Genomic DNA, 56,440 nt, shown 5'->3' with positions numbered 1-56,440 from the left:
GATAACTTTGAAAGAGACCAAGAGATTATTTCTCCGTTGCCTCCTAAAGTTGGTGAGTACTTAAATCAGTCTGGTCTATATTTTGAGGTTCTCACATTGCTACAACACTTTGATGCCAACTATGTTGACGTTTACGTCAGATATGTTGGAGATAGCGCAAAATTTTTAGATCATATTCAAACTAAGTTAGCCTCTGAAAGCTAGCAGTTTCGGTGGCGTGTCAGTGCCATCGATATCAGTTGTTCGAGAATGATTCGACACGCGAGCATTTTCACTGTGAGTTGAATAAGGGGTTATATGTCATTTATACAAAGCATCTCAGAACCCAAGGATATGCTTCTTAAGCTAATCCGCGAAGGGAACAGGATTACGTTTGAAGAAGATCCTGAGAATTTAACAGATCATTTCTTCAATTTTTCAGTCACTGCGCATTCAATTCGTGATTGGTGCATTAAATATCAAGGCCAACAAGCCATAAAAAAGAAGTTAGATCAGCAGTGGGATAAGGAACCTTTTTTAGCAATTGCGAAAGATATTGCCAACTCGGTTAAACATTTTGGTATTGATCGCTATCAACCTCAACTTAAAGAATCAGAAACACAAACAACAAATATTGTTGAGTTTTGTGTTGGTGAAAACATTTCTGAAAAGTTGCAAAAAGCAGTTAATGACAAAGAATTTAGAGAATCTGAAGGTCAAGACAAACCTAGCTACCTAGTCCGATTTGAAGATGGTACAGAGATGACGTTAACTTATTATGTTCTTAAAACGGTAACTTTTTGGGTGAGTTACTTTGATCAAAATTCAATTCCAAGAGAACAGTCAGTAGGTTATAAGCACCTATATGTAAATAGACCATTTTGGCAACAATTCACATAGCAAGTGTTTAAGGTTGCAAAATACTTTTTCTGATCAATTGAGGCTTAGTTGTGCTATTGCACTAACTAACTTTTGTCCAAAAGTGAGCTAGTGCTTGTCCTGAACAGAAAATATGCCAGCAATATTTCCTTTTGCTGGCGTTGAAGGGCGAACCTTATCATAATGGGAGTTAAGAACCGTTAACTCCCACTATCTAACTTGTTTTTACAGTAATTGGCGTTGCCTCATTCCATAGTAGCTCACGAGTTCCGGTATAAATTTTTGTGGTTTTAGCATCGGCATGAGCCATGCGTATTGTGGCGCTTTCGCCCATTTGCTCAATAAGCCTTGCAGATAGACCGCGAATCTCGTGATATGTCGGACGCAATGAGATATCTAGATTACTGTATAAGCCTAATTGATCTCTAATCTTACTGAATTCCTTGCTGATATTGTGATGATGAACTTGATATGGGTGATCACAATCTTTTGCAATCCCTCTTTTAGACTGAATAGGCTTGCGGTGAACAATGTAAGGGCAATGAAGTCGGTCAGTTTTCGAAAGTTCGACAATTTCCTTAATAGCGTCCGTAACAGGGATCGCTACCATTGACGACGCCGCCTTTTTTACTTTTTCTCGGTGTATATACAACGTCCCGTGAATTATATTCCCATCTTGCAGTCTTGGCTCCTTAAACCAAACGATGCCGCAAACACCCTCTTTGGGTTCCTTGATCTTGTATTTGATGCGATAAACCTCTCTAACAACGTGCGTTGTTTGTAATGATAGCGCCATTGCAACTTTCAAAAAGAGTGGGGCAGCAGAATAAATACTTTCATAATCCGCAACGGTGAGGTTGTTTCGCCGTTTCTTAAAATCATCTTGTGATACTTTTTTGAGTTTCTTACTCAACATAAAGTTTGTATCGATAGCACTTTCATCGGCAAGATATGAGAAAATCTTTTTTAAGTTACTAACCTTGCCGTTAAAAGTTCTTTTTGAATCGTTGCTGTAGTGAGAATTTAGAAATTCATTGATATGCACAAGCGTTAGCGATTTAGTTAAAACACTCCCCAAGTCTTGCTCTAACTTATTACATTCATTAATAAATCGGCTTAAAACACCTGCAGAAAGTTCCTCTTCAGATTTCACTCGTTTAATCACAACGGGTAGCCATTCCCGAAGAGGTTTATCCAATGAGTCTTTCTTTTTCATTGGCGAAGGGTAATTGCTTGGAGCATCCAAACAAAAGCGCGCTTCGCTTGCTCGATGCTTAGCGTTATATGCTAATGCAGCTTGAATGGCTTGTTGTTCCGTTGTACCCAAAGGAAACATTTTCCTAGAGCCATCTACAGTTTGAAATCTAAAGCGCGTTTTCCCTTTGTGTGTCACTTTCCATAGGAACTCAGGGTAATGTGCAGTCTTGATGCTTCTTGGTCGAGCTGCCATTTACGACTCCAAAAACTCTAATAATTCACTGGTTTTATCTGTATGTTGCGTCTGACTGCTGATAAGAACCAAGTATCGTCCAGTGGGAGTCATTGTGCCTTTTAATTTTCCGCGTTTTATCCAGTTGATGATTGTAGCGGTACACATACCAGAGTCAGGGTAAAATTCATCAATATATTGTTTGGGTTTTAATGTTCTCATTGCACTGATCTCCATTCTTTCAATTGAAGCCACTGGTCAGGCGGCTAAATGGTTAGTTTGGTGTTTTCTCGGCCATCAATTTGCTTATCAAGCGAAATGCTTTCTCCAGCTTTAATTCCGTGAATGAAAGCTTTTCTCTCTTCGATGGATAAAGGTTTGCGTGGCTCATGGCGGCGAGCTTCACCTAGCTCCCCAAAATGTTTTTCAATTTCAGTATTTTTGAGTAAAACTAATCCTGTGCCTGCTACGCTAGTAAATTGCTTTTCTCTACTGCGTTTAATTTCTATCGCTCGATCTAGAACTTCGCTAGAAAATCCCCGCATAAAAAACTGACTTTCTGAAGCGCCTTTTATACCGACTGAATCTTTAGCTCTTTTTGCTGCTTTCACTAGGTATTCCATCGTCATCTTGGCCACAATGACATCAGACTTAAATCCTTGAAGAGACAAGTAAGAACCATTCTGGTTACGATTAATAACGCTCCTACAGTCGTTTAAATTTGCGCAGGCAGCGGCAAGACTTTTCTCCCATAAGAACTGCTTCCCCTTTTGTTTTCCTACTTGAGCTTCTAGAAACTGACTGCCAATCTGAGTTTCAATATCCTCTTGAGACAATTGATATTTATCCATTAATGCTCGCGCTCTTTTTGCAGCAAGCAATGCTTCATTAGGGCTAGAGGTATCATTCGCCATTGCAAGCAGCTTGCTTATCTTGTCGATCACCTTGTCTAATGACTCTAAAGTATCTTTTGTGCTCATCACTTCACCTCCATATCCATAATTGGGTTGCGGCTTTGCTTGCGGTTAAACAAGCGGCGAATGGAATAACTACGGCCAATAGAAATCAGCGTAAAGTAAAAGCTGATTAGCAAATTCTCTTCAATCCGCAAGTGCACACCAAAGAGCGGGAAAATAAGTAGTTGGCTCAAAACAGAAACCCAATAACCAACCAGAACATTCGTTACGCTTTCAATAAAGCTGTGCTTCTTACTTTGCATCACGATCCCCAAATGAGTAGATAGCTAAAAACACGACACACCCAAGCGCATAAACTAAAATGCTCATACTGAATCACCCCCTAAGCTATTTTTTTTGTGGAAAATTGCTTCAAAAGCCGATCAACCACAGCTACCGAATAGCTATAAGCTTTTAGCTTATCAGTGTTTGAAACCTGCTTTTCAGCCGAGTAGGGCGATTGTTCCGCGAAACCAACAACGGGTTGGCCTTTTTTGTAACACTCCATGCTTACGCTCTCCCCGGTGTATAAATTCGAACTCGGTTAATCGTGTGCCAGCATTGAGCATCGCCTTTAAACAACCCACCGCTAGCCAACTTTGCGCAGCCCTGTGGTAGTTGCTCTCCACACTTGCTGCATGCTCCCAACTCTTGTTCGATGGTGGCCATATCGTTATGCGCTCGCAAAATGCACGCTTCAATCGCTTCAACTTCGCTGTAAGGCTCGGCAGGGTAGGCGTAAAACTCGCATACTTCTTTTAGCTTGCTATGCACTGTAGGATGAAGCAAAAGCCCGCGCACCTCATGATGCTCTGCTTGCTTCTTCTTATCGCGGTACCGCTTGGCGCGCACGGCAGCTTTGCGTTTTATATCTTCGTTCATGCTGCTTTACCTCGCGAACGCTTGGATTTTTCTGCCTTTTTCTTGGCTGGCAGCAAGAGCAAACGAGCGCGGCCAAGACAGTAGTCGAAGCATTTGCCCCCCCGTCCGCCAAATGCGGCGGTGGTACGGTAGGTTTCAACAGCTAAGTCAGCAGCGCGAGAGGCGTTAAGCGGTTCGTGGCCCTCAGCTTGAAGGATCTGAAACACATTCTTGTGAATGAATGCTTCTTGAGAGTTTCTAAATACGATGGTACTCATTGCACATTTCCTTTTTTGGGGTGAGTCCCCGCAATCAGGCAAACGCTTGTCAGAGTGGTCAGCCCTGTATATACTTGGTTGCGAGGCGTTAAGTCTCATTGCACAAAGTTAACCCCTGTTGGTTTGGTCACCGATGGGGGTTATCTTCTTTTAGTGGGCATGCTTTCTTGCGTTAATTTGCCCTTGAATATCAGTGATAGCCGCGCCGATCTGCTGCATTAGCGCATAAGTCTCGTCATCCACATGCAAAACCAACTCTTTTAGTGATCCCACTTTGTTTTGAATTGACTCAACGTGAATGCGGATTGGGTCGTCTTTCGCCAAGCCCATTTTCTGATCGTCAAAATCAGTTAGGCATACGTTGGCGACTTGAATGCCAGTTAGCAGCTGACGGGTTTGTTCTAGGGTTAATGGTTTCATAGCGGTTCTCGTTGTCAGTTTAAAAGTTGCGGCTGGTCAGGCCGCGGTCTCATTACACACAAAACATGTTTATTTACTATGGTGCAAGTAATGTACACATTTTGTGTTGCCAGTGTCAAACACGAATTGTGTTTATTTTGTGTGAGGGTAAAAAAAACCGCCATGAAGGCGGTGAATGGGTACTTTATATTTAGGAGTAAGTGGCTATTGTTTTTAACGGTTAGCTGTATTCATTAGTAATTAACTTATATCAGTCTTAGTCTCGCTTCGACAACTACACCAATGATCTTGCAATTACCATTAATTGGGACTGTCTTATAGTCTTTATTGAGTGGTTTTAGATAGTCTTGGCCACCATCGGTTACAAATTTCTTAAATGTTGCTTCATTAACATCAGTCAGCTTGGCGACAACAAGAGAGCCATTAGAATGTTCTTTTTCGGTATCAACCAAAACAAGAGTGCCCTCTGGAATACTTACCCCGGTTAAACTCGTCATTGAATCGCCTTGAACTCTTAGCCAAAAACTGCGCTTTGAAGTTTTTACCGTTGCCTCGTACCATTCATCTATTTCATCTAGTGAGTATGCCTCACATGCTTCTGTCCATTGGCCTGCTTGGACTGAGCTCAATAGAGGAAATGTATTTTGAAACTTTGGTTGTATATCGATTTGAGTTAGGTTTGATAATGAATCAATCTCTGAAGAATCAAATAAAATTTGGTATGGCTTGATGTTTAGTACAGAAGCAATGATTTCAGCATCATCTAAATTCACGCTTCTTACGCCAGCCTCATAATTTCCAATACGAGACGCCCCCCAGCCGCATTTCTCAGCTAGAGTTTTTTGGCTTATGCCTTGTGCCTCTCGGAATCGCTTTAATCGCAATCCCACTTCTTGTTTTTTATTCATTTCTATAAATTAACACGCTTCGTGTATGCTGTAAGCACACTATTTGTGTTTACCTTAGGACACGATTTGTGTATTCTCAATTTCCGGAGGGTCATCAATGAATAAAATTTCACTATTTCGCAGTCAAGCCGGAATCAGTCAGTCGAAGTTAGGTGAGCTAGTTGGGGTTATTCCATCAACTATAGGTAACTACGAATCTGGGATTCGAGCGGTAAATATAAATATGGGGTGGAAAATTGTGAACGCTTTTGCAGCGTTAGGCATTAAGTGTCAGTTCACTGAGGTTTTCCCAGACCCTTTAGCAATAGAGGATAACAAAACTCACATTTGAATGGATGAATAGTTAAATTCTGTATAAATAACCAGTAAGGATAAACCATGCAACACAGTTTAAAAAGCGTGATACGTAACGCCATTGAAGGTTGGCGAACCGAAGTAAGTAAAGAGTGCATCTCTCATCGGGTTGCCAGTATCTACCACCGTTTTGAATTGAAGTTTGAAGTTGATGCCCAGCGCAAAGAACTACTGAAAAAGCCCGGCATTGACGACAAAAACAATGCGCAAAACTTTTTCCGCTACATCGAGCGCTCATCCATTGAATCAAAAGCAACGATCATGGATTTGCTGCCCGCCATCATTAAAGCGTTACCCGTTGATCGCGCTTTGGCCGCGCTCAATCAATTCTTAAACCCGCTGGGTTTTTCAGTAGCCGCCATTGGCTCAAGACAGTCTCAATCATGTCGTGATCAGCTGCTTGCCGTACACAGCAAAGAAACAAGCGAGGCGTTTAGAGCTGTTATCTCGTTAGGTGAGAACGCTAGCGTGGACCAGTTGCGCGAAGCTTACCGAGAGGTTCTTGAGGGCAAACAAAGCCACGAACCGATTTTAGAATACCTTGAAACGTTAATGAGCAAAAAAGCCGCGTAGTGACTGACCATCACACCATGCGTGACGCATAACGCGAGTAAAAGTTAGCTATGGAGATCTTTGTGCAATGAGTCTTTACATCGTTTATAGCGGTGGTTTGCGGTTTTGGATAGCCGCAACACCAAAGGGGAAGCGTGTTGTCTCTCGTGATGAGGCAGCAGCTATTTTTCACCGAGTACAAGCGCATAAGGCGGCAGTATGATCGAGTTTCTAGATCGACCTATTGCATTTCATCGTGCCTTTGTGAAGCTTGGGATAGGTGTGACAGGAGCATTGCTGTTAAGCCAATCCCTGTATTGGAGTAAAAGAACGAGCAACGCTGATAGCTGGTTTTATAAATCTTCTGAAGAGTGGAAAGATGAAACTGGCATGACGCGAACAGAAATAGAAACGGCTCGTAGAAAACTGCGTAATCTTGGAATTTTGGAAGAGAAAAAAGTAGGCGTGCCATGCCGACTTCACTATCGCATAAATACCGCAAACTTGTTTGCATGTTTGCAGCAAACTAGTTTGCAGGAATCCCGCAAACAGGAGTGCAGGAATCCTGCAAGCATGGCTGCAGAAAACTTGCAAGCTATTACAGAGAATACACAGAGACTACCAGAGACTACTACAAAAACACATTGTGTGATTGAGCAGAGGGATGGGTCAAATTCTAACCCCACCCCCCCCAACGAGGAAACAGGACAAAATTCGGCAACGCAAAAAACCCGCAAACGGACGAGTGTAAAAACGAAATTCCCGACTCAGTTCGAAGTGACTCCCGAAATGATCGACTGGTATGCCGAGCAAAAAGATTTTGTGCTCGGTGCGCAAGTCGCTACCGACCAGTGGCGTGACGCGATGATCGCCAGGGGAAGCGCTTACAGCGATTGGGTAGCCGCTTGGCGTAACGGTATGCGCTTGCAAAACCAGTGGGCACGCGAGAGAGGCACGCCCAAAGGCTCCACGGGCCAGACAACAACAGCGCAGGTAGGTCAAAGCTACCGAGAGGGGATGGATGTATCCAAGTACCAATTACCGGAAAGCAGGGGGTAATCATGGCATCACTACAACAGCTTCAAGCTCGCATTCCTTCGCATGTCAGCCCTTACAGCCGCGAACAGATGGCCGAGATTCACAAGCGCGAAGCGGAAGAAATCAGCCGCCAGAGGTTCAGCGAATACCAAACCGCGAAAGTTCAAAGCGCTTTAGGGCGTAGCGGGATCAGCAAAAAACACGCCCGATGCCGATTAGACAACTACATCACGGAGAGCCAAGGTCAGCGCGTGGCGTTTAATCATGCTCACGGATGGATAAGCGATTATTTAAAACAGCCTCATTTCCGAAGCTTTGTTTACTCGGGAACGACAGGGACAGGCAAGAATCACCTCGCGTCTGCCATTGGCAATAATCTTTTGGCGCGTGGTAAATCAGTGATGCTGATTTCAGTGCCCGACCTGATGATGAAAATACGCGATAAGTACAACTCCAACAGCTCGATGACTGAGGCCAAGTTCATTGAAGTGCTCAGCCAAGTTGATTTGCTTGTGCTCGATGAAGTCGGTGTACAGCGCAAGAGCGACCATGAAAACATCATGCTAAGTACGATCATCGATGCACGCTGGTCGAATGACTTACCAACCGGAATTCTAACCAACCTAGGCTACGAAGAGTTGCAAGGTCTGCTTGGTGAGCGAGTTGTCGAGCGATTGCTGGATAACGGCGGAGAGTGGATCTCGTTTGTGTGGGAAAGCTTCCGGTTAAAAAACCGCAAGCCGGAGGGGAAATAATGCCAATTTTAGTTCACTCAACAACGCCCGCGCAGGATAAAAACCGCTGGGGAACAACGTGGGAATGCTTTGAAGATGGTCAAGCTCTATACGGTCGTAAGCTAAAGCTTGATGTTTGTGCTGAGCCAGCAACCGCTAAGGTTAACCGGTTCTACACCTCAATCGAATGGCTTGAGCAGCGTGCAGGCAATTACGATCAGCGTGGTATTGGTTTTATCAGTGATGATTTTAACCCTCTTGCAAAAATTGTCGGCTTTGATGCACTCATCCTACCTTGGGAAAATGACTTTTGGTGTAATCCTCCGTTTGACCTAAAGCAGTTGTTTATCAAAAAAGCCTTTGCTGAAGCTCGTGCTGGAAATAGCGGAATGATGTTATTGCCCTACGAACCAGCAACCGGATGGTGGCGTGAATTGGTTGATGGCAAGGCAACCGCGATTTATGAGCCAGATGGCCGCTACAACTTTTATGACATTGACGGTGAAACCAAGAAAACAGGCGTTAACTTTCCCTCAGCGTTTGTGCTCTGGACTCCGCATTACACCCATTACACTCCGAAAATTCCATTCACTCGCGGCGTAGCGGATGAATTAGGTATCAACTTCCGCAATCGACTTATGGAGGCTGCTTAATGCGACCTGAAACGTTATTAGCTAAGTTTGATTTAAAAGGCTTGAACTACGAACAAATACAAAACGGTGGCGGCAAAGGCTTGTTCTCGCTAGAAGAGCAGTTAGCCATGGTCGGGGTGACGTGGAAGGAGTCACCAGTGGGATTTTTGATTTTGTTTGTTGAAATGCAAAATAATGAACATTCTCGCAAGATGTTAGAAAAAGCAGTCATGCTTGAGGTGATCAGCCAAACTCAAAAATGGCGCGGACAGAAGAGCGAGAAAGCTTTCCTTGCTTTGGTTCGCGCAGCCATCGAAGAGGCGATCAACCCGCTAGGTCGGGTTTGCCCTGCTTGTAATGGTACAGGGTTTTATTTAAGTGATTGCCGCCACAAAAGGGTATGTCACCATTGCCACGATGGCCGTATCGAATGGAGTTACGAGCAGCGCTTTGTGGCGATGTGCTCTGGTGAGTTCGTTTGTACTTATAGTATGTTTAAGCGTTATCATGACGTATTAGAAAAGGTTACGAAGTGGCTTGCAGCAAAGCGTAACGCGGCAATGTTGGCATTGATGGAAAGAATTAATCGAGAGAAAATGGCTTAGAAAAGCATTAAAAGGCTGGAGACGGTTCGCAAATTTAGCACTGACGGCTTGTTTGAGAGTGGTTTTTCGTTATCTTGTGTTCAAATAATAAGTTACACCTTCTTTTGCTGCTACTCAATAAAACGCCTTTTGTGCGTTAAACTTTGGATAAAAGGCGCTCTAGCGCCTTTTCTTTTTCTGATAAGCGATGTTAAGGCTACGTCAGAGCGTTCAACGTCAGATCGAACGTTTCCTCTTCCATTTCAATACCGATAAAGCGTCGGTTTAATGCTAAACACGCCTTGCCCGTTGATCCGCTACCCATAAAAGCGTCAAGCACAACATCATTTTCACGGCTACTGGATAGCAAAACGTGCTCAAGCAATGCCCGAGGTTTTTCGCATGGGTGCTTACCCGGATAATACTGTACCGGTGCGAACTGCCAAACGTCGGTGTAAGGTACGTCACTAGTGACATTAAAGGGCCGACGTAAATGCTCATATTCTGTTTTTAAACTGTCATATTTACGAACAAGTGTTTGGTATTGCGAATTCAAGTTATTGTATTCATCCAATAACTCATCATGCGATCTAACCAATTCCCCTCGTTTTTTATCAAAAAGCCTCTGTAATTTCAGATATTGCTCTTCATTTGGTAGTGCCCATTGGTTTTCGCTGAACCAGTGAGAACACATTTGTGTTCCCGTAGCTTTATTGATTTCTTTAGCAGTTATACCAAGTTGTTTACGTGCATTGATGAAGTAATCAATTAAAGGCTTAAATACCTGTTTTTTTAGTTGGGAACATTGTGTCGTATAACCAGAGCAGCCTTTTGCGTACCCTTCGGCATTATAATGTCCAGCAAAAATAATGCGTTCGGTAGCAGGAAAAAACATGCGCAAGTTGGGTTTATGCATTCGTCGCCATGGGCCTGATGGTTTAGCCCAAATGATATGGTTAAAAACTTCGAAACGATTGCGGATTAGTATTTCAGTATCACTGGCTAATTTGGAACCACAGAAAAGATAGAGGCTACCTGATGGCTTTAGTACACGCCATAATTCCTCAAGAACTTCATCTAGCCAAGCGAGGAACGATTGCACATCGGGCCATTGGTTATCCCAAGCATTACGTTTAACTTGAAAATAAGGTGGATCGGTTAGAATGAGATCGACTGAGTTATCCGCCAAGGTTTTAAGGTACGGTAAACAATCTGCGTTGATTAATGTAGCACGACCATCGTGCAAGGTGTGTTTGTGCATTCTTATCTCCTGTTAACAAGAGCCTTGAATACAAATAGCGGTAGGTAGTCGCCAGCTATAGCGGTTATAAACCTATAGCTGGCGACGTTTTGCTGCTTCCTCTCCAACATGGTTGGGTCTCAGGTACTCAAGGCATCAAAACACGATAAGAGTCTATCACATTAATACTGTGTTTATATACAGCTTATTGGTTGTTTTTTACGAGTTGAAGCAAGTCAGGGAAAGGAGCTTGCGCAATTTGTTCTAGCACAAACGCAATATGGTGTTCGGTGTGCTCTGGATGCTGCGTGGCAATGATGTGGGGATCAACTACGCCGTACCGTGAGTGGGTAATAATCGTTTTGATGAGTTCTTTGGCGTCTTCTTTAATGGTTAACATACTGAATTTCCATGATAATTATGACAGAGCGACACTAACTCTGAGTACGCTAGCCATCCAGTCTTGTTTTCCATTTTTTTATGAAAAGTGCGATATTTGATGCATTAATAAAAGTTTCATAATTTTTAGTAAGTTGATAGAGTGTTTATGACTTTTTTAGCGGTTAAATACACTAGGTCGGCAAATGATTTCATTTAATACAAACACGTTTCTGCCCCTAAGTTGTTTAGACCTTTTACTCATTTACACCCTGTTCATGGGCTTTTGTCTTACTAAAAGTTATCAATTATTCCAATACTGTTTGTTGTGAATCCCCGTGATGTATCACGGGGGAGATTCCACCATACTCTAAGGTTTCAGTGTGTCATTTCCACCATCGAACGATTTTCCTTTCTTGCAATAAAGAAAAAGCCGCCTAAATCGGCGGCCATTCATTGCAAGCAAAGGTGTCTTTAATTTTGAATCTATAGTTCATCGCAAACACTAAACGACAGACTTGCGGCATTCAACCCTGTCGTGTATAAAACGCGATTAGCAACTAGGTTCATATGTAATTGTGGTATGTATTAGTTGCAGGTGAGGAATTGTTGAGGGTGATGAGTTGGTTGGTGTTTGAAAGTTGTGTCCAAGGGGTTACAGGGGGATGCAACACGAAAATGCCCCGAAACGTGCTAGAGCAGATACTCGTAACATTTCTACAAACACCTCTTTGACTCAATTCCTCTAATTCATTTAGTATGAAACAAAACGTGTATTATGATGGTGGTTATTCATATTCACACTCAATGTTTACCACCAAGATAAAAGAGGAGGTTTGTCTTGTGAGTAATATCATCGTTGAAATTGTGGAAAGCCCAGATCCAGAGCATGGCTGTTGGGGGATTAAGGTTAGCCACGAGAGTGGAGAGCTGTTTTTCGATACAGGGTATGTTTATGAGGGAGAAGGTGCAGCACGTAGGGCATTTTGTAAATTGTTAGATAATTTACCTCAGAAAGACTCTTAATCTGTTTCTGTTAAAAATATTTGAGTAAACATAGGCTGATTGGGGTGGCAGCGGGAGGCTCAATACCTCTGGTGTCAGTTTTCCTCATAGCCCTCATAATTCTTGTGTATGTCAGAAGTTTCAGTCTATCAGTGCAAACTAGCAACCAAGTGGAGGAAGAGCCTATGAATACAGTGAAAACAACAGCAATATTCTCAACCCTAGAAACAATATGGGCTATTGGGGTGAGCTGCACGGCAGGAGCCCTGTCACCCTATGTTTACTTACATTCAAGAGCATTTAATTTTAATTGCATTAGGATCAAATAGGTGTCTATCAAAAGTATTCTTAATGAAGCTATTGGGAAATTAGAACAAGGTAGTCATGCTCGTCTTGTTGACTGTACATTAAGAGCTTCGACTATCAGTGATCATGATCAATGTTGGTGTTCAAGCGGTCTCTTGTTCAAAGATTGTCATAAAAATCGCAAACTAATGCGAGAGCTTCACGAGCATGAGATTAGAAAGAAAGTAAGCGAAATATTCGATAGTAAGAAATACTGCTGCGCTCAATTTGATCAGGAAAACTGTGAATTACCAATCAAAAGAGCCCATACAATTCAAAGGGGAAATGTCCTTTCTAGCCTTGCTGAGAATGGTCATGTGGGGACGTTTTATCGAAATCTAGATGGTATAGATAACACAAATAGGTTGAAAGCTGGCATCGAAAGAAAAGCATCCATCTTTTACGGCTTTTGTAGCTTTCATGATACCGAATTGTTTAAAGCTATTGAGGTAAATGAGTTTTCTAAGACTAAAGAAAATTGTTGGGCTAGTTCATATCGCGCTGTGTGCCATGAGTACTACCAAAAGAAAGCGGCTATTGATGTTACTCACTGGCAAATAAAGCACTTGGACAGTGGGCTAGATGTGTATCATCAAGTCTTTCTTCAAGAGAAACTGTATATTCACCAAGTTAATGTTGAAAAAGGGTTTAGTGATATTTCTACAATTAAAGAAGCTTACGAAACTATCAAAACAGACGGTCAATACGAAGAGCTAGTTTCTTACGTAATTGAGTATGATGCCCCTCTTACAATCGCAGTATGCGCCAGTATTTCACCATACTTGGACCTTAATGGAATAAAAATTCAAAATACAGGTGACGTAGAAGAAAGTTTTCAGCACTTCTCTCTCTCTACGGTGACATTAAACGGCAAAGCGGCTTACATCGTAAGCCATCTAAAGCAACATGATGTTATCGGTAAGTATTTGAAAGAAGTGTTTTCAATGCCTCTCGCTAATATAAACAATTGGTTAACAACCTGTATCTTTGCATACACCGAAAATAATTACTTTCGCTTATCTTGGTGGGGTTCGCTAGACGAAACAACGAAAGCAAAGGTATATGGCTTGTTTTTATCTGAGAATTACACTAAGACCATAAATTATGACGAGTCAGTTAGTCGGTCTATACCTAGTAACCTCGTGTCAGTTGAGCGGATTTAACAATCTTTAGGGTTTTAATTTAACGTGAAGTCTTTTTTCGGAAACAGCGATTTTCTTGATCAAATGGTACTACGCCCATTGTCCCATATTCGCCCCAATTGGGAATTAAGTTGGTACTCAGCGAGTGAAGAGTACAAGCCTGAATCGGATAGCTTTGCTTATGAACTTAATATGCTGATTGAAGAAATGGGAGAATGCTGTATTCCCGATAATTATCACGACAATGAAGATATTGTTGTCAAAAAAACTAGAGATTTTGAAAACTCTGATATATACAAGCAAGGTCGGATTTGGATCGGCAAAAGCTATCAAATTTTGTTGCAAGATGGTGGTTTCCACGATGAAAATGCGAGGAACCTAGTTTTAGCAGCGGTCGGACGTGTAGAAGTTGCAAGACGTTTTGGTCAAGACCATTTTGATGACATGGAAGAAGCTCATCAGCGTATATTAGCGATTATTATGGCGTTAATTCTCTATCACCGTTATACGTAGTTATGCAGCAAATATGGCAATGTGAATAGGCACTTTGCCTATCATATTGGGCTGTGTCGCCATACTATAGGTAATCCGTTACAAGCGTAATTAACAAAGTCACTGACTCACTTTTGTCCAGAACCTTCATTGCTGGCACTTCGTAACTCAGAAGCGCCCAATTCTTGGCTAGTGAGCATGCATCAATGGTATTCCTGTCACTCAGTCAGCAATAATTTTTCTAATAGCTAACTGCGATGCCTGCGAAAATGTCCCACTTTGTCGCATTTTCTCGCTCACACAACCTCCGTCTTAGTGATAAGTCATAAAAAAAACAGTGCGTTATGATACAAAACTGTGATACAGGCATTCAATTTAGATACAAAATGGGATGTAATAAATTGTTAAGCCTACACAGTGAGTAAGTAAAATATGGATATAGAACAAGAAATTAAAAATTTTCTTTATGACTCTATGAAGGATAATGATCAGAAATACCGAGATATACAATTGATATTGTTTTTTTTCGGGTTTCGAGAGGAGGATTGGCCAACTCTAGATGCGACAGCAATAAGGTTCGAGGTTGGAGAGTCAGAAAACAGGAAGTCTGAGCGACCTAGACAAATAATTAAAGATAAGTTTACCAGTAAAGTTCAACTTACAGAGTTACCTTCAATCAGGAGAGTGTCCGAGGTTATTTCTTCTCAAGAGTACATGTCTACAGGTGTTCTAATTGAAAAACTTGAAGAGCTTAATCTACTCCCTAAAAATTACAGTGTAAAGGGCATTCTGAACTTATTGCATCAACTTGGTTTATGTAAATCATACGATATATATACAAATAAACTAAACAAGGCATCTCGGTCATCTATCTCAGATGAAAAGACTTTATATGTTATTCACTCTTCGGAGTTAAAGAAAATGAAGTCAGCAATGAATCGTATGATTGTTTTTCCTGGCCTTGTGGGAATAGCTAATTTAAGCACTTTCTTTGAAATATATCCTCAGCATGAAAAGTATAAAGAAGCGTTATTTAATATCCTGCACTCACGTGACGATGTGTGGCTTTCATCATTTAACGGTGTTTTTTATTACATAATTGAAAATCGAGATAATGCGCTGATTAATAGCCTAGAAAAAGTCGTGAATGTGGCTGATAGTGTTGAATTAGAAGTGATGGTAAATGTATTATCCAATGCATTTAAACATAGGACACCACCTAAAGGAAACAGCTATCCACCAATTGAAGTTATTTCATCATACTTGAAAAAATCTAGATATACTGAGTGTAATGGTAAAGTGATTAAACTAAACATTAATCCGACCAAACTACGTGATATTGAGTATGACGTTGTCAATTTTATGAAAGGTAAAGGTCAGCTAGGTTTCTCAATAATAAAAGAACATCTGGAACTTAAAGGTTATTCGAAACCTTCAATTGATAAAGCTATTCTACATTCAACGATTGTAAATGCCGACAAATCGGTACGTAGACACTATAAGTACTCGCTACTTGAAAGTATACCTTTCGAATCGACGAAAGAGCTTGATAGATATACTGTCTTTAAAGCTAGACTGTTATCCATATGTGCGGAAGGTACAGATGACGAAGTCGAATCAAAGCGTAGAAAAGAACAACAAGTATTAAGGCAATGGTTGTTCGAAGGCAAAGAAAAAGCATGCTGTGCTATTTGCAATAACTTGTTTTCCGTCGATTCATTGGTGACAGCTCATAAAAAACCACGCTCGATTTGCTCATTTAATGAAAGAGTTGACCCAAATATTGTGATGCCTCTATGCAAGTTTGGTTGTGACCATGCTTATGAGGCGAACTATATATCTGTCAAGCAAGGGGTGGTTCAAAAAAACAACAGACGCAGTGGTACAGAGTTTGAAAATGCATGGGTCAATGCTGTTGTAGGTAACGTGGTTGATGCTCAGTGGCTGGAAGGTGAAGCTAACTACTTTGGCTCGTAGGCTTAACGCACATGAGCTTTCTCGTCGTTAATAGACAATAAGCATATTGGGCTGCGGCAGTAACCAACACTCTCGAACAACAAAGTCGTCTACTTAACTTTGCCCAAATTCAGATTATCCGAAGTAGACGACTTCGAGCTTTAGCTCTAACGCATTCCTGTCCAAAAATGAGTTATGGGTTGTTCAAGTTGATAATGAAAAAGCATATCTAGTGGGTGAGTGTTGACATTCACCGCTAAATGCCGCAAGATTACCACAATGTAAAGCCTTACCTATTCGGTGGGGCTTTTTCGTATCTGATACTTTCCTCTCTTGTTATGCGCCTTTCGTGGCGCTTTTTTTATGCTCGTTATTCCTCATTTAGCTCTCATTCTTGCTGAGCTTTTCATTTTAAATCAAGCAATCAAAAGGATACTCCGACAGGGGGTGGGTAGGCGTATGAATGAAAAAATTTCCAGCTCTCTGTCGTATTGGTGGAACGGTTTTATTGGGGTGCTTGGTGGTATATCGACCGATTGGTGGATGGTGATCATCGCTGCAGCTGGCATGATTATTACAGCAATCATCAATAACTATTGGCACAAGAAGCGATTCAAAGCGGAGTTTGGTGATGAGCAAATCTAGTTTATTAACACGATCACTGATTGCTGGCGGGGCGAGTGCCTTAGTGATAGCTGCTTCAATGGTTAAGCCGCTCGAAGGGATAGAGTATGTTCCGTATTATGACGTTGCTGGCGTGCTAACGGTTTGCTACGGCACTACGGGACCAGATGTGATTCAAGGACAAGCTTACACCCAAGAAGAGTGTGATTATTTTCTTGAGCGCGATTTGGCTCGAGTAAAAAGTCAAATTGAACCGCTCATCAAACCAGTACTTCCTGAACCGACTAAGGCTGCACTTTATTCGTTTACTTATAACGTCGGTGCTGGCGCATTTTCTCGGTCCACCTTACTTCAAAAGCTCAATAACGGTGACATTAATGATGCCTGTGATGAGTTGAAACGTTGGGTGTATGCCGGCGGACAAAAATGGAGAGGCTTAATGACTCGGCGAGAAATTGAAGAGGAGGTGTGTAAGCTGGCCTTTAAATCAACGGATGTAAAAATGATGCCATACGTATCACTTAAAGATGAGAGAACTCATGTTGACTCGCTTGAAATTCATAATCCTAACGGTATCAGCGCTTTTTCTTATCACTAGCCTCTCTTTTTATCTTATTGAACGTGAACGGCGTCAGTTGGCCGAGTTTGAACGTGATCAAGTAACGCTGCAGCGGGACTCGCTTATTCGACTCCAACAGCAGCAATCAGCAAAGATTAAATCATTCAATGAACTCAGCATTAAACATGCGGAGGAAGCCGCTAATGCAAAGAAAGAAATTGACTCTCTTCGTGCTGACGTTCGCAACGGCGCTAAGCGGGTGTTCATCAAAGCCAGTTGTCCTGAGCCAGTGCCCAAAGTCGATAGCGCCGGAAGCGTGGGCGATGCAGGAGCCGCCGAAGTTGAACGAGCAGTTGCAGAAGATATTCTCGATCTCCGAGAAATGAACTCAAAAGCCATCAGGCAGATCCTTTATTTACAAGGCTACATTCGCACTCAATGCCCGCTAGCTAGTCACTCTGATTAAAGAGGCCCGCTTGCTGCCTTAAAGTAAGCACACCTACCACCGCCAAGAGCAAAAGTGCGCATTCTTTTTGGTGTCGTCGAGCACCTAAGGCTTCGGCCATTATCCACAGTGCTTACGGCGGTGACCCTATCCTATGCGTTGGCTTTTCGCCGTCTTAACTTGTTAGCCATGACCACGAAGCGGTTTACCGCTTACTCCTTACGTGTAAGCGCGAGTTAAGAATCAAAAAGAAGCAAGTCAGGGTGAAAGTCCCCACATTAATGGCAACGTCAGCCTAAGGCGAAAAGGGCGTGACCACTCGGAGAGTCGGGACAATTTTTTAACTTTGAGGAAGCAATGAACAATGAAAAACGACTATGGAATTTGTCAGAGTTAGAAGTCTTTGGTTATCACCGCTCAACGATACGTAAAAAATTAAAAAACGCCGGGATAGAACCGATTGCACACAAAGGCTCAACGCCACTTTATGACGTGGTTCAAGTGGTCCCTTATCTCTGTCAGGCTCCAATAAAACAAAGTGATGCGCCCGATTTGATGGGGTTTAAGACTGCCGCAGAAATGCGTGCGTACGTGCAAGGTCAACGTGAAAAGCTCGCGCTAATGAAAGATGCAGCCGAAAGCGTAACCAGAGAAGACTTTGAAAACGAGATTGCTGTTTGTATTGCTGGAGTTAAAGGCTTTAAAGATAAAGTCATTACTAGAATTGAGTCTTCCATTCCGTCAGCAACACCTCAGCAGCTTGAGGACTTAGAGCGATTATTGAACTTCGACTTAAAGGCAGTAGCAGATGAGCTTGGATCAGTTTGACACGCGTCTTGGGGTTCAGTTTGCGGATGCAAAAGCAATTCGTCGCAGCCTTGCTTATTTATGCCAACCAACGAACAAAACCCCTGTTCAGGCCGCTGACGAGGACTTATGGATTTCAGACGGCACGGATGTCACTAAATTCTTATCAACTCAAGTGCCTTATATGCGCGAGCCGCTGGACTGTTTGGCGCGTCGCATTTATGAAGCGGTCATTGTTGTTGGGCCTGCTCGTTCAGGAAAGACCAAAGCTATGGTTGAGGGTTGGATTAACTACTCTGTTACTCAAGCTCCGGGCGATATGCTGCTGATTTACAGTACGAAGACAAAAGCGGCAGACATGAGCAAGGTCGATCTGGATCGTTGCTTTCATGCCACGCCGGGCATCGCAAAGTTAAAGACAGGGCGAAAATCAGACGACAATATTACATCCAAGAAATTCAAAAATGGCATGAACTTAAAGCTAGATTCAGCCACAGAAACCAGTTTATCAGCATCAACTTATCGCTATGCAGGTTGCACGGACTACGATCGGGCGGATGATTCTGTTGGTGAAGAGGGTTCTAAATTCGAACTCATGCTCATGCGCGTTCAAAATGCGAAATCATCCGGCATGGTGATGGCGGAATCTTCCCCTGGTCGCATCGTTCGTAACCCCAAGCCTATTGAAGAGCTTGCGCCTCATGAGGCACAGCCTTGTGGCGGTATCGCCTCGCTGTACAACCAAGGCGATAGACGTCGATTTTACTGGCAGTGCGATGATTGTGAAGCGTGGTTTAGGCCGGATTTTGAAACGCTAAAATGGGTTGATCATAAAGACCCGATGGAAGCCGCTAAAACCGCATGGGTAGAATGCCCGCGCTGTACTCACAGAATCAATGAATCACAAAAACAGGATAAAAACCTAAGCGGTGAATGGTTTCGAGAGGGGGCCATTACTCAACACGGTGAAGTGGTTGATGATGAAACTAAGGTCAGGACATCCAAATGGGCCACTTTTTGGTTTGAAGGTATTGTTGCAGCTTATGCAAGCTGGGAAAACCTAGTTTATCGCTACTTAAATGCGGACGCTCAATATCAAGACAGTGGTGATGAAGAGGCGCTAAAGTCATTTATCAACACCCGCATGGGTCGCTCTTATATCCTGCAATCTCGCGCTTTAGAAGTCGGGGCGCATGAGTTAATGCAGCGCGCACTGGATCATCCACGTAGTGTTGTTCCTAACGATGGTCGCTTTATCATCATGACCGTGGACGTACAAGGCGGTAAAGCTAACCCACGCTTTATTGTACAAGCTCACGTTTATGGCCTTGGTCTGCAGCGTTGGGTGATTGATCGCTTTGAGATACTCACCAACAAAAACCGCAATGGCGATCGCATTAATCCGGCAATTTATGCCGAGGATTGGGATCTGCTGATTGATGAGGTAATGAAAAAAATCTACCCGCTTGCCGATGGATCAGGTCGCGTGATGAAGCCTATTTTAACCTTATGTGATTCTGGAGGCTCGGCTGGCGAAAAAGAGGGTAAGCAAACCTCGGTTACCGATTTTGCTTACCAATTTTATAACCGGCTTAAATTGCAAGGCTTGGCGCATTTGTTCCGCTTAGTCAAAGGGGCAAGCCGAGATATAGAGCACTTGGTCAAAGAGAGCTATCCCGACAAGCGTAGCAAAATCGCTCACGGTGAAATCAAGCTGCTTTTACTGCATACCAACCGGCTGAAAAATCGTGTCACCGCAAGCTATTCGCGCCTTGAGTTCGGCTCGCGTTACTTTCACTTGCCCGGCTGGGCTGAGCGAACGTGGTTTGATGAACTTACCGCAGAATATATTGACGAGAAGGGCAACTGGGTTTGCCCAGCAAACACTCGAAACGAAAGCCTAGATTTGTGCGCCTATGCGGAAGCGGGGATGCATTATCTGGGTGGTGACGACATTGATTGGAATAATCCACCCGCATGGGCGTCACCTTGGCAGATCAACCCCAACGTTGTTGATGCTGACGTTAAGCCAGAATTTGAGCGCAAGCCACAACGCCGATATAACCATTCACAGAGTATTTACGGATGATTGAATTACCGACAAATAGAGAGCGACTGGCATGGTACGTTGCGGCAGAGCAAAAAATATTGATGCAGCAAGAAGTCACGACTGCTGAGGGGGAAAAGCTCACCTTGGCTAGCTTAGCAACGGTGCGGGCTGAAATAGAGCGCTTGACCCGCTTGATCGCTCAAGAGTCGCTAGGCGGTAGGCGAAGTATGATCAGGAGGAATTACCTTGAGTAATCCGCTAAACCTAATCGACCGAGTTGTCGCTGTCTTTAACCCCGAAAAGGGGTTGAAGCGGCTATACGACCGCTCACTACTGAACAAATATACCGCAGCCTTGCCAGTTGACCCGAAAACTAAGCAGAAACGTAAGTTTTCAAAGACCTCCGCGAATGAGCTGAACAAGGGCGCTAAAGCGATTTATGAGAGAGCCAGAGAGGGCGATGAAAACAACCCGTTCGTGACGGCCATTCTCGATGAACTATGCGCTAACGTGGTTGGTCCTAATGGGATCATGGTTGAGCCACAACCGCTCGATCATAAAGGCGAAGTACATATTGAGTTTGCTCAAGCAATCGCCAAGTGGTGGGAGCTGCACTCGCTGAAGCAAAACATTGATAATGAAACGTCTCGAAGCGAAACCGAGTGGCTAGCGTGTCGCACTTGGCTTCGTGATGGTGAAGTGTTTGGTCGAATGTACATGGGTTATCACCCACAAATCACCTATCCATCCAGCACGCCTTTTGCTATTCAGCCCTTTGAGCCGCAGTACATTCCGCGCCACATTACTGAGCCGGAAGGTGGATTAATTGAAGGGATAAAGCGCAATCGGTTTGGTCAAGCGGTTAGCTACTTGATTCAAAAAGATTCAATTGGCTTTGAATTTGCTGAGGTTGACGCTGATTTTATTTGCCACTTGAAGTTTACCCGCCGCTTACATCAAAACCGCGGCGTATCAATACTGCACTCAGTGCTCGATCTTATTTCTCGGCTTGAAAGCTACGACAACTCTGAAATGGTCAGCGCTGAGATAGCATCACGCTTTGCTTACTACATTAAGCGCGATCCTACGCTTGGTGGCGACACTGGTGATGCCTTTTCCCGCGGTGGTGACATCTTCCTCGGTATGGGCAACTCATTTGAGTTAGCTCCTGGTGAAGACGCTGGCGTTGTCGAATCGAATCGTAAAGAAGCAATGAGCGCACCGTTTAGAAGCGGACAGCAAAAGCTGGTTAGCAGCGCGGTTGGGGTGAATAACTCATCGGTCACACGAAATTATGACGGTGCCTATTCATCGAATCGCCAAGAGCTGGTTGATTCTTACGCTCGTTATCGCGTGTTGCAACGTAAGTTCGTGCTGAACTGGACGCGCCCGCAATATCGCACCGCGCTATCTATGGCAATTCTTAGCGGCGAGCTAAAAGTACCCGCGAGCGTCAACGCAGCCAGTGTGTACAACGCGATTTATCAAGCGCCTGTCATGCCATGGATTGATCCTAAGAAAGAGATGGATGGGATTGAGAAAGGCTCACGACTTGGCTTGTTCTCACTCAGTCAAGCGCAGCGTGAGCGCAACATCAACCCACTGGCAACGCGCAAAGAAATTCAAGCCGAACGCAAGCAGCTTAATGAAATGGGCATAATCAGCACCGCTGATCCTGCTCATAATCTTGCTCCTGCTGATCAGATTAAAACCAACGACAAAGGCGAGGGAGTTCTCGATGCCTAAACCCACTGATAAACGCTGGTACACGTTAACAAATGAAGCCGATGATAAGCCAGCACAGCTCTACATCCATGGCATTATTGGCAGTTACGATATTGCTGCTCTCGATCTAGTTGCTGCCCTGCAATCAATCGGTAACAAAGATATTAAAGTGCATATCCACACTCGCGGCGGTGGCGTTTACGAAGGCATTGCCATTCACAACGCCTTGAAAGCCCACAAAGGCAAAACCATCGGCGTTGTCGATGGGTTAGTCGCATCGATCGGCACTTATGTGTTGAGCGCATGTGATGTGCGCCAAATGCCGTCCAACACATCGATGATGATACACAATCCGCAGATCGGCGCGTGGGGTGAAGAAGATGACCTAGAAGCAGCGCTGCAGCAGTGGAAAAACTCGCGTGAGCTGATCTCTCAAGAATACGTAGAGCGATCAGGCGGCAAGAAAACGCTGGACGACTTTCTCGAAGCGATGAAAAAAGAGACGTGGTTCACCGCTGAAAAAGCCCTTGAGTGGGGATTGGTTGATGAAGTGACCGACCCCGTTGATTTAACCAACTGCTTTACCGAAGACGATGCGAAAGACATCGCAAAATTTAAAAATGTGCCTGAATCCTTGCTCAATGCGCTGCCTCCTGAGCAGTCCAATGAAGCACCAAGCGAGCCAGAACCAAGCACGCCAACCAATCATTCAACCAGTGAACAGGTAAGCGACATGCCGAAACCATTAACACCAGAAGAGCTGCAAAACGCAGTAAAAGCCGAAAACAAGCGTCAAGCTGATATTCGCGCGTTATGCGCTCTGCACAAAGTAAGCGATGAGCTGACCAACCAAATGTTGAGTGACATTGAATGCTCGCTCGATAAGGCGTCAGCTAAGATTTTAGAAAACCTCGGCGATCAAAGCGCAACAGGTCAACGAAAACCAGATGCCAACTTAACAGCCATGCATATGCGTGTTGGCAATGGCGATCACGTCAAAGCTGAGCTGCAAAATGCGCTAAATGCGCGCGCAGGCGTTGAAGATCTGGATCAGAAAAACTCGTTTGCACACGAGTCGCTGCTAAATATGGCACGGTTTAGTATCGGCGTGAACGCAGGTACTGGCTTAACTAAGAACGAGTTAGTCAACCGAGCGTTTAACAGTGGTGATTTTGGCGACATTATTACTGAAAGTATTCGCACGGTAATGCGCGATGAAACCAAAGTTCGCGCACCGCTTTGGCGAGAGCTGGCGAACGTGGAAAACCTCAGCGATTTTCGTGAAACCGAATTAGTGATGGTGAACGATGCGCCTGATCTGATGGCCGTTGGCGAAGATGGCGAGTACAAATCAGCAATCCTGAAAGGTAGCGGTGAGCGTATTCAGCTAGCAACGTTTGGTCGTGCGATTCAGTTTACTCGCCAAGCCATCATCAATGACGAAATCGGCTTGATCGCCAAAGTGCCACGCAAGTTTATGCAAGCAGGCTACCGCCTATCGGACAAGCTGATGTTTAACGCGATTCTTAGCGGCAAAATGGGCGATGGCAAATCAGTATTCCAAGCAGCGCCAAGCGCTGATAAGTGGGGGAACCTTGTTGAAAACATCCCCGCTGGCGATTATGCCGCGCTGATCATGGCGCTGCATAAAGTGTTTGCCACTGCGACTAGTGTGCCGTTTAGTGGTGATAAAGATGGCGGCGGTGATGCGCTAGATCTTCGCGGTGAAATTCTAATGGCTCATCCCGATCACGCCTCCATGCTTGAAGCGGTATTGAATACTGCAAGCAAGCCGGACAGCTTTAACCCAGCTTACAAGAAGTTCAAAAAAGTCATTGAAACCGCGCGCTTAACAGGTATCAACGGCGCTATTGCTCTGACATCGAAAGATTTTGATTCGATTGTGATGGGCTTTTTGGACGGGCAGCAAGATCCGTGGTTAGAAACGGGTGACGGCTGGACCAGCGATGGTGCGAAATTCCGGATTACTTACGATATTTCCTCTAAAGTGATCGATCGCCGCGGCATTGCCAAAGCAACCTTTAAGTAAGCTGGCAACAATCAAACCAAGGGTGAGCACGTCTCGCCCTTTTGTTTATATAGATGAAATTGGTGATAACGATGCGCTATAGCGACGGTAAAAAAATTGCAGTGATCGCCCCAACGGGCGGCTTTAAAAAAGATATTCCTTGTTTAGTAGGCAGTTTGTTGGTTGTACCAACGCAAACCATTAAGGCAGGTGAAGTGGTGACATGTCATATTGATGGTCACTTTGATGGACCGATAAAAGCTGGGGATATCCCGACATTTAAATGTGATGCGGCTTATTTTGACGCGGGCGAATTCACTAAGACTAAGCCCACGAAAAAAGACGCAGTCGCGCAGCCAGTTGGCGTGTTTGTCGATGGCGGCGTGCTGTTGACGGGCGCAGTGATCACTGAGTTTGTTGCCTGATGAGCAGTCCATTTAACCATGCTCGGAGTTTACTCCGGGCATCTATCGCAGATTGCTTTGGGCATTCCATTCTTGTGACGACAAAAGAAGGCAATCAGCGAGAGATAAATGGTTACATTCGCCGCGCTAAGCGAGGGGAGCTTACTGTTTATCGGCTCTTTACTGCTGATAGCCTGCCAGAGCAATGTTCAACGATTTATGATCAAGAGCGGTTCATGCTGGTTTATGAGCAGCCTGTTAAATCGACCGGAACCGACAGCCAGATCACCCTTGAATATGCGATGGTGAAGATGGGGAGTGGAGCGCGCAAAGATGGCTGGTCAGAGTATAACTAACAACAATCGCTTGTTGATGGACACTGAGTTTATCCAGAAGTACGAAGCTTTCAAAGATGAGATCCCCAAGGCAGTTCAACGGGCGGCAGCGCTAACGAATCGCTGGTTAAGAGCCGTTAGCATGGCTGAACTTGGTTACGAGTTGAAAATTGACAACAAAGCATTGCGATCTCGATTCCGTCAATACAAAAAAGGCCGCATTTCGAAGCTTTGGATCGGTGTGAATGAAATTGGCGTGCATCGCACGGGTAAGCCCATTCAAAATAAGCTTGGCGTGCGGGTGGGCAGCGAGTTCTATGAAGGAGCGTTTATCTCATCAATGAACAGCGATGAGGCGCTTGTATTTCGCAGAACTAGTAAGCAAAGAAAAAGCATTGAGCTCGTGACTGTGGATATTTCAGACGATGCTGAATCCATTGTGAACAACTATCTGCCCGATATTAATCGTAAGTTTGAGGAGTTTTTCCATCGTGAATTCAAACACGTTCTTTCGCTCGCCGCGTGATTGGGTGAAATTAGTCATTGAGCACTTAGAAAGCGCTCTCAATGTTACGATTAAATCAACTTATACACGTAGCCAAACTGAGCTATCCGAAACGCGGATCAGCTATTTGGTTGGCGAGGCTGAGCCAGTTTTGGGCTACGCGAACGATGGTCGAAACGCGCATGATATTGAGCTGAGATTTCTGATTGAAGTTCCGACATCGATTGATGATTTTGATCTCGAAGCGCTCGATGCCTCAACGCGATTGGACCGAGAATTATCAAGCCGAGTCATTGCATTTGATGATACGGATGAGGCTATTGTGGTTTCGAACCTCCCTAATCGCTTTCAGCCTGATCACGGTGTGTTTTCTCGCGTTGTGACCATGCGACAAAGAATTCGCATGGGTCCTATCGATGAAGAACATGCCGAGCTTGTGGGAGTAAACACCAATGAATGCAATCAAGCGCATTCTTGCGTTGGAGAATGAGCTACGCGCAGTACGTGAAGAGCTAGCCGAAACCAACCGCCGATTAGCCAATATCATTCGTCTTGGAGTCGTTGAAAGCGCTCATGAGCGGTCGGTCAATGTTAAAACAGGTACGAATCTCGCCAAGAACGTGCCTTTTTTTGTGCCTGCCGCGGGGCGAGTGCGTCATTACCGACGCCCAACGGTCGGCGAGCAGTGCATTTTAATTAACATCGGTGACGGTGATAACTTAAATAATGCAGTGTCACTAATGGGCTTACGCTCTAACCAATTTCCTTTCCCTACGCTGGAAGAAAACGAAGTCATGACGGATTACGGCGGTGGCATGACCGAGCTGTATAACCTTGATAACGGCTCGATCACTTGTCATTACCCCGGCGGAATGTTCTTAAATGCAGATTTAACCCATGTCGGCAACCAAGAGCACACGGGCAACACGAACCGCACTGGCGATAGCATTTTCACAGGTAACTTAATTAATACCGGAGCCTTTAATCACCAGGGTGCGTTTGCTGTATCTGGCGGAGCGGGCGGAGGCGCGGCAACATTCGCTGGCTCAATGGAGGTTTCTGACGGCGATGTCATTGTCGATGGCTATAGCGTGAAGCTGCATTACCACGTTGATTCAAAAGGCGGCAATACCAGCGAGGCTAAATCATGATTAAGCATATCCTAGCTATCGATCAAGAGACAGGGCGAACATTAACGGGGCTCGATGCGCTTAGCTGTCGGATTAAGCGCGTGTTAACGACTCAAGTTGGCTCCCGCGTAAAGCGCAGAAATATCGGCAATCGAGCGATTAACCGATTAGGAAAAAACCAGAACCCATCCGAAGCGCTGATTGTGCAAAACCTCTCCATCGAGGCGCTAACCAACGCTAATAATCAACTTACTGGATTAACAGTGGAGCAGTGCCAAGCCACACCGACTGCAAGTGGCTTGGCCGTGAGCGTGATAGGTAAGTGGAACGGTGAAGCTATTCGAACGAGTGTGACGATATGACAGATAATCGCCCTAAAGCATTTCAAGAGCCAGATTTTGAGACGCTGCTTAACGAATACATTAATTTCGCAGTTGAACATTGCGCGGCTAGTGATAAAGAAAAAGCCGTTTATTTGCAAGAGGCGCTAACCAACGACGGTGAATTGTTAGCGCAAGTCTTGCAGGCGTTAGTATTGAAGTACATTGCCGATACACGCGAGAAAAACTATTGGGCGTTGCAGATGTTTCGTAAGTTCGTGACAGAGAGCGACATGGTGGATTTGTTGGCGCTGCAGTACAACTTGAAGCGCCAAGTTTTACAACCCGCTGATACGTCAGTTTTTCCGCCCAAACCTGCAGTACTTGAGTCTAATGACGATCTCTTAAGACGGTTCGATTTAGCGCCTTATCAGTTTCACACCACGGGAACACGGTCCGGTTATCGCTTCCACGCATTAACTTTAGACGAAAGGCCGATGATCAAGATTGAGTCTGACACCGATGCTGTAGTTGTGCGTTACGAATTCCCCAAGACCGCTCAACCCGCTCTTGTAAAAGATGCGCAAGCCAGAATGACGGAGCCGAATTCGGGCAAAGTGACCGTTGCTATTTTGAGCCGAGAGACGCCCAATGGCGTTCCGAGCGCCGCTCTACTTGAGCGGGCTAGCAAGTATTTAAATCGCGATGATATTGCTCAAGAAAGTGATGAAATCACGACCAAGGCCGCAAGGCTTAAGCCTTACAAAATCAATGTAGTTCTTTATACCGGGGCAGATCCTAATAATCACATTGCTCATTCGGATGCCCGCAAAGCTGCTGATGTGTTTGTTGAGCGTAAACACCGACTAGGGTCAATGATCGATGTTGAAGAAATAGGGCATGAGTTCTATAAGCTGGGTGTTAAGCGCGTGAAAGTGTTGGAGCCAGTGGGTGATGTCATCTGCAACTGGGATGAAGCGCCACATTGCACTGAGGTGACCATTGATGTCAGAGCCGAATGAGTTCATTAGTGTACAGCCAGACAACCGAACCCTCATCGAAGAATCATTGGAATACGCATGGGACAGGATACTTAAACAGTCAACCAGCCCGTACCCCGATCTAAAAAACCCGATGCTCACACCAGATGAATTTGTTGTCTTATTGGCCAGTGAGCGCGGAGTTGCGGATTGGCAGCCCGTTGACACGGAATTACATCAGCGCAGGACGGTGGATAAAGCCTTTGAAATACACAGCAAGGCAGGCACAAGAGCCGGTCTTGTTTCTGCAGTCCGAGCCGTTGGTTATGATGCGGATATTCAAGCTGGACACAAGCTCAAAGATCCAATCCCTTACCACGTTGAAATTCTCGCTTGGCGAGAACCTAGCGATGTTGTCGATGAGAAAAAAATAGCGCGGCTCGTAAGCAGAATTAACGCATATAAGTCAGAAAGAGACACGATTGAAGTTGCGATGACATTTGCGACCTTTGTCTCGCTGCAAGCTAAATCGGCAGCCCCTAGAAGCATCGGGATTACAGGAATCTCAGGTCGAATGCAGGCAATGCCTCAGCCTGAGGCTTTCGGCTCTTGTCATGCATCAATGGCGGGGCACTCGGTGTCACTATCTTCGATCAGCGCTACGGCAGAAATTCAGCAATACAGTGCGTCAGCCCGTATTGCGGTTCGGCAGAGCGCAATTGGCAAGTCGCTATCAGTCAAACAATACAACGCAAGAGCCAAACTATGAGTACGAACGAGGGTTACGCAGTAACTATAACGGCGCATGGGCTATCCGAGCTTATTAGTGCGAAAGAGCAGGGAATGAAAGGCAGGATCAAATGGATATCCTTTGGCGACCGAGCATACACGCCAAGCGTTAATCAGCGCCGATTACAGAATGAAATCGATAGAGCCACAATCTCCGAATACGTTGATGTTGGAACTTCAGCGCTAAAAATGACAGCAAAAGTTGAGAGCGGAAACGAGTATGCAGTAAGAGAGATCGGCTTTTGGCTAGATACAGGAACGCTGCTTGGCGTTATTTCTGTGCCGAACAAAATACTCAACTACAAGACTGCAACAACATCTCTCATACAGATCTTTACGCTTGATCTCTCTGTTTTGCCGTCCAGCTCTGTCGAAGTCGTCGTTGGCATAGAAAACTTAAACATTTTAATCGACACGCAAATGATGAGCGATGCAGTTGCATTTTGTCGCTCTGAATTAACACAAACTAAGCAACTGTTCGCTCACCTAAAGCTAAGCGAGCAAGTGCAAAAAATGGAGCTAAGCAATGGCTGATATTCTCACCGAGCTGCAAGAACTCAAGAAAGCTACACAACAACAGACAGCAGCGTCGCAAGAAATAGCGGCGTATCACAATGACGCCGTCAAAAAAGTTGAGCATGCATCAAGCACGGCAATCGCACGCGCTGAATCAAAATTCAACCAAAGCGTAACAGAGCTAACAGCTCACGCAATCGAAGGCCACAAAAAAGCCATCGAGGACGCATCCGGCGGACGCAATACTATCCTTGTTGACGATCAAGGCAATCCGAACATTATGGTTCGCATCCCTCGATTTAATTATCAGGATATTAATGCGGCCATTCTTGCCAAGCACGGTATTGATCTTAATCTTGGCGAAGGCACGCCAACCATGTTTTTAACCAATGGCAACCCACGCGGCGAAGTGCTGATTGCTAAATACCTCGCGTCATCTGGCAAAAACGGCGGTTGCTCGGTGGTTGGCGGTGTTCAGCCTCGTACATCTGTGGATTACGATGCCGCCAAAGCACTTTGCGAAAACAAGGGTGCGGGGTGGCACATGATGTCTATCCACGAGTGGGCAGCTATTGCGCTATGGTCGCTCGCTAATGACACGGTGCCACGAGGTAACACAAACTTCGGTCGATCACATGAAAATCGACTTGAAACAGCGCGTCGTGTCGACAACGGAACTCCAGGTGATGCAAGCGGTGCAGCCAGAACAGATACAGGTAAAGGCCCCATAGCCTGGGCGCATGATCATAGTGTTTGGGGTGTACAAGATTTGGTCGGCAACGTGTGGGAATGGCTTGATCAAATGATGCTCAAAAACGGGCAAATCATCACAACTCTTGATAATAATCCGTCAATTGCGGAAGTGAACTGGCATAAACACGGTGCTTATTTCGACTCTCCAAGCGACAGTATGAGCGGAACTGGTGATATTGGATCCCCGATTTTAAGTAACTCAATCACGAAGCGAAATGGTCCTCTTGATGATGATAGTCATGATTATCCACATATGAGTTCGTCCAATTGGGCGGGTATTACTAAATTTACGACATATCAAAAAATTGAGCTTTTGCGTCGATTATTAATTGAATCCGAAGTATCTAACGCTCTGAGTGGCGGTATCTGGGTTCGAAATTATGGTGAACGATTTCCGCGTCGTGGAGGTGGTTGGTTCGATGGATCGCGGGCTGGTCTGGGAGCGCTCTACTTGCAATATAATCGTTCGAACTCGCTCAGCACACTTGGTTTTCGCCCCTCGTTCTTTGCGTAATTGATCACTGAATCTTTGAACAGCGCACGATAGTGCGATTTTTCATAACTAAGAAATTCCGGAGGCGAAATGTTTAACTACATTTTCAAAGGCGAGACATACACAGATACAAGTCGCGAATTCATGCTTAGCATTGGCATGGATGCGGAGCAGATTGAATCTGTTTTATCTCAGCAGCAGTACGAAGCACAGCAGAACGTAGAGTTGCGTCAACAAGCTTACAAGCGCGAAAGCGATCCGCTTTATATTGAGTGGCAATTTGAGCTTGAGAGCAAAAACCCCGAGTCTGATATCTACAAACAGGCTTGGATGGATAAAGTTAGCGAAATCAAAGTAAGGTTTCCAATTCCGCAATAACAACAAACCCGCCACGGCGGGTTTTTTATTGGAGCTAGCCAATGGCAAAACCGCAAAAGCCCATTGCACAGGATTACGTAGTGCTGCAACCCTTTCGACTGAACGGGGTATGGGTTCATCCTGAAGGCAACAAAACCATTCCGCTTTTACCATCACAGGCCGCGATGCTGCTGCTCAATGGCAAAGTGGGCAAACCCGCAATCAAAGCGAATGACGCTAAAAAAGAGGGCAAATAATGCTTTCACCGATCAATGACTTTGAACTCAATGGCGTTGAAGTCAAAACGATTGAGCCATTACCGAGCATGGGGCCGCTTGCGCTGCAGGTGGTTCATTTAACCGGCACCGCGCCAAACAAGAACGCAGCCATTGCTTATAACGAAGCAACGCGGCTTTGGAACTACTCGCACGCTATGATGATGCTCGATAGCACAGGTGAGCGAGCGGGTACGCTGCCCAACTTGGTGCGCTATTTACTCGAGTATGTTAAGTGTATCGTTTACGTTACTGTTGTCGAAGATACTGGCGTTGTTGCCGCTACGGAAGCCAATGTGATCGGCGGTATTGATAGCACAACGGGCGCAGTCACTGGCTTGCAAACCATCAAAGCATGCGCTGAAACGCCCACTATCATTGCTGCCCCCGGCTTTAACTCAAAAGCACTCGGTCAAGCGTTGGCGCTTATTGGTCGCGATGTGCGCTGCCGCCCCGTCCTTGATGGCCCAAATACCAACGATATGGCCGCTGCTGAATTTGCTGCCGAATTTGGCGCAGAGGGGACCGGTGAAGATAAGCTTTGTATTATCGACCCTTGGTTCTTAAAAACTTACGATGGCGCTCAGGTGTTAATGCCCGCCTCCATTGCTCTGGTTGCTGCTATGGCATCAGTCGAGGGCTATGAGAGCCCACAAAACCGCGCGGTGCTGTGTGATGAAACATCACGCAACGTGACTTACAAAATCAACGATAAAACGACGCAAGCCAACTTTTTGAATAAGCACGGCGTGGTGACGATTGCACGCACACGCATGGGCGGCTATTCAATCATCGGCAACCGAACCAACACTGGGCGATTTATCAGTCACGTAGGTCTGGAAGATCTTATGGCGCGCAAGCTCGAAGAAACAAGCCAACCCCTAATGGGCAAGCAACTTACCGAAGCCTTTATGACTCAAGTGATTGACCGACTAACGAACTGGGGACAAAACCTAGTCGCTCAAGAAGTCATTCCGGTGTTCAAAGCGTTTCTTCATCCTGACAAGAACAATCTTGAGAATTACACCTCAGGGCGCTGGTTCTTGTGCGTTAACTACGGTCGCTACTCTCCGAATGAGCACATGGTGTACGAGATGAGCGTTGATAATGGCTTAATTGAAGCATGGCTAGAGGAGGTCGTTAATGGCTGATCGTATTCGCATGCGACTGACGGCACTGGTTGAATCTGTGCCGCTCATGAATGAAATCGTTGATTTCACCCCGCCTGACATTAAAAGTAAAGTTGCCAATAACGAAGGTAGCTTTGTGATGTCTGAAGATGTTGTTGGCTTTGAAGCGCTCAAGTGGACGTTAAAAGTCCACGGCGATCACCGCGCTCTACAAAATGCGCTGGGCAAGTTCTTTATGGATAACGCTCAGGTCAACATTACTGAGCAAGGCAAGCATACCGATGGTGTGAAATACAAAGAAGAGTTTTCATTGTATGGACCGATCACCAACATCAAGAAAGAACCGGCCAAAATGGGCGAAAAGCCAACGGTAACCATTGAAGGTACCTGCAAAGCTTATAAGCTCACTGACACTGGTACCGTGGTTCACGATATCAATATTGATACCGGACAAACCATCGTTGGCGGCGCTGACTTGATGAGTCTAGCGGGAATTTAATCCTCAAATAACTAATGAGGCCTCTCCATTGTGAGAGGTCTTTTTTTGGAGCATCACAATGAAAAAAATCAGTATTCTTAAGTTTTTCACCGCAAACGCAGAGCAAAGCAAGGCCCTAGAAGCAAAGCTAATCGAGTTTCGAAAGCAGCTAAAGCAGATCACAACCGATGACAGCGAAAGTGAAATTGAAGCCCTGCAAAACGAGATAGACCGCGCCCAAAAAGAAGCGGACGCACTTAGAACCGTGCAACTTAAAACTATCTCAACCGCCGGATTTAAAGCATTACCGCACATTAAGTTATCTTCAATGTCTGCAAAGCAGGAGTTTGAGCAACGAAAAGCACTCATCTTACTCTGTGCGGATATTACTGAAGCTAAATTTAACACGCTTCATGCGCCTGATTTTATTCAACTCTATGAAGATATTGTAGACATCATTCTTAAGCCTAGTGATGAACTGAAAGGCGAAAAACTTAGCGGCTCTAGCTTTGAGTTTGACTTGCTTGAACCGTTTGAGAACGAAGCGGGCGAGAAGTTTACTCGAATCAAGTTCCAAGTGCCCAAAGTGGCCCACTCTCAAGCATTGGCAGATATTGAAGACGATGAAGAGCGTGAAGACTTCATGTTTCGTGTCGTCACTGGCTTACAGAAAGAAGACTTTAAGTACCTTTCGCTTAATGACTACTTAGCGCTAAAACCGCAGGTGGGCGCTTTTTTTCAACAATCGGCGGCATTCTTTCGTCCCGGGATGTTGAATCTCTGATCGATCTCGTTCCAATGCATCGCAATACGTCTGAGTCTGAGCTTCTTCAGTGGAGCCAAGATGTTGCGGTGCGTCGTTATGAGTTGATTTTATCAAAACTCGGAGCGCGCAATGTCTGAGAAAATCAGCTTAATACTTGATACCACTGTCAAGGGTATCGAGGATATTACTTCTACTACATCAGCTGCAGAGCGCCTGACTGCCGCAATAGAAACGCAGCGAGGCGAGGTGATCAGCCTTAATTCTCAACTTAAAAAAGTGGAGGGTTATCAGTCTGCTATCAAGCGCATGGAAAAGCTGAGAGAGCAGTCAAAACAAGCTGAAACCTCGGTGGGCGAACTTGGCCGAAAGTTAGAAGAGAGCCGCGCGCGCACAAACAATCTAAAAGTCGCACAAAGCCAGACACAAGCCGAAATTCGTGGACTGAACAATCAACTCAAGAGCGCATCAGGTGAAGGTGCGGTTCAGCTGCAAAATAGGCTACATCAAGCTCAAAACCGTCTAGAGTCGCTTAACCTTGAGATGCACCAAGGCAAGGTCAAAACCTCAGAGCTTAACTCTGCATATAAAAAAGCCAATCAACGCGTTACTGAGCTTAACAATAAAAAGGACCAGCAACGCAATAAGCTACGCGGGCTTGGCGCGGAGCTAAAAGCCTCTGGTATTAACACAAAGCGCCTAGGTGATGAACAGCAACGACTAGAAAAGCAAGCAGATAAAGCAACTTCGGCCATTGCTCGGCAAAATGCCCGCATGAAAGAGATGCAATCAATCCAGTCTCGGATTGACACTCGTAATGCAAAGTTAGGCGAAATTAGAAGCGAAGCGACTTCACTTGCTGTGGCTGCCGCACCAGTGGCCGCCACGCTATGGAGCGCGGTTAAAAATGAGTCGTCTTTTGCTGATGTGACCAAAGTTGTTGATATGTCACCAGAAGAAGCGGTGGCAATGAGGCAGTGGTCACTAAAAACCTCATCATCAAAAGAGGGCGGCGGCTTAAGCGCTAACGATATCAACGCAATGCTGGCCGCGGGCGGTCGCTCCGGTATCAAAGACTTAAACGATTTACAAAACTTCGTTTTAGATTCAACAATGATGGGCGTCGCTTTCGACATGGAAGCGTCACAAGCAGGGAAAACACTATCCGACTTTAAAGCAGCGTTAAACCTAGATCAGCAAAGTGCGCTCTCTCTGGCTGGTATGATCAATTACATGGCCGCTGACTCCAATATGGACCCCAAGCAGCTTGCATCGGTGATGGCTAGAGAGGGAGCCACAGCGAAGCTGGCTGGCTTTTCTAATAACGACGCAGCAGCGCTGGCGACCACGATGATCGCGACAGGGATGAGTGAAGAACGAGTGTCCACCGCTGTTAAGAATATCTCTGGACGATTAACGCTTGGCGACGCTGCCTCAGGAAATCAGAAAAAAGCACTATCAGCCATTGGCTTTGATGCTGGCTCATTAGCGGCATCAATGCAAGATGATGCAGCTGGAAGCTTACTTGAAGTATTGGACGCGATTAAAGCTGCACCGCTTGAAGAACAAAGCGCCCTGATCTCTCAAATTTTTGGCGAAGAGGTGAAAGGTGCGGTTGCGGCTTTGGCTGGCAATACGGGCGAATTCGTTCGATTACGTAAGCTCGCTAACGAATCTGAAGAAGTTCACTTGAACTCGTTGAAAAAAGAGTTTCAAACACGATTAGACACAAGTGAAGTCGGAATTCAAATATTTATCAATAAGTTGAGCAGATTAAGCACAATAATTGGCACCGCAATTTTACCCGCATTGAACTGGGCACTGAAACCGCTGGGTGAGGGCGTTGACATGCTCAGCAATTTTGCTGAAGCAAATCAAGGCGTCACCGCCGCTGTTGGCATTGGTATTGCTGCCTTTGTTGCGCTCAAAGGCGCAATGCTAGCAGGCAAAGCGGCATCATTAATTTTTGGCAATACGCTTGATAAGGGACGGTTGTTTCGAAAAGGCTTAAACAGAGAGACGAATGAAAGTGGTCGCGCGGCTCAGTTTGCGGCCCGACAATTTAGCCGGCTAAATCAAACTTTAATGGCCTCGGGTCGGGGAGGCATGGGCCGGGGGGGAATGCGAGGTGCTGGGCGACGTCGATCAGTCGCTAGCAATCGCCCCGCGCTTCATCGCTCTCGTTCTCGAAACCCTCTTGCTAAGGCTTATAACTTTGCTTCTTCCGCAATGACTGCGAGATCACACGCGCTACCCATGTCGCTTGCGGGTGGCGCTTTAGCGATGATGCCTGTTCCTGCGTTAGCACAAGATGCAGTCGATATCGGCGGTGATATCGCAAAAGGTGGGTTGGGGCGATTCTTGCGACCGCTTTCCATTGCGATGTCAGCAACTAACATGGCGAGTGCATTGGTCGATGGCGATAAAAAAACAGCGATCGAGGAAGGCGGTGGATTACTAGGTGGGCTTGGCGGAGCAAGCCTTGGCGCAGCAATCGGGACTGCCATCTTACCGGGTATTGGTACGGTTGTCGGCGGACTTGCTGGATCGTTGGTTGGGGATTATGCCGGAGGGTGGTTTGGTGGCTGGGTTGGCGAGAAGCTTACTAAGAGCGAAAAGTCTAGCGAAAGCGAGCTAAAGCTAAACACTTACGCGAGAACCGATGGGTTTACTAGCGAAAACAAAGAGAGAAATCATCAACTCAATGAGACAGTGCAAGGCTCGGATAACCCCGCCAATGAGAACAGCCTTAACATTGTAAACAGGCAGCTCACAAAAGATGAAGAAACCCAAAACTCAATCGTGAATACTCAAAGTGAGAGCGAGCGAAATTTAAATTCTTACGTGAGAGTCGATGAGTTTAATAGCGATCGAAAGGAGAAAAATCAACTCACAGAGGTGGCTAAGATATCAAGCATACTTGATGAACGAGCCGCATTTTCAGAAAAGCCGCTCTCATGGCAGGGCGGATCATTTAGCTGGCTAATGGGTGAGCCTCAAGACCGCTTGACCAGCTCCGATACTGTCAGGGAGAGAATTGAAGAGAAAGAGAAAAAGGAATCAATTGCTCGATCACAACCCCCGATACAGATCGGCGCTCCGAAAATTCAAATCAATGCAGCATCAGGTATGGATGAAAAGCAATTAGCTTTGCTGGTTGCTCAGCAGGTTTCTGATGCACTGCAAAGAGAGCTGGGCATGGCTGGACTGTCCATTGATGAATCACTATCCATATCAGCAATCGACAGGAGCTAACAAATGCACCACTTAGTGATCGGTGAATTCGTCTTTTCTATGGGGGATAAAACCCCCATAAGCAAAATGGAGCGAGTCAGCAATGGCGCTTATTCTGAGGTTTCCGTGATCGATGGCAGCAAGTCTGAGTTTACGGGTAGGCCGTTCGATACGATTGATATTTCTGCAAAATGGACCCGCTACGGCGCAGCTAAAAATGCCGCATCATTGCGCGACCTATTGTTAGAACCCCAACAAGTCAGTGATGGCCAAGGGTTTAACTTGGGTAAATGGACCATTAAGCAAATCAAAGAAGGCCGATCAGAGTTAGTTCATGATGGTCGAGCGATGGTGACGGAAGTGAGCTTGCAATTGATGGAGTTTCGTTAATGAGAGTAATAGCGAAAGCGGGTGGGCTAATTGCCGATCTGCTTTTTCAGCATTTAGGGCACGATGGCGATCGAGTCGAATCGGAGTTTTATCGACTCAATCCGCACGTTCGTGGAGACACGTTTTCTCACGATTGCACCGTCATTCTACCAGAACAAACAGTTAATCAGCGCTCGATAAGCGCAACACGGAGTTGGGATTAATGCTAAAACTTGAAGGTAAAAACGCTGAACTGATGATGGAGCTGCTAAAGACATGGCAGCTTACCGATGCGAACGGCGTTGAGGGAGACTCTCTCACGCTCTCCATTTTCTCTGAAGACGTCGATGGCATCCCTCAGAAGGGAGAAAAGTACAAGGTTTATTTAGACGACGTATATCGAGACGAGTTTCAGATTTCTAAGCGTTCATTAAGCTTGTCGTCACGTGAGCTTCGCCTGATTTTAAGCGTTGCCCCGTTTAGTGTCACAGACGATACCGAATATCGGGCAAAGCGCTCAGCCAGTTGGAATGACGCAACGATCTATGAAATTGTTTCTGACTGTGTGGCCCCACATGGGTTCTCTGTTTTTGTTCATCCTAAATTACAAAATATTAAAATCGAGCATGTCGATCGCACTGATGAGAGCGCCCCTGCTTTTATTCGCCGTTTAGCTAAACAGTTCGATGCGATTTCCAAGATTGTTGAAGATAGGTATGTCATTGCGCCCAAGGGCGAGACAAGAAGTGCCAGCGGCAAGAATATTGAAACAATTACGCTGTCACATCTTGATGTTAATAAGGGCGTGCCATCTGAATTTGTGAACGTTGACATTGATCTTGACGGACGTGACGAGTTCAACGGTGTAAGAGCATCATACTTGACTACTGAAAGCGGAGATCGAATAGAGGTGATGGTTGGTGAGCGACCGTTTAAATTGATCGGTCGAGACTATCAGTCGGAAGCTGAAGCAGAGCAGGCATGCAACACAGAATTAAGACGCATACAGCGAGAGGGCAGAAAATTAACGATTACCGCCCCGCCTAATCCTCTAGCATTTGCCGAGGGAATTGCTGTTTTAGATGCGTCATTTCCTCGGGCATTTCAGGGTGAATGCTCGATTGATTCGGTGACTTTTACTGGCAGAGGCAGACAGCCTAGCAGCATGACCATTCAAGCAACAGCATTAGGGAGTGAGTAATGGGTATTCGTTTGAATTACAAGGTGCATTCGCAATTTACGGTGGCACTAAAAATCTCTGATACTCAAGTGCGTAAATACTTGCGCGACCCCATGGTTAGGCAGCTAAAAGATGTACGAAGTTCTTTATATCTTCGTTTTAATGCAGCAAGAACAGGCGGCACTTGGTGGTTATATCAATATAAAAATGGTGAGCAAGTTCCGCATCGCATCGGCACATATCCAGCGACACAAGCAAAAGACATCATGGACTTAGTTAGCGCAACGACGGTTCAGATCGCTAAAAGCAACGTTGTTAACTTTAGGCGATTTGAGACGGTTGATCAGCTGATTGACTGGCATGTGACGAGGCAGTTTAAGCTGGGGAAGTCCTCAAAGGAGCGTTTGGCAAACATCAAGAGCATGGCAAATCGACACTTAATGGGTATCTTTCACGGTGAGCCGATCATGACAATTGACGCCGAATTGATTGATGAAGAGCTTATTCAGCCAATGTTTGAGAGCGGCCTATCTTTAAGCTACGTAAAAGCGATGTTTAATTTACTCAAGTCTGCATACACGACAGCCAAAAGATTAAAGCACATTAGTGTTAACCCGCTGGCTGATGTCCACTTTCGTGACTTTTTCCCTGATAATTTTTCAATCACAAAAGCTCAGGTTCGCGAATGCCGCTTATCGACAGATCAAGTTCCAGACGCATTGAGGGCATTAGACTTTGCTGATAATCCAACTCGCTTGCTTGTGATGATGATGCTTGGCCATGGCTCACGTATTGGAGAAACTCGCAAAGCAAAATGGTCCAATGTGAGCTTTACAATGAAGTGCTGGACAATCCCAAGTGGCGATACAAAAACGCGACAAACCATGGTTTACCCACTATCTGATCCAATGATTGAGCTATTGCAATCATACAAGCAATGGCAAACGGGACTAGGATATAAGGGCGAGTATTTATTCCCGAGTGATTTACGCTCTGGTTCATGCATCTACGGTGCGCTAGCTAGCCAGTTAGTTAAGTCAGTTTCGAATGCCGCATGGAGTGGGCATGACCTACGAAAAAGGGCTCGTTCAATTTGGGCTGATATTGGCATCGATTACATGGTTGCAGAGACGCTATTGAATCATGCCAAAGGCAAGTTAGATCTTGCTTATATTCATACTCACATTGAACTGCAGAAAAAAGAAGCCATTTCTCGCTATCACGAGTGGCTAAAAAGCTGCTGGCGAACCTGTTTTAGACCTGTCTCAATAGATCAAGAGATCATCAAAAAGGCTATTTAGATCAATTCAATAGCTCACATCAAATATAAATCTAAGCGGATGATAATTAGATGTCGTTTTTATGCCAAAATGAGCCAATAAACGAGGCTCTTATAACCGCAGCGCGCTCAGTACCACACCAAGTTGCGCGTATCAAACTAAGCAAGACTCAGTTGAGAGTGTTGCACTCGATTCGTCACGGTGAAAGCGTTACAGCATCACAAATAGCAAGCAGACTGGATCTTTCTGATAGTTGGGCAAGCACTCTTCTGAAAGAATTAAACCGAAAATTGTTTTTAGAGAGACGAGGGTGCATACGTCAATGCGGAGGTGTTGAGTTTGCTTATTCTCTCTGTTCTTCCCTTCATTGCTAGAGGCAAAAGGTACTTTCCAGCCCTAATCCCATGCAAACGATGCCAACTCACGGGAAATAAAAATTTTCCAAAGTTATAGGTCACCACCACCAAGAAGGTAGTGAATGCCTATTCTTATTGTTGAATTGTTATGCGTGATGCGTAACGCTAAATTAGATTGTAAAGAGAGCATAAGTTTGTTATTAACGTATTACCTTGCAAGTAGTGCATTTACGGATGGTAGAATTGACTAGAGCTAGGAATATTAATACAGGAATGATTGAAGAAGCCTTTCAGTTAAATCGATATGAAAATGTTAATGTTATTCCTAAAGGATTATATGAATGTCCAAATATGCGTTGTCGATATCCAGCATCTCCATGGGCTGTTAATACTAAAAAGCGTTCCCCAGCGTTTCAGTATAAAAAGCATCATGCTGAAGGTTGTCATTACGAGACAATGACTGGCAGAGAGAAGAACATTAATGGTGGGGCAGGATCTAGTTCATTTAAACTACCTTATGTGACTGATTTTATAGAACCGAGTAAACAATCAGGAGAAGTGAAATTAGGCTCTAGTGGGCAGACATCTGTAAAAAATACTAGTGGCGGAGGCACAAAATCTGGCACATCAAGAGTTGAGAAAAAAAATCAATTTTCATCAATGTTAGGGGCGTTGGTAGATTTCTATTTAGAGGATCCGGATAACCATGGTTCTCTACCCCTCAATTTCTTAAAGCGTCCTTTAACTTATCGCGAATCATTCCAAGAAATAACGTCAAAGTGGAATATAGGGTACAAAGACAATTATGTATTCTATTGTGAAGTTAAAAATTCTGTACCAATTATTGTCAATGAAGACCATTTCATAATTGAGTTAATGCGAAAGAATCAAAGTGGTCAAAACTATAAAGTTCGCTTTGAAACGGATGGGTGGACAGAGCACCAAAAGCAATCATTAATTGAAGGCCTAAAGTACGTAAGACAATTATCTACTGAAGCATTCAAGAACAAAACACAAGAAACAGCATATATTTTCTTTGTCGGTAAACAAGATAAGTATGAACCACACGTTTTTCATTGCGTATATTCACAATTTGCTCATCCATACTTTGGGGAAACGCCAAGATTTTTGCCGAACTTTTGGGGAACGTTTAAACTAGAAAATGAAATTACTGTGAGAAATCCAGAAGTTGACGGTAAAAATGTTGATTTCGAATCAAGAGTCACCGAGCCAGAGCCAGAGCCAGAAGTGGAGCTAGTTGAACCAACTGTTGTTACAAACAAAGCTCAGACTCAGCAACCGATGAGAATTCCAGCTAAGAGACTGATTAAGAGGAAAGGAATATTTGAGCGATTAAAAGACTTTTTGGGGATCTAAAAGTAGCTTAAAAACTACTGTATAATGACACCTTTATACCACCCTAATTACACCCACAACTTAGTCAAGTATTCTAACTATATGTAATTAATGGTGAAAATGGCTTTTTTGGACTTTTTAAACGGCGAAACCCCGATGTTGGTAGCATCGGGGTTTCTGATTTTTAGATGGTTTGGATGGTAAGGCCAAAAAATCTTATTTATGCAAAAGGTTGGATTTTATCCAACAAATTCCTTGGTAGGGAATTAGATACGGATGAAGTCCATGTGCTCAACTTTTGGCTTGAACACGTGACGTTGAACGTCTTGAGGCTTAACTTTAACTTCAGTACCGTCGATAACTAGAGTAATCGCTTCGTAGAACTCTGGCTTATCCATTTGGTTGATCACATCATCGTGTTTTAGAGCGATAGATACTGGCGCTGCTTCACCACCGTAAACGATAGCTGGGAATAGACCAGTGTGACGTAGGCGGCGGCTCGCACCTTTACCTAGTTCAGTACGCACTACTGCATTGAATTTCATAGTATTTACTCTCAAATTAGTAAAAAAATAGTAAGTGTGACAGCATCAATGCGACCTTGTGCTGTCGTAGCGCTTCGTTAGCGATAATAATCACTCTCAAAACGAGCGCGGATACTAACATTCTACGTTAGGATGAGCAATAAAAATGATGGCTTCATACTAGGCAATCCCCAGCATGGTTAATCACTGAGCTCATCGGCAAAAATTTTATCCCTCAGTGCCCAAAATCGGCCATTTTTTCGTGCGATAACGAATTGCGGTGGTCGAAAACGGTGCTGATGATCGACGACTTTACTCGGTGATGCGGCGTCAAATGCTCGATGTTTATCGGCCAGATGGGGGCGAACGAAACGCTGTTTAAAGATAGCTTTCTGTTTTGGGGTTGTGAGTGACCAAAACTCGTGCACTTGGGCGTTATTCTCACCAAGATAAGTCACTCGAAGATGGTTTTTTCCTTTGCTATCTTTATGAACGCTGAATGTCATGGTGAGACACGCAAACACTAATGCATCTTTTAAGCTTAATGCCTCTTTAAGCTTTTTATCCGGATCCACTAGCGTCGCTTGGCATTCGTGACAAATTCGCGCAGCGATGTCGTTATCGGCTCCGCATTGATTGCAATATTTGGCACGAAAACGGTAGCCGCAATGTTCGCGCTCTGCAGTCTCTTTATCTTCAAAATAGCCTTGGCATCGCCGCCCATAGTGTTCGAGAAGAAAGCCGTTCGCATCCAGTTTGCCCCAAAAGTTATTATTAAAGCCGCAAGCAGGACAAGGAATAGTAATGATTTCACTGTTAGAGTCGGGTTTCGGATCGCCGACTTCGGGTTGATACAGATCATACTGATTACCTGCATAATCAAGCACCAAACATTCGTTTTTTCCCGGCGCGAGACGTAAACCTCGACCGACGATTTGTTGGTATAAACTCACCGACTCGGTGGGTCTTAGAATAGCAATCAAATCGACATGTGGAGCATCAAAGCCGGTGGTTAATACTGAGACATTGACCAAAAATTTGATCTCTTGCTGTTTAAAACGTTGGATGATCCGATCGCGATCTTGTGATGATGTATCGCCAATCACTAAGGCGGATTGTTGTTCAGGCAGTAAACTAAGGATCTCTTGGGCGTGACGAACCGTAGCCGCAAAAATCATTACCCCTTGCTTGTTGTGCGCTAACTGAATAATTTGTTGAACGATTTGTGGTGTTGCGCGTTTGGATTGCTCGATAACCAGATCGAGTTCAGATTCTTTGTATCGTCCGCTAGTCGTTGGGCTTAACTGAGAGAAATCGTAGCTGAGGATAGGCGCATCAATCAGACGCGCTGGAGTTAAGAAACCTTCATCCAATAAGTAGTGGATCGGTAATTCAAAAATGCAATCTTTGAAAAAACGTGGCTCTTCACTGCGCACGAGCCCACGAGTGTGGTACTGATAGATCCATCCCATGCCTAGTCGATAAGGGGTTGCGGTTAAACCGAGCACCTTCATCTTTGGGTTGAGGGTCAATAAGTGGCTAATGACTTTTTGATAGCTGCTGTCTTTATCATCGGGGACTCGATGACATTCATCAATCACTAATAACGAAAATGGCTGTTGAAAAGTCGATAAATTTCGTACCACAGACTGCACGGAAGCAAACACCACCGCATGTTCGCTCTCTTTTCGTCCTAGTCCGGCCGAAAATATGCCACCAGCGAGCCCATAGCCTTCATATTTGGCATGGTTTTGTTCCACCAGTTCTTTAACATGGGCCAGAACTAATACTCGCCCTTTAGCTAAACGTGCTAATTCAGCAATTACTAAGCTTTTTCCTGCACCGGTAGGGAGGACAATCACCGCAGGGGTACTGTGCTGACGAAAGTAATGAATCACGGCTTTGACTGAATCCGCTTGATAAGGTCGTAAGGTATACATAAAGGCAAGGGATTAATTATGTGAAATAGTTCAACTATTTTGAGTGAGGCTTGTATAATACCTGACTTCAAGCAGATGAGGTATTCATGCGTTTAGATAAATTTTTGTGTGATGCGCTCGGCACCACACGTAAAGAGTCGACTCAACTTTTAAAAAGTGGCGATGTAACGGTCGATGGTATTGTTCGCAAAAGTGGTTCATGTCAAGTTACCGAGTTATCGCAGGTTGAGTGGCAAGGCAGAGCGCTGACCTTAAGTGGCCCTCGTTATATCATGCTGCATAAGCCTCAAGGTTATGTTTGTTCTCATGAAGACAGCTTCAACCAAACGGCCTTTGTATTATTGGATGAGGCTAACCAACGGGACTTGCATTTTGCTGGGCGCTTGGACGTTGATACCACAGGGCTCGTGTTAATCACTGATGATGGGCAGTGGTCACACCGGGTGACGTCACCTAAACATCATTGTGAAAAAACTTACCGTGTCTGGCTCGCAGATCCCATTGCCGCCGAGTATACTGAGCAGTTTGCGAAGGGAATTGAGTTACGCGGTGAGCGAGATCTAACCCGACCTGCTCAACTAGAAATCATAGATCAACAACAGGTTTTGTTGACCATTCACGAAGGTAAATATCATCAAGTTAAGCGTATGTTTGCAGCTCTTGGTAATAAGGTCGTTGGGTTACATCGTGAACGTGTGGGCGATATTGTTTTGGACCCTGGCCTTGAGCCGGGAGAATCTCGTTATTTGACCGAATCGGAAATCGCTTCTGTCTGGAACTGATCGCTCAACCTTAGGAAACACGGCCATCGAGTTTCCTTATATTTGAACATACAATCGGCTTCGTAGCGAACGCTTATCCTAAGCCCTCGGAATAAAGAAATGGGTTGCTGATCGGCAACATCAGCGATTGAGTCGATAGGCTATCGACCAGAGTTAAATCATATTCATTGATAAAACGGAGACTTATGACTTCCAATACTGCCCCCGCTAAATATGATGCTTCTAGCCTTGGCTTTTTGCTGTTTATTGTGTTGGGCGCTATCGGGGCGTTAACCCCACTCGCTATCGACATGTATTTACCTGCAATGCCCGCTATCGCCAAAGATTTAGGTACTACTGCCGGTTCCGTGCAATTAACGTTAACGGCTTATACGGCAGGTTTTGCGATTGGACAATTATTGCACGGCCCGTTAGCGGACAGTTATGGTCGTCGTCCGGTGATGTTGTCAGGGGTATTTTTATTTGCGGTGGCTTCAGTTTTTAGTGCCACGACACACGGTATCGAGGCATTAACTTATATTCGTGCCGCTCAAGGGTTTGCAGGCGCAGCTGCCGCAGTAGTGATTCAGGCGGTTGTGCGCGATATGTTTGATCGAGAAGACTTTGCTCGTGCAATGTCTTTTGTCACCTTAGTGGTTACACTCGCGCCGTTAGTTGCGCCATTGATTGGTGGGCATTTAGCCGTTTGGTTTGGTTGGCGTTCCATTTTTTGGGTGTTGGCTATCTTTGCTGTGGTCGTGATGGCGATGGTACTTTGGAAAGTGCCTGAGACACTGGCAATAGAAAATCGTCAACCATTGCGATTTATGAACACCATGAAAAACTATGCGCAATTATGCCGTAATGGTCAGGCGATGGGGCTGATTTTCGCTGGAGCTTTTTCATTTTCGGGAATGTTTGCCTTTTTGACCGCAGGATCTTTTGTTTATATTGACATTTATGGTGTGACACCAAACCAGTTTGGTTATCTGTTTGCGCTCAATATTATTGCGATGATCGCGATGACCAGCATTAATGGTCGATTTGTGCGACGCGTTGGTTCGCATGCCATGTTGCGCTTTGGATTATTTATTCAGTTATTGGCGGGCGTTGGTTTATTTGTCGGTTGGGCTCTTGATTGGGGATTATGGGGAACCGTTCCTTTTGTGGTGTTGTTTATTGGCACCATTTCAACCATTGGCAGTAATGCGATGGGGCTATTATTGAGCGGTTATCCTCGAATCGCTGGTACGGCTTCTTCTTTGTCCGGTACATTGCGCTTTGGTACCGGCTCGGTGATTGGTGCCGTGGTTGCCTCAATGCCAAGCGATGTGACTTGGCCAATGATTTTAGTGATGTCAGCATGTTCCGTGCTGTCTGCGGGTTTTTATTGGACATTGGGAAGAAACGCATAGTGGCGAAGTATTATTTAGAAATTCAGAAGCTGGTGAACAGCGCGTTAGAAGAGTTAGCACAAGAACACGCTGCTGGAAAGTTGGCGAATGCTCCCGTGGCAAATAATCATTTTTTAGTACATTGGGTGAGCAAATCTTTAAAAAGTCAGCGTTTTGACCGCTGTGTACGCGATGATTTAACCGTTTGGCAAAAAGCGGGGCGCTCGAAGGGGAATCAATCAGGATTGTGGTTGCAATTTCGACGTATTTCGGCGTATTACGCCCAGTTTTTCAATGAGCATGCCGATAATCACTTAACGGATAAGAAAATAGACGCCTTTTTGGACGAAATGGAACAAGCTGGATGGGAAGTTTCAACCTCTGAACCATTAGTGGATTGTGGTAAAGTACAAATATTTATCGAAGGGCAAAACTCTTTCGCGCTTTGCTCAAGGCAGTGTGATGACTGTTTTGATGGCGAAGCCTTGATAAAACCGATGAACTGGTTTGTGCGTGGCCACCATGCCGGATTTGTCGAGAAAGCAGCGGCAGCAGGGTTTATGCTTCATAAACGCACTGATTACAAATCGAACGTCAAATACCATGGCGAATATGTGATTTTTCCAGATAATCAAGGGACCCAATTAGCGGAAATTCCCCTTTCTTTTCAAACCTCTTAATTCTACCGTTTTAGCCTAAATCAGAGCGACGATTTATCGTGGCTCTGATAAATATAAAAGTAACGTTTCCTCTTTGAATCTGCATCAGTTGTTGATGATGTTTGCTCACGTCAATCCAATAATTATTCCCCGCAATGGGGGAGTGACTTATCCGATCTCTTACTTATACTATCTTATTGACCAAAGCGCTTATTGAGCACAATGCTTATTGATCAAAGTGAATGCGTTCTAAACTTTGTACACGTCGTAAATCTTGTTCGGAAAACGTGCGACGACGTAGCTCGTCTAACTGTGTTTGTTGCTGATCAGGATGATCGACTAAACGTTTAACAATTACTTTTCTTTGCTCAACATAATGCTGCCACTGTTGATCAAACTGCTGTCTTGATTGCCCAAGGTGATTAAGACGTTGAATGGTTTCTTCATCCACCCATTCTTTTAAAGCTAGGTAGTGGTCTTGTGGATCTTGCTCATCTAATGTGAGAACCGCTTTTAATAAACGATCATTATGTTCATTACGTTGAATGTAATCCGGTTGTTGGTTGATCTGCTCATCCCATAAGCGTTGCGCTTTTTGTTGTGGGTAGATTTCAAACAGTTTTTGTTTATCAATCGCGAGCTGACGAATACGATTTTCTTCAGTAAATAAAGATTGCTGATCGGTAGAAAAATGAACGCCTTGAAGATGAACGATTTTGTCATGCAGACGTTGCCAATCCGCAGCGAGTCCGTTCAGTGATGAAAAGCTTAACTTATCGAGAGCGTGGTGATAGTCGATTAATTGATGAAATAAAGGCTCATCAAGGCTGATTTTCTCATCCATATAATGCGCAAATTGTTGTTTTAATAAGTTAACATCGACCTGTTCCATTTCTGATACCAGATAATTCAAGAAATCGCGAGGGGAGGAAAGATCAACGTCACTTTTCAGTACACTCGGTGGTTGGGCGGTCGCGGGGTGATCATCATGCAACCATATTAGTGACAATGTCACCATCAATACTCCGATGGCGAGGGCAATCATCATAGGTTTATAACGCATCATTACAGTCCAAGTTGTTGCAAACGATTGGCATGTTGACGATAAAGAGTAACGGGTGAAACCTCAAAAAGATGGCGTATGCCTAAAAGCCCATTGACTTCATCGAGATGATTCATTTTATAGTGGGTACCAATGACTTGGCCAAGATGGCTACTGCAGACAGAGACTAAGCCATCATTGGGTTCATCAAAAGCAAGGCTTAAAACTCCGATGGGGATATCGGTGGGATCAAGCAAGTTAGTAATGGCCGATGAACCTGTCCAAGAAAAATAGTGAACACCATTACTGGCGAGCGCTTCACCTTGCCCACAATAGGTTGTCGGAACGCCTTCTGGATAATGACGATTAAAAGCCAATGAGCCTTCGGTGGTTAAGGTATCGAGCGCCGCTAAGGCATCTTGTTCTAGCCCCTTGCCACCGGAGAGTACGTTGATCAAAGTGACAAAACTATTGGTGATTTTGACTGCTAAGGCCTCAGAAATTGAGTCTTCCGGTACGGTATTTCTCACAATATCAGCGACTCGCGATCCCCAGTTAACACCACCAACGCTAGTCACCGAAGCAACCAGATCAGGACGTACTGAAGCGACATAACGAGCGGTTGGACTGCCTTGACTGTGACCGATAAGATTGACTTTCTCTTTACCGGTTAGGGCTAGAATGGTTTCAACTTGCGCCAATAGTTGCTCGCCGCGTACTTCTGAGCGGTTAGCGGCTGCGACTTGCGCAGTAAATACGGTAGCACCATCTTTACTGAGTGCATGAGGAATGCCATAGAAGTAATCTATTTTGGCGATACTATCAAAACCGAAGATGCCATGGACCAGTACCAATGGGTAACGGGTTTCGGTATAGCCACTATTGGCGAATGTCGCTGGTGTGTGAAAGGATACCAATCCAATACAGAGTAGACCTATCCATCGATATATGATGCTCACATTGATATCCTTGTGTTATTTGTTTTAAGTTGGCATTGATAATATCAATGTAAAATAGTGTCAATTCCTTGCACTGTCGAGAGTTTTCGCCGTGATTGTGACGGGGATAACTCATCCGTTGGTCAGTGACACCCACAGATTCATTTTCCGGTTTTTTTCACGATCGCTCTGACCATGCCTTTGAAAATAAATAGGTGGGCAGGCATCATCACAAACCAATAAAGAAGGCCACGAAACCCTTGTGGATGCCACCATGCGGTAATAGTCAGTTCACGTTGCTGACCAAGATCTTTAATGGCAAACTCCAGACGCCCTAAGCCGGGCCCTTTCATGCCAAACAGTAACGACAAAAAGCGCGGCGGCTGGCAGCGAATTACCTTCCATGAGTCGATAAAATCGCCGACTTGCAACTCGGTTCCTGGTGGGCTGCGCCGAACTGGTTTTCCTCCACCAAATAACACATCGAGCCATTCACGTGTTCGCCACAACGAATTAGCAAAAAAATAGCCTTGATGGCGCTGGCCCATGGTTTTGACGACTTTCCAGAGCTGTTCTGCATTGGCATCGGTGGTTATGGTTGCGCCAGTATGCTTAGGATAAAATCCAAACCCCGGTTGCCAACGTTGCATTGCGCCGGGGTCAAAGCCCCAGACATTACTGCGTACAAAGGTACCCTCTTGTTCGATGGTGGACTTTACCGCATCGTAATAACCAATCATTGTTTGTGGATAACGTTGCTGAAGCGCATCGTTATTGGCAATAAAATCATGGGCAAGGCCATCTAACAATGCGCGTCCGATACTCGACGGAACCGAGGTCACTAATCCAAGCCAGTAAGAGGCCATTCGAGGGGTGAGTAAACCAGTAGACCAAAGCCGAAAGGGTTTATTGGCTAATCGGCAAATCACTTCAAATTGTTCACGGTAGGTGAGGGTATCGGGGCCACCCGCTTCAAATTGTTGATGTTGTTCGGGGGTTTCCTTAGCAAGCGCTAACAGATAATGGTTAAGATTAGCTAAAGCAATCGGGTTGGCTTTTGAATCGACCCATCGCGGTGTGATCAGAATGGGTAAATTATAAACAAAATCGCGCATGATCTCGAAAGCCGCTGAGCCAGGGCCGATGATCACTCCTGCTCTTAATTCGGTTACGGGAACTTGGCTTTGACGTAAAATTTCGCCAGTTTTTTGTCGAGCGGCTAAATGGTCAGAATGGCTGGATGGTGGTTGTAAAGCACTAAGATAAATGACGTGTTTGACTTGGCTGTGTTGTAAAGCTTCGCGCATGTTATTCGCTAGGGATAATTCGTAGTCGATAAAATCGCCGCCTTGGGCCATGCCGTGCACTAAAAAGTAGACTAAGTCCGCTTGTTTGACCCAGTGACAAGTCTGCTGTTGATCGGTTAAATCAAGGTAAATAATGGTGAGATTTTTATGTTTAGGGGTGCGATCGGTAAAATAATCGACTTGCCGAGCCGCCGCGGTGACTTGATAACCTTGTTCAAGTAATAAAGGGATAAGCTGAGAGCCGACGTAACCTGAAGCACCTAATACTAATACTTTTTTCATTTTTATTCCTTGGGATAGGCTAAGGCTTGAGCGTATAATCTTCAGCCACTATTCAGCCTTCTAACTTGACGTTGTAGCGATATCATTTGGTCCAGTAATCTCGATTAAACGGACCGCCGATTGGTATTGATGCGACTCAATATGTCTTTTTCTGGTTAATGTTTGCCATTGAGGTGCCCCGTTGTCCGTTGTTTCACAAGTGATATATTACACCAAAGGTGACTTTTTGCGCCGCTTGATAGCGATTGCTTTGCCGATTACTTTACAAAGCATCATGTTTTCTAGCCGCGGGCTAGTGGATGTGTTGATGCTGGGACAGCTCGGTGAGGCAGAAATTGCGGCGGTTGGTGTGGCGGCAAGAGCTACGTTCGTGACCACAATTATGCTCGTGGGAGTAACGACAGGTGGGGCACTATTAACAGCTCAATATTGGGGAGCAGCGAATAAACAGGGGGTGAGAGAAAGCACGGCTTTAACTTGGTTGGTGTCGATGTTGTTTGCGGTATTAACGGTGGGTTTATTTTTATTTTTTCCACAACAAATTATGGCATTGACCACCGATTCGGCGCTCGTTAATCAACTGGGCAGTCAATATCTCGTTATTACCTCTTTTAGTATGTTAGCGGTTGCCTGTGTCAGTAGTATGGCGGTCGGCCTACGTGCGATGCATAAGCCAGGCATTAGTACTTTTTTCAGTGGTATTGGGATTTTGGCTAACGTATTTTTGAACTGGGTGCTAATCTTCGGCAAATTAGGCTTTCCAGCACTCGGTATTCAAGGCGCAGCGATTGCAACGTTACTCAGTGGTTTTCTTGAAGTGGGCTGTTTGTATGGTTACTTATATTGGAAAAAGCATCTATTAGCTTTTGGATTACTTGATGTAAAAGCGGTCATGGTCTGGCAAACCATTGAACGATTTCTACGCTTATCACTCCCGACGACGTTTAACTTTTTAGCATGGGCTGGAGGGTTATTTGTTTACCACGCCATCATGGGCCAAAGTGGAGTGCAGGGGCTGGCTGCCTTATCCGTCATGACGCCTGTTGAATCGATTTCTTTGAGTTTTTTAATTGGTATGTCTAATGCGGCCGCGGTACTGATCGGCAATCAGTTAGGCGCTAAGCAGTATGATGCGGTTTATTACCAAGCCATTGGTGTTACGGTGCTGAGCCTGCTGTCTGGGATACTGGTTGCTATGGTTCTGTTTATTGTGCAGATCCCTATCTTAAATGCGTTTAGTGCTCTGACCGCAGAAACTCGTCAGTTAGCAGAAAAATTCATTGTGATTTTAAGCCTTGGCATTGTCTTGCGTTCAGTACCCATGACAGTGATTGTCGGGGTCCTTCGTGCTGGAGGCGATGTCAAATTTTGTCTTGGACAAGATGTGGTTGCGCAGTGGATTATCGGTATCCCTCTGGCGGCGATTGCCGCTATCTATTTTAACGTTAAACCTGAGTGGATTTATTTGTTGTTTTTAGTCGAAGAATTGATCAAATGGGTCGGCTCATTATGGCGAATGATCAGTAAAAAATGGATGCGGAATTTGATCGGAAACTAGACACATAACAACAAGTTGGTGCAATTGTGTTCATATTCTGTGATCTACAGCCAAAATACTTCCTACCCGAAGGGATTTAGTGTAGATTCTCAATCCTAATTTTAAGCAATGGTGTGAGCGGTTTAATGTTACAGCTGATAGACCTGAGCAAAGGTTTTGTGGATGGTGATGAGTTCCACCCTGTGTTACAAGGTGCAGAGTTGACGTTAAATCAAGGTGATCAGTTGGCATTAATGGGTGAGAGTGGCTCTGGCAAAAGCACCTTACTCAATTTGATCGCTGGTTTAGATAGTGTTGACTCGGGGGAGATTTGGTTTCCCGGCTTTGCGATGCACAGTACATCAGAGCATAAACGCACCGCCTTTCGGCGTAATAACATTGGTCATATATTCCAACAGTTTAACCTGTTGCCGACCTTAAATGTCGCCGATAATATCCGCTTCTGTCGGCAACTTAAAGGTTTACCCGAAGACCAAGGTTTATTGAGACAAATTCTCTCCTCATTAGATTTAATGCCGCTTTTAGGTCGTTATCCTGAAGAAGTGTCGGGCGGTCAACAGCAACGAGCGGCAATTGCTCGTGCTTTGTATATGGAACCCAAAATCCTTCTAGCGGATGAGCCAACCGGTAGCCTTGATGAACGCAATGCTGAAGCAGTGATGCGCTTACTGACTTCATTGAGTCGTCAGTTACAATGTACCTTATTGTTAGTCACTCACAGTGAAAAAGTGGCGCAGCACATGGAAGGTTGTATTCGCTTACAAGGAGGAAGGTTGCATGTTATTGCCCGTAGTTAAAGCGTTACTTGGGCATTATCGTCGCTACCCGTTACAAATTTTTCTCGTCTGGCTGGGTTTAACACTCAGTGTTTCTTTATTAGTTGGTGTAACGGCGATTAATCATCATGCGAAGCAGAGCTATCAGCATGGTGAAAAACTGTTTGCCAATCCTCTTCCTTATCGCATTCGACCAAAACATATTGCTAATAAAATTCCTCAAGGTTTTTACGTTCAGTTACGTCGAGAAGGGTTCCATCAATGTGTGCCTATTGATCATTATCGCTTAACCACGACAACTGGCACGGAGTTTTCGCTTTTAGGGATTGACCCGGTAGCGATGCTCCCCCTTAATAATCGTCAGTCATTCAATGAAATTAGTACGTTAGCCTTATTTAAATCGCCACATCCGATTTTAGTCAGTGATGGCTTTGCAACGTTACAAGGTTGGAATAATGGCGACTACATTCCATTACAAGATGGCAGCCTGCTTGGCCCACTATTGATTGATACCAATGGGTTGATTCATGGTACACGAGTCGTTGCCGACCTTTCATTGGTGCGTAGTATTCGTCAAAGCTCTGGGTTATCGGTGATTGCTTGCGGTGATATGCCGAAAGAGAAATTGCAAAGATTAACCGATAGCTTACCCAGTGGAATGGCGTTAGTACGCACCACGCGTAGTGAGTTAGAGTCACTCACCCAAGCTTTTCATATGAACTTAACCGCACTGGGTATGCTGTCTTTTTTAGTCGGTATGTTTATTTTCTATCAAGCCATGTCGTTATCGTTAATTCAGCGTCAGCCATTAGTGGGGATCTTGCGACAAACTGGAGTTTCTGGTTGGCAATTAGCGCAAGCGTTATCGATAGAATTGATCGGTTTGATTTTAATCAGTTGGGCCTGTGGTAACGTTTTGGGGTTAGTTTTGGCCAACCAATTATTACCCTCGGTATCTGCTAGCTTAAGCAATTTGTATGATGCAAACGTAGGACTTTCCGTTGGGTGGAGCTGGCGCTGGAGTAGCTATAGTTTACTGATGGCTACTTGCGCTGCATTAGCGTCTTGTGCTTGGCCGTTAATTCGTCTGCTCAAGTCTCAACCGATCCGGTTAACCACACGTTTGTCGATGGTTCGTTTTGCTGGCTCAGAATTTACCTTTCAAGGATTAGTGGCTTGTGGCTTGCTCGTCTCAGCCATTGCGATTTATCAAGCACCGAAAAGTCAAACCTCTGGGTTTGTGATCATTACCTTAATGCTCCTCAGCGCGGCGTTGTTAACGCCTTATTTTATTTGGAAACTGTTTGTCAGTTTTTCTTATACTTTACGTGGCGTAAAAATACGTTGGTTTTTTGCGGATGCCGCTGCCAGCATGAGTTATCGAGGCGTTGCGACCATGGCGTTTATGTTGGCGATGACGGCGAATATTGGTGTAGAAACCATGGTCGGCAGTTTTAGAGACACCACGGATAAATGGTTGAATCAACGATTAGCTGCGGATATTTATCTTTATCCAACCAATAGTTCGGCAGCACGGATGACACAATGGCTGACTCAACAACCTGAAGTGCAAGAAGTCTGGCATCGTTGGGAAAAAGATCTCGCCAGTGACAAAGGTATGATCCAAATGGTGAGTACAGGCGATTCTGAAGGTGAGCGGCAATCATTAACCATTAAAGTCGGTGTTCCGGATTATTGGTATCTTCTTCATCAATCTCGCAGCGTAATGATTAGCGAATCAATGGCGTTACGGCTTGGCATTCGTCCGGGTGACTATATCGATTTATCGATGCCTTTAGGACAACATTGGTTAGTGGTCGGGGTGTATTATGATTATGGGAATCCCTACCATCAAGTCATGATGTCTCACCAAAGTTGGTTGCACGGTTTTATGAGTAGCGGCAATGTCTCTTTAGCGGTAACGCTTAACGCTGGTCAGGTAACGGAGGGGGAAGCATTATTGAAACGCTTAAATAGTGTCTTTCGTCTTAATTCTGAGCGTGTATTTGATAACCGTTCTATTCATCATCAAGCCATGCAGGTATTTGATCGCACGTTTGCTATCGCTGATAGCTTAAGCAACATTACGCTGTTTATTGCTGTGTGTGGGATATTCTTTGCAACCTTAGCGGGAGAGGTCTCTCGTCAGCGGCATATCTCCCTTTTGCGTTGTTTGGGTGTATCAGGTAAAGAGTTAGTGGTGATTGGTGCGTTACAGCTATTGGTTTTTGGGTTGATTTCCTTATTGATTGCCTTGCCGCTAGGTTTGGCATTAGCAACACTGGTGATTGATGTGGTGATCCGTTACTCATTTGGATGGAGTATTGAGTTGCAACTGATGCCAGCCGCTTATGCAAAAACGGCTATGTTATCGATGCTGGCGCTGATTATTTCTGGGGCGCTTCCTGTGATGCGTTTAGTTCGTCAGTCGGCGATTAAATCATTAAGGGATGCATTATGAGTAATAATATGAATCACAAGCGATGGCTGATAGCGGTTGTTTTGGTCGCACTTGGTTTATTGATTGGATTCTTTGTCAGTCATTTTTTGACCTTATCGGCTGACCGTTTGTCATCGGTGACTCATTCCATCGATGAGCAACAGGTTTTTGCTTTTCCCTCTGCCGATAATCCCGTTCGTTTGCCACAAGATTTTGCTTTGCATCCCCAGTATCAACATGAATGGTGGCATGTTTTCGCTAATGTACAAGATGAACAGGGGCAAGAATACGGGATAGTATGGAATTTCTTTAAGTTGGCGAACGATTCCGAGCAAGGCGTCGGCTGGCAAAATTCGCAACTATTTTTATCGCATGTTGCGGTGGCGAATGCTTATCAAGTTTGGAAAGAGCAACGTATTGCCCGAGGGGGGATTGGCCAAGCCGATGTGACAACACCGCCATTTCGGATGTGGATCGATAACTGGCATTGGCGATCATTAAGTGCGGGGCCATTGCCGAGTCAGTTAGATATTGCCACCGATAACTTTCAGTTGGCGATGCATATGACACCTAAAGGTCCTTATATCTTACCGGGCGAACAAGGGTTTCAGCGGCGACAAAATCATCATTCATCACTGGCTTCTTACTCGGTATATGCGCCATTTGTCTCTATTCAAGGTACATTACGTTTAACGCCTTATACACAACCGATAGCCGTACGTGGTCAGGCATGGATAAGTAAAGAGTGGGGCAGCCGACTGATAGGCCAAGATCAGCAAGGTTTAGATTGGTTTGTACTGCACCTTGATCAACAGCGAACGTTGAGTGTCACTCGACATCGTTATCTGCATCAAAGACCTCATATTGATGGCACCTTGGCGAGTAAAGATGGAAAGGTAACTCATTTGACTGAGCAAGAAATCAAGATGATACCACTGCCATCCGTCAAACTTGCCAATGGCAAAACGTTACCTTTGCAATGGCAGGTCGTGATCGCTAAAGAAAATATCGATATTACCTTGAGTCCACTGAATCCTAATCTGTGGTTAGACTTTACCCAGCCTTATTGGCAAGGGCCCATTCATTCTCAAGGCTCGCATTCTGCCCGTGGTTTTATGCAGCTGACGGGCTATTAGTTTGATTTTTGTCTGTGTATTTTGGCCTAACCCTTCAGGCAGCGTTGGTGGCTCCTTTCTGCCGCGTTATCGGCTTATCAGGTAGCGTTACTACATTCCAACGCTTATGCCTTGTATAAAAAACCACTAACTGCTGTAAAAATCAGCTCGAAAGGTTAACAGACCCTAGCTCATGCCTTTTATTGTGTTCAACGTTTAAGCGTATGACGACTCAATAGTTGATTTATCTCCCCATCTTCTGTTTTTACCTCATGTTTACCGGTACAAGCATGACTGTTC

Annotated in this window: 65 protein-coding genes (1 of these 65 cut by a window edge); 50 read left to right on the top strand and 15 right to left on the bottom strand. The window is 44.8% G+C overall.

All coding sequences use genetic code 11. From position 1 onward, the window contains the following. Positions 1-204, top strand: partial view of a hypothetical protein gene (locus CAG58_RS03815; RefSeq protein ID WP_161425199.1) — the 3' portion only. Its footprint begins 69 nt before the window's first position; only the last 204 of its 273 coding nucleotides appear in the window; its start codon lies off the left edge, out of view; the stop codon is at positions 202-204. A 93-nt stretch (positions 205-297) separates the two neighbouring features. Next, positions 298-879: a hypothetical protein gene (locus tag CAG58_RS03810; protein WP_161425198.1), complete on the top strand. Its 582-nt coding sequence runs from the start codon at positions 298-300 to the stop codon at positions 877-879. Between the two features lie 193 nt (positions 880-1,072). On the opposite strand, the gene CAG58_RS03805 is transcribed toward CAG58_RS03810, so the two are convergent. From CAG58_RS03805 to CAG58_RS03770, 8 genes are all read right to left on the bottom strand, one after another. Then, positions 1,073-2,308, bottom strand: a complete 1,236-nt coding sequence (locus CAG58_RS03805; RefSeq protein ID WP_161425197.1) for an integrase — start codon at positions 2,306-2,308, stop codon at positions 1,073-1,075. Next, on the bottom strand, positions 2,309-2,509 hold the full coding sequence (locus tag CAG58_RS03800; protein ID WP_237665975.1) for a hypothetical protein: 201 nt from the start codon (positions 2,507-2,509) through the stop codon (positions 2,309-2,311). A gap of 44 nt (positions 2,510-2,553) precedes the next feature. Beyond that, entirely contained in the window at positions 2,554-3,267 is a 714-nt protein-coding gene (locus CAG58_RS03795) for a DUF2786 domain-containing protein (protein ID WP_161425196.1), read from the bottom strand. Then, on the bottom strand, positions 3,267-3,506 hold the full coding sequence (locus CAG58_RS03790) for a DUF7220 family protein (protein ID WP_161425195.1): 240 nt from the start codon (positions 3,504-3,506) through the stop codon (positions 3,267-3,269). The genes CAG58_RS03795 and CAG58_RS03790 overlap by 1 nt, the downstream gene beginning before the upstream one ends. A 247-nt stretch (positions 3,507-3,753) precedes the next feature. After that, positions 3,754-4,125, bottom strand: a complete 372-nt coding sequence (locus CAG58_RS03785; protein ID WP_161425194.1) for a hypothetical protein — start codon at positions 4,123-4,125, stop codon at positions 3,754-3,756. Next, positions 4,122-4,382 carry a hypothetical protein gene (locus CAG58_RS03780; RefSeq protein ID WP_161425193.1) on the bottom strand — a complete coding sequence of 87 codons (261 nt, stop codon included), beginning with the start codon at positions 4,380-4,382 and terminating at the stop codon, positions 4,122-4,124. The genes CAG58_RS03785 and CAG58_RS03780 overlap by 4 nt, the downstream gene beginning before the upstream one ends. A 150-nt stretch (positions 4,383-4,532) precedes the next feature. Further along, on the bottom strand, positions 4,533-4,802 hold the full coding sequence (locus CAG58_RS03775; protein ID WP_161425192.1) for a hypothetical protein: 270 nt from the start codon (positions 4,800-4,802) through the stop codon (positions 4,533-4,535). Positions 4,803-5,047: 245 nt separating this feature from the next. Next, the gene (locus CAG58_RS03770) at positions 5,048-5,710 is read right to left on the bottom strand and encodes a LexA family protein (RefSeq protein ID WP_202598195.1); all 663 of its coding nucleotides are present in this window, start codon (positions 5,708-5,710) and stop codon (positions 5,048-5,050) included. Positions 5,711-5,807: 97 nt separating this feature from the next. On the opposite strand from CAG58_RS03770, the gene CAG58_RS03765 reads away from it, so the two are divergent. From CAG58_RS03765 to CAG58_RS03740, 7 genes are all read left to right on the top strand, one after another. Continuing rightward, on the top strand, positions 5,808-6,041 hold the full coding sequence (locus CAG58_RS03765) for a helix-turn-helix domain-containing protein (RefSeq protein WP_161429709.1): 234 nt from the start codon (positions 5,808-5,810) through the stop codon (positions 6,039-6,041). Positions 6,042-6,088: 47 nt separating this feature from the next. Next, on the top strand, positions 6,089-6,637 hold the full coding sequence (locus CAG58_RS03760; protein WP_161426417.1) for a toxin YdaT family protein: 549 nt from the start codon (positions 6,089-6,091) through the stop codon (positions 6,635-6,637). A gap of 67 nt (positions 6,638-6,704) precedes the next feature. Further along, positions 6,705-6,839, top strand: a complete 135-nt coding sequence (locus CAG58_RS17030; RefSeq protein WP_272924509.1) for a hypothetical protein — start codon at positions 6,705-6,707, stop codon at positions 6,837-6,839. Further along, complete coding sequence (locus CAG58_RS03755; RefSeq protein ID WP_161426416.1) at positions 6,836-7,675, top strand: hypothetical protein; 840 nt, start codon at positions 6,836-6,838, stop codon at positions 7,673-7,675. The genes CAG58_RS17030 and CAG58_RS03755 overlap by 4 nt, the downstream gene beginning before the upstream one ends. Positions 7,676-7,677: 2 nt before the next feature. Further along, entirely contained in the window at positions 7,678-8,409 is a 732-nt protein-coding gene (locus tag CAG58_RS03750) for an ATP-binding protein (protein ID WP_161426415.1), read from the top strand. After that, complete coding sequence (locus CAG58_RS03745; protein WP_161426414.1) at positions 8,409-9,041, top strand: DNA N-6-adenine-methyltransferase; 633 nt, start codon at positions 8,409-8,411, stop codon at positions 9,039-9,041. Before CAG58_RS03750 ends, CAG58_RS03745 begins: the two co-directional genes overlap by 1 nt. Beyond that, complete coding sequence (locus CAG58_RS03740; protein WP_161426413.1) at positions 9,041-9,625, top strand: hypothetical protein; 585 nt, start codon at positions 9,041-9,043, stop codon at positions 9,623-9,625. Before CAG58_RS03745 ends, CAG58_RS03740 begins: the two co-directional genes overlap by 1 nt. 196 nt (positions 9,626-9,821) lie before the next feature. Here the strand turns inward: CAG58_RS03740 and CAG58_RS03735 are convergent, their stop codons facing one another. Both CAG58_RS03735 and CAG58_RS03730 read right to left on the bottom strand, forming a co-directional pair. Next, positions 9,822-10,865: a DNA-methyltransferase gene (locus tag CAG58_RS03735; protein WP_161426412.1), complete on the bottom strand. Its 1,044-nt coding sequence runs from the start codon at positions 10,863-10,865 to the stop codon at positions 9,822-9,824. A gap of 184 nt (positions 10,866-11,049) precedes the next feature. Next, the gene (locus tag CAG58_RS03730; RefSeq protein WP_161426411.1) at positions 11,050-11,244 is read right to left on the bottom strand and encodes a hypothetical protein; all 195 of its coding nucleotides are present in this window, start codon (positions 11,242-11,244) and stop codon (positions 11,050-11,052) included. Positions 11,245-12,065: 821 nt separating this feature from the next. Between CAG58_RS03730 and CAG58_RS03725 the strand changes: the two genes are divergently transcribed. The 34 genes from CAG58_RS03725 to CAG58_RS03560 all read left to right on the top strand — a co-directional run bounded on the left by CAG58_RS03725 (position 12,066) and on the right by CAG58_RS03560 (position 41,425). Then, positions 12,066-12,248, top strand: a complete 183-nt coding sequence (locus tag CAG58_RS03725; protein ID WP_161429708.1) for a hypothetical protein — start codon at positions 12,066-12,068, stop codon at positions 12,246-12,248. A 308-nt stretch (positions 12,249-12,556) separates the two neighbouring features. After that, positions 12,557-13,735 carry an SEC-C metal-binding domain-containing protein gene (locus tag CAG58_RS03720; RefSeq protein ID WP_161429707.1) on the top strand — a complete coding sequence of 393 codons (1,179 nt, stop codon included), beginning with the start codon at positions 12,557-12,559 and terminating at the stop codon, positions 13,733-13,735. Positions 13,736-13,759: 24 nt separating this feature from the next. Then, positions 13,760-14,227, top strand: coding sequence for a hypothetical protein (locus tag CAG58_RS03715; RefSeq protein WP_039450262.1), 468 nt, complete (start codon positions 13,760-13,762; stop codon positions 14,225-14,227). A gap of 411 nt (positions 14,228-14,638) precedes the next feature. After that, positions 14,639-16,183, top strand: coding sequence for a hypothetical protein (locus CAG58_RS03710; protein WP_161429706.1), 1,545 nt, complete (start codon positions 14,639-14,641; stop codon positions 16,181-16,183). A 438-nt stretch (positions 16,184-16,621) separates the two neighbouring features. Further along, positions 16,622-16,807, top strand: a complete 186-nt coding sequence (locus CAG58_RS03705; RefSeq protein WP_161429705.1) for a hypothetical protein — start codon at positions 16,622-16,624, stop codon at positions 16,805-16,807. Beyond that, positions 16,794-17,384: a lysozyme gene (locus CAG58_RS03700; RefSeq protein WP_161425305.1), complete on the top strand. Its 591-nt coding sequence runs from the start codon at positions 16,794-16,796 to the stop codon at positions 17,382-17,384. The genes CAG58_RS03705 and CAG58_RS03700 overlap by 14 nt, the downstream gene beginning before the upstream one ends. Then, positions 17,338-17,811 (top strand): lysis protein, encoded by a 474-nt coding sequence (locus CAG58_RS03695; protein ID WP_237665974.1) that lies wholly within the window; start codon positions 17,338-17,340, stop codon positions 17,809-17,811. The genes CAG58_RS03700 and CAG58_RS03695 overlap by 47 nt, the downstream gene beginning before the upstream one ends. Before the next feature lie 336 nt (positions 17,812-18,147). Beyond that, complete coding sequence (locus tag CAG58_RS03690; RefSeq protein WP_161425307.1) at positions 18,148-18,618, top strand: hypothetical protein; 471 nt, start codon at positions 18,148-18,150, stop codon at positions 18,616-18,618. After that, positions 18,599-20,686 carry a terminase gpA endonuclease subunit gene (locus CAG58_RS03685; protein ID WP_161425308.1) on the top strand — a complete coding sequence of 696 codons (2,088 nt, stop codon included), beginning with the start codon at positions 18,599-18,601 and terminating at the stop codon, positions 20,684-20,686. The genes CAG58_RS03690 and CAG58_RS03685 overlap by 20 nt, the downstream gene beginning before the upstream one ends. Further along, positions 20,683-20,901, top strand: a complete 219-nt coding sequence (locus CAG58_RS03680) for a hypothetical protein (protein ID WP_161425309.1) — start codon at positions 20,683-20,685, stop codon at positions 20,899-20,901. Before CAG58_RS03685 ends, CAG58_RS03680 begins: the two co-directional genes overlap by 4 nt. After that, positions 20,894-22,393 carry a phage portal protein gene (locus CAG58_RS03675; RefSeq protein WP_161425310.1) on the top strand — a complete coding sequence of 500 codons (1,500 nt, stop codon included), beginning with the start codon at positions 20,894-20,896 and terminating at the stop codon, positions 22,391-22,393. Before CAG58_RS03680 ends, CAG58_RS03675 begins: the two co-directional genes overlap by 8 nt. Continuing rightward, positions 22,386-24,422 carry a ClpP-like prohead protease/major capsid protein fusion protein gene (locus tag CAG58_RS03670; RefSeq protein WP_161425311.1) on the top strand — a complete coding sequence of 679 codons (2,037 nt, stop codon included), beginning with the start codon at positions 22,386-22,388 and terminating at the stop codon, positions 24,420-24,422. The genes CAG58_RS03675 and CAG58_RS03670 overlap by 8 nt, the downstream gene beginning before the upstream one ends. Positions 24,423-24,493: 71 nt before the next feature. Further along, a complete protein-coding gene (locus CAG58_RS03665; protein WP_161425312.1) occupies positions 24,494-24,826 on the top strand; it encodes a capsid cement protein in 333 nt (110 codons plus the stop codon). A 74-nt stretch (positions 24,827-24,900) separates the two neighbouring features. Beyond that, complete coding sequence (locus CAG58_RS03660; RefSeq protein WP_237665973.1) at positions 24,901-25,161, top strand: hypothetical protein; 261 nt, start codon at positions 24,901-24,903, stop codon at positions 25,159-25,161. Further along, complete coding sequence (locus CAG58_RS03655) at positions 25,139-25,666, top strand: phage tail protein (RefSeq protein ID WP_161425314.1); 528 nt, start codon at positions 25,139-25,141, stop codon at positions 25,664-25,666. Before CAG58_RS03660 ends, CAG58_RS03655 begins: the two co-directional genes overlap by 23 nt. After that, positions 25,632-26,135: a hypothetical protein gene (locus CAG58_RS03650; RefSeq protein ID WP_161425315.1), complete on the top strand. Its 504-nt coding sequence runs from the start codon at positions 25,632-25,634 to the stop codon at positions 26,133-26,135. Before CAG58_RS03655 ends, CAG58_RS03650 begins: the two co-directional genes overlap by 35 nt. Further along, positions 26,098-26,796, top strand: a complete 699-nt coding sequence (locus tag CAG58_RS03645; RefSeq protein WP_161425316.1) for a phage baseplate assembly protein V — start codon at positions 26,098-26,100, stop codon at positions 26,794-26,796. Before CAG58_RS03650 ends, CAG58_RS03645 begins: the two co-directional genes overlap by 38 nt. Beyond that, positions 26,793-27,137, top strand: a complete 345-nt coding sequence (locus CAG58_RS03640) for a phage baseplate protein (protein ID WP_161425317.1) — start codon at positions 26,793-26,795, stop codon at positions 27,135-27,137. The genes CAG58_RS03645 and CAG58_RS03640 overlap by 4 nt, the downstream gene beginning before the upstream one ends. Beyond that, on the top strand, positions 27,134-28,117 hold the full coding sequence (locus CAG58_RS03635; protein ID WP_161425318.1) for a baseplate J/gp47 family protein: 984 nt from the start codon (positions 27,134-27,136) through the stop codon (positions 28,115-28,117). Before CAG58_RS03640 ends, CAG58_RS03635 begins: the two co-directional genes overlap by 4 nt. Beyond that, positions 28,101-28,844 carry a phage tail protein gene (locus CAG58_RS03630; protein WP_161425319.1) on the top strand — a complete coding sequence of 248 codons (744 nt, stop codon included), beginning with the start codon at positions 28,101-28,103 and terminating at the stop codon, positions 28,842-28,844. The genes CAG58_RS03635 and CAG58_RS03630 overlap by 17 nt, the downstream gene beginning before the upstream one ends. Then, positions 28,841-29,398 carry a phage tail protein gene (locus tag CAG58_RS03625; protein ID WP_161425320.1) on the top strand — a complete coding sequence of 186 codons (558 nt, stop codon included), beginning with the start codon at positions 28,841-28,843 and terminating at the stop codon, positions 29,396-29,398. Before CAG58_RS03630 ends, CAG58_RS03625 begins: the two co-directional genes overlap by 4 nt. Beyond that, positions 29,391-30,647, top strand: coding sequence for an SUMF1/EgtB/PvdO family nonheme iron enzyme (locus CAG58_RS03620; RefSeq protein WP_161425321.1), 1,257 nt, complete (start codon positions 29,391-29,393; stop codon positions 30,645-30,647). Before CAG58_RS03625 ends, CAG58_RS03620 begins: the two co-directional genes overlap by 8 nt. Positions 30,648-30,716: 69 nt before the next feature. After that, positions 30,717-31,004 (top strand): hypothetical protein, encoded by a 288-nt coding sequence (locus CAG58_RS03615; protein WP_161425322.1) that lies wholly within the window; start codon positions 30,717-30,719, stop codon positions 31,002-31,004. Positions 31,005-31,045: 41 nt separating this feature from the next. After that, positions 31,046-31,240, top strand: a complete 195-nt coding sequence (locus tag CAG58_RS03610; RefSeq protein WP_161425323.1) for a hypothetical protein — start codon at positions 31,046-31,048, stop codon at positions 31,238-31,240. Then, on the top strand, positions 31,240-32,409 hold the full coding sequence (locus CAG58_RS03605; protein ID WP_161425324.1) for a phage tail protein: 1,170 nt from the start codon (positions 31,240-31,242) through the stop codon (positions 32,407-32,409). The genes CAG58_RS03610 and CAG58_RS03605 overlap by 1 nt, the downstream gene beginning before the upstream one ends. Further along, positions 32,402-32,887 carry a phage major tail tube protein gene (locus tag CAG58_RS03600; RefSeq protein ID WP_161425325.1) on the top strand — a complete coding sequence of 162 codons (486 nt, stop codon included), beginning with the start codon at positions 32,402-32,404 and terminating at the stop codon, positions 32,885-32,887. Before CAG58_RS03605 ends, CAG58_RS03600 begins: the two co-directional genes overlap by 8 nt. A 58-nt stretch (positions 32,888-32,945) precedes the next feature. Then, the gene (locus tag CAG58_RS03595) at positions 32,946-33,650 is read left to right on the top strand and encodes a phage tail assembly protein (protein ID WP_161425326.1); all 705 of its coding nucleotides are present in this window, start codon (positions 32,946-32,948) and stop codon (positions 33,648-33,650) included. A 111-nt stretch (positions 33,651-33,761) separates the two neighbouring features. After that, positions 33,762-36,884 (top strand): phage tail tape measure protein, encoded by a 3,123-nt coding sequence (locus tag CAG58_RS03590; RefSeq protein WP_161425327.1) that lies wholly within the window; start codon positions 33,762-33,764, stop codon positions 36,882-36,884. A gap of 3 nt (positions 36,885-36,887) precedes the next feature. Then, positions 36,888-37,253 carry a phage tail protein gene (locus CAG58_RS03585; protein ID WP_161425328.1) on the top strand — a complete coding sequence of 122 codons (366 nt, stop codon included), beginning with the start codon at positions 36,888-36,890 and terminating at the stop codon, positions 37,251-37,253. Continuing rightward, on the top strand, positions 37,253-37,456 hold the full coding sequence (locus CAG58_RS03580; protein WP_161425329.1) for a hypothetical protein: 204 nt from the start codon (positions 37,253-37,255) through the stop codon (positions 37,454-37,456). Before CAG58_RS03585 ends, CAG58_RS03580 begins: the two co-directional genes overlap by 1 nt. Then, positions 37,456-38,433: a hypothetical protein gene (locus tag CAG58_RS03575; protein WP_161425330.1), complete on the top strand. Its 978-nt coding sequence runs from the start codon at positions 37,456-37,458 to the stop codon at positions 38,431-38,433. Before CAG58_RS03580 ends, CAG58_RS03575 begins: the two co-directional genes overlap by 1 nt. Continuing rightward, entirely contained in the window at positions 38,433-39,713 is a 1,281-nt protein-coding gene (locus tag CAG58_RS03570; protein ID WP_161425331.1) for a tyrosine-type recombinase/integrase, read from the top strand. Before CAG58_RS03575 ends, CAG58_RS03570 begins: the two co-directional genes overlap by 1 nt. A 50-nt stretch (positions 39,714-39,763) precedes the next feature. Beyond that, on the top strand, positions 39,764-40,066 hold the full coding sequence (locus CAG58_RS03565) for a MarR family transcriptional regulator (RefSeq protein ID WP_161425332.1): 303 nt from the start codon (positions 39,764-39,766) through the stop codon (positions 40,064-40,066). Between the two features lie 225 nt (positions 40,067-40,291). Next, complete coding sequence (locus tag CAG58_RS03560; protein WP_161429716.1) at positions 40,292-41,425, top strand: hypothetical protein; 1,134 nt, start codon at positions 40,292-40,294, stop codon at positions 41,423-41,425. Between the two features lie 245 nt (positions 41,426-41,670). Here the strand turns inward: CAG58_RS03560 and rplY are convergent, their stop codons facing one another. Continuing rightward, on the bottom strand, positions 41,671-41,949 hold the full coding sequence (gene rplY, locus CAG58_RS03555; protein WP_004395389.1) for a 50S ribosomal protein L25: 279 nt from the start codon (positions 41,947-41,949) through the stop codon (positions 41,671-41,673). 179 nt (positions 41,950-42,128) lie between these two features. Further along, on the bottom strand, positions 42,129-43,868 hold the full coding sequence (locus CAG58_RS03550) for a DEAD/DEAH box helicase (RefSeq protein WP_161426061.1): 1,740 nt from the start codon (positions 43,866-43,868) through the stop codon (positions 42,129-42,131). Between the two features lie 86 nt (positions 43,869-43,954). On the opposite strand from CAG58_RS03550, the gene rsuA reads away from it, so the two are divergent. From rsuA to CAG58_RS03535, 3 genes are all read left to right on the top strand, one after another. Beyond that, positions 43,955-44,650, top strand: coding sequence for a 16S rRNA pseudouridine(516) synthase RsuA (gene rsuA / locus CAG58_RS03545; RefSeq protein WP_004395387.1), 696 nt, complete (start codon positions 43,955-43,957; stop codon positions 44,648-44,650). Between the two features lie 185 nt (positions 44,651-44,835). Beyond that, a complete protein-coding gene (locus tag CAG58_RS03540) occupies positions 44,836-46,044 on the top strand; it encodes a Bcr/CflA family multidrug efflux MFS transporter (protein ID WP_004395386.1) in 1,209 nt (402 codons plus the stop codon). Next, entirely contained in the window at positions 46,044-46,703 is a 660-nt protein-coding gene (locus tag CAG58_RS03535) for a DUF2913 family protein (protein ID WP_161426060.1), read from the top strand. The genes CAG58_RS03540 and CAG58_RS03535 overlap by 1 nt, the downstream gene beginning before the upstream one ends. 205 nt (positions 46,704-46,908) lie before the next feature. Here CAG58_RS03535 and CAG58_RS03530 read toward each other — a convergent pair whose 3' ends face one another. The 3 genes from CAG58_RS03530 to CAG58_RS03520 form a co-directional block, all read right to left on the bottom strand. Next, complete coding sequence (locus CAG58_RS03530) at positions 46,909-47,748, bottom strand: lipase secretion chaperone (RefSeq protein ID WP_161439696.1); 840 nt, start codon at positions 47,746-47,748, stop codon at positions 46,909-46,911. Next, a complete protein-coding gene (locus tag CAG58_RS03525; RefSeq protein ID WP_443084108.1) occupies positions 47,748-48,662 on the bottom strand; it encodes a lipase family alpha/beta hydrolase in 915 nt (304 codons plus the stop codon). The genes CAG58_RS03530 and CAG58_RS03525 overlap by 1 nt, the downstream gene beginning before the upstream one ends. A 161-nt stretch (positions 48,663-48,823) precedes the next feature. Continuing rightward, the gene (locus CAG58_RS03520; protein ID WP_161426058.1) at positions 48,824-50,251 is read right to left on the bottom strand and encodes a DUF2867 domain-containing protein; all 1,428 of its coding nucleotides are present in this window, start codon (positions 50,249-50,251) and stop codon (positions 48,824-48,826) included. Between the two features lie 181 nt (positions 50,252-50,432). On the opposite strand from CAG58_RS03520, the gene CAG58_RS03515 reads away from it, so the two are divergent. The 4 genes from CAG58_RS03515 to CAG58_RS03500 all read left to right on the top strand — a co-directional run bounded on the left by CAG58_RS03515 (position 50,433) and on the right by CAG58_RS03500 (position 56,161). Then, complete coding sequence (locus CAG58_RS03515; RefSeq protein WP_004395381.1) at positions 50,433-51,809, top strand: MATE family efflux transporter; 1,377 nt, start codon at positions 50,433-50,435, stop codon at positions 51,807-51,809. A 125-nt stretch (positions 51,810-51,934) separates the two neighbouring features. Beyond that, positions 51,935-52,606 carry an ABC transporter ATP-binding protein gene (locus tag CAG58_RS03510; RefSeq protein WP_004395380.1) on the top strand — a complete coding sequence of 224 codons (672 nt, stop codon included), beginning with the start codon at positions 51,935-51,937 and terminating at the stop codon, positions 52,604-52,606. Then, the gene (locus CAG58_RS03505) at positions 52,587-55,046 is read left to right on the top strand and encodes an ABC transporter permease (RefSeq protein WP_161426057.1); all 2,460 of its coding nucleotides are present in this window, start codon (positions 52,587-52,589) and stop codon (positions 55,044-55,046) included. The genes CAG58_RS03510 and CAG58_RS03505 overlap by 20 nt, the downstream gene beginning before the upstream one ends. Further along, positions 55,043-56,161, top strand: coding sequence for a lipocalin-like domain-containing protein (locus tag CAG58_RS03500; protein ID WP_161426056.1), 1,119 nt, complete (start codon positions 55,043-55,045; stop codon positions 56,159-56,161). The genes CAG58_RS03505 and CAG58_RS03500 overlap by 4 nt, the downstream gene beginning before the upstream one ends. The last annotated feature ends 279 nt before the right edge of the window (positions 56,162-56,440 follow it).

The sequence above is a fragment of the Vibrio sp. V31_P5A7T61 genome (genome assembly GCF_009904895.1).
GTDB lineage: Bacteria > Pseudomonadota > Gammaproteobacteria > Enterobacterales > Vibrionaceae > Vibrio > Vibrio metschnikovii.
This window is presented reverse-complemented; position numbering and strand designations above follow the sequence as displayed.

Coding starts and splice junctions, on each gene's coding strand:
- CAG58_RS03810 (WP_161425198.1), top strand. CDS start 298: ATGTCATTTATACAAAGCATCTCAGAACCCAAGGATATGCTTCTTAAG.
- CAG58_RS03805 (WP_161425197.1), bottom strand. CDS start 2,308: ATGGCAGCTCGACCAAGAAGCATCAAGACTGCACATTACCCTGAGTTC.
- CAG58_RS03800 (WP_237665975.1), bottom strand. CDS start 2,509: ATGAGAACATTAAAACCCAAACAATATATTGATGAATTTTACCCTGAC.
- CAG58_RS03795 (WP_161425196.1), bottom strand. CDS start 3,267: ATGAGCACAAAAGATACTTTAGAGTCATTAGACAAGGTGATCGACAAG.
- CAG58_RS03790 (WP_161425195.1), bottom strand. CDS start 3,506: ATGCAAAGTAAGAAGCACAGCTTTATTGAAAGCGTAACGAATGTTCTG.
- CAG58_RS03785 (WP_161425194.1), bottom strand. CDS start 4,125: ATGAACGAAGATATAAAACGCAAAGCTGCCGTGCGCGCCAAGCGGTAC.
- CAG58_RS03780 (WP_161425193.1), bottom strand. CDS start 4,382: ATGAGTACCATCGTATTTAGAAACTCTCAAGAAGCATTCATTCACAAG.
- CAG58_RS03775 (WP_161425192.1), bottom strand. CDS start 4,802: ATGAAACCATTAACCCTAGAACAAACCCGTCAGCTGCTAACTGGCATT.
- CAG58_RS03770 (WP_202598195.1), bottom strand. CDS start 5,710: ATGAATAAAAAACAAGAAGTGGGATTGCGATTAAAGCGATTCCGAGAG.
- CAG58_RS03765 (WP_161429709.1), top strand. CDS start 5,808: ATGAATAAAATTTCACTATTTCGCAGTCAAGCCGGAATCAGTCAGTCG.
- CAG58_RS03760 (WP_161426417.1), top strand. CDS start 6,089: ATGCAACACAGTTTAAAAAGCGTGATACGTAACGCCATTGAAGGTTGG.
- CAG58_RS17030 (WP_272924509.1), top strand. CDS start 6,705: ATGAGTCTTTACATCGTTTATAGCGGTGGTTTGCGGTTTTGGATAGCC.
- CAG58_RS03755 (WP_161426416.1), top strand. CDS start 6,836: ATGATCGAGTTTCTAGATCGACCTATTGCATTTCATCGTGCCTTTGTG.
- CAG58_RS03750 (WP_161426415.1), top strand. CDS start 7,678: ATGGCATCACTACAACAGCTTCAAGCTCGCATTCCTTCGCATGTCAGC.
- CAG58_RS03745 (WP_161426414.1), top strand. CDS start 8,409: ATGCCAATTTTAGTTCACTCAACAACGCCCGCGCAGGATAAAAACCGC.
- CAG58_RS03740 (WP_161426413.1), top strand. CDS start 9,041: ATGCGACCTGAAACGTTATTAGCTAAGTTTGATTTAAAAGGCTTGAAC.
- CAG58_RS03735 (WP_161426412.1), bottom strand. CDS start 10,865: ATGCACAAACACACCTTGCACGATGGTCGTGCTACATTAATCAACGCA.
- CAG58_RS03730 (WP_161426411.1), bottom strand. CDS start 11,244: ATGTTAACCATTAAAGAAGACGCCAAAGAACTCATCAAAACGATTATT.
- CAG58_RS03710 (WP_161429706.1), top strand. CDS start 14,639: ATGGATATAGAACAAGAAATTAAAAATTTTCTTTATGACTCTATGAAG.
- CAG58_RS03705 (WP_161429705.1), top strand. CDS start 16,622: ATGAATGAAAAAATTTCCAGCTCTCTGTCGTATTGGTGGAACGGTTTT.
- CAG58_RS03700 (WP_161425305.1), top strand. CDS start 16,794: ATGAGCAAATCTAGTTTATTAACACGATCACTGATTGCTGGCGGGGCG.
- CAG58_RS03690 (WP_161425307.1), top strand. CDS start 18,148: ATGAACAATGAAAAACGACTATGGAATTTGTCAGAGTTAGAAGTCTTT.
- CAG58_RS03685 (WP_161425308.1), top strand. CDS start 18,599: ATGAGCTTGGATCAGTTTGACACGCGTCTTGGGGTTCAGTTTGCGGAT.
- CAG58_RS03680 (WP_161425309.1), top strand. CDS start 20,683: ATGATTGAATTACCGACAAATAGAGAGCGACTGGCATGGTACGTTGCG.
- CAG58_RS03670 (WP_161425311.1), top strand. CDS start 22,386: ATGCCTAAACCCACTGATAAACGCTGGTACACGTTAACAAATGAAGCC.
- CAG58_RS03665 (WP_161425312.1), top strand. CDS start 24,494: ATGCGCTATAGCGACGGTAAAAAAATTGCAGTGATCGCCCCAACGGGC.
- CAG58_RS03655 (WP_161425314.1), top strand. CDS start 25,139: ATGGCTGGTCAGAGTATAACTAACAACAATCGCTTGTTGATGGACACT.
- CAG58_RS03645 (WP_161425316.1), top strand. CDS start 26,098: ATGAATGCAATCAAGCGCATTCTTGCGTTGGAGAATGAGCTACGCGCA.
- CAG58_RS03640 (WP_161425317.1), top strand. CDS start 26,793: ATGATTAAGCATATCCTAGCTATCGATCAAGAGACAGGGCGAACATTA.
- CAG58_RS03635 (WP_161425318.1), top strand. CDS start 27,134: ATGACAGATAATCGCCCTAAAGCATTTCAAGAGCCAGATTTTGAGACG.
- CAG58_RS03630 (WP_161425319.1), top strand. CDS start 28,101: ATGTCAGAGCCGAATGAGTTCATTAGTGTACAGCCAGACAACCGAACC.
- CAG58_RS03625 (WP_161425320.1), top strand. CDS start 28,841: ATGAGTACGAACGAGGGTTACGCAGTAACTATAACGGCGCATGGGCTA.
- CAG58_RS03620 (WP_161425321.1), top strand. CDS start 29,391: ATGGCTGATATTCTCACCGAGCTGCAAGAACTCAAGAAAGCTACACAA.
- CAG58_RS03615 (WP_161425322.1), top strand. CDS start 30,717: ATGTTTAACTACATTTTCAAAGGCGAGACATACACAGATACAAGTCGC.
- CAG58_RS03610 (WP_161425323.1), top strand. CDS start 31,046: ATGGCAAAACCGCAAAAGCCCATTGCACAGGATTACGTAGTGCTGCAA.
- CAG58_RS03605 (WP_161425324.1), top strand. CDS start 31,240: ATGCTTTCACCGATCAATGACTTTGAACTCAATGGCGTTGAAGTCAAA.
- CAG58_RS03600 (WP_161425325.1), top strand. CDS start 32,402: ATGGCTGATCGTATTCGCATGCGACTGACGGCACTGGTTGAATCTGTG.
- CAG58_RS03595 (WP_161425326.1), top strand. CDS start 32,946: ATGAAAAAAATCAGTATTCTTAAGTTTTTCACCGCAAACGCAGAGCAA.
- CAG58_RS03590 (WP_161425327.1), top strand. CDS start 33,762: ATGTCTGAGAAAATCAGCTTAATACTTGATACCACTGTCAAGGGTATC.
- CAG58_RS03585 (WP_161425328.1), top strand. CDS start 36,888: ATGCACCACTTAGTGATCGGTGAATTCGTCTTTTCTATGGGGGATAAA.
- CAG58_RS03580 (WP_161425329.1), top strand. CDS start 37,253: ATGAGAGTAATAGCGAAAGCGGGTGGGCTAATTGCCGATCTGCTTTTT.
- CAG58_RS03575 (WP_161425330.1), top strand. CDS start 37,456: ATGCTAAAACTTGAAGGTAAAAACGCTGAACTGATGATGGAGCTGCTA.
- CAG58_RS03570 (WP_161425331.1), top strand. CDS start 38,433: ATGGGTATTCGTTTGAATTACAAGGTGCATTCGCAATTTACGGTGGCA.
- CAG58_RS03565 (WP_161425332.1), top strand. CDS start 39,764: ATGTCGTTTTTATGCCAAAATGAGCCAATAAACGAGGCTCTTATAACC.
- rplY (WP_004395389.1), bottom strand. CDS start 41,949: ATGAAATTCAATGCAGTAGTGCGTACTGAACTAGGTAAAGGTGCGAGC.
- CAG58_RS03550 (WP_161426061.1), bottom strand. CDS start 43,868: ATGTATACCTTACGACCTTATCAAGCGGATTCAGTCAAAGCCGTGATT.
- rsuA (WP_004395387.1), top strand. CDS start 43,955: ATGCGTTTAGATAAATTTTTGTGTGATGCGCTCGGCACCACACGTAAA.
- CAG58_RS03540 (WP_004395386.1), top strand. CDS start 44,836: ATGACTTCCAATACTGCCCCCGCTAAATATGATGCTTCTAGCCTTGGC.
- CAG58_RS03530 (WP_161439696.1), bottom strand. CDS start 47,748: ATGATGCGTTATAAACCTATGATGATTGCCCTCGCCATCGGAGTATTG.
- CAG58_RS03520 (WP_161426058.1), bottom strand. CDS start 50,251: ATGAAAAAAGTATTAGTATTAGGTGCTTCAGGTTACGTCGGCTCTCAG.
- CAG58_RS03510 (WP_004395380.1), top strand. CDS start 51,935: ATGTTACAGCTGATAGACCTGAGCAAAGGTTTTGTGGATGGTGATGAG.
- CAG58_RS03505 (WP_161426057.1), top strand. CDS start 52,587: ATGTTATTGCCCGTAGTTAAAGCGTTACTTGGGCATTATCGTCGCTAC.
- CAG58_RS03500 (WP_161426056.1), top strand. CDS start 55,043: ATGAGTAATAATATGAATCACAAGCGATGGCTGATAGCGGTTGTTTTG.